Genomic DNA, 57671 nt, shown 5'->3' with positions numbered 1-57671 from the left:
AAAAACAAGCACAGGACGCAATCAAAGAAGAAGCAGAACGTTCTGGCAACTACTACATCAACCAACGCTGGTTGGGTGGAACACTTACAAACTTTGGTACAATCCAAAAGCGTGTAAACCGTTTGAAGCAAATCGAGCGTATGGAAGAAGATGGAACTTTTGAAGTTCTACCGAAAAAAGAAGTAGTGCAACTGAAAAAAGAACATGAACGCCTTGTTAAATTCCTTGGCGGAATTCGTGATATGAATGGTCTACCGGACGTAATGTTCGTAGTTGACCCTCGTAAAGAACGCATTGCAGTAGCAGAAGCAATGAAATTGAACATTCCGATCGTAGGTATCGTTGATACAAACTGTGACCCGGATGAAATCGATTATGTTATTCCTGCAAACGACGATGCAATCCGTGCGGTTAAACTACTAACTGGTAAAATGGCGGATGCTTTGCTTGAGTCAAAACCGGAAGAAGATGAAGAAGCTCCAGCTGAAGCTGCTGAGTAATTCACAGGCATTACAGGTGATAAGCGGCGAAACCCACTTATCACCTTTTTTTGAGAAATCAATGACATCCTAAGGAGGAATTTAATCATGGCAGTTACAGCTCAAATGGTAAAAGAATTGCGTGAAAAAACTGGTGCAGGTATGATGGACTGCAAAAAAGCTTTAGTGCAAACAGACGGAGATATGGAAGCGGCTTTGGATTTCCTGCGTGAAAAAGGACTTTCAAGCGCTTCTAAAAAAGCGGATCGCGTAGCAGCAGAAGGAACGACTTCTATTACAGTGCAAGGAAACGATGCTGTGATTTTCGAAGTGAATGCTGAAACTGACTTTGTTGCGAAAAACGAAGGTTTCCAAACGCTTGTCAGAGAACTGGGCGACCATTTGCTTTCTGTAAAGCCGGCAACAATTGAAGAGGCTAATGCGTCTACAATGTCGAACGGTTCTACTGTGGCAGACCACATTTCAAATGCAATTGCGAAAATCGGTGAGAAAATCACTTTGCGCCGTTTTGAACTTTTCACAAAATCAGACGATGATGCTTTCGGTCCTTACCTTCACATGGGCGGACGGATTGGTGTATTGGTTCAACTTGAGAATTCAACAGATGAGCAGGCTGCACGCGACATCGCGATGCATATCGCTGCATTGAACCCTCAATACATTTCACGTGACCAGGTTTCTGCTGAAGAAGTGGAACGTGAACGCAAAGTGTTGACAGAGCAGGCATTAAATGAAGGAAAACCAGAAAAAATCGTTGAAAAAATGGTTGAAGGCCGTCTTGGCAAATATTTCGAAGACATTTGCTTGCTTGATCAGGCGTTCGTTAAGAACTCTGACCAGAAAGTTCGTGATTTCGCAGCCTCAACTGGCGGATCAGTAAAACAATTTGTCCGTTATGAAGTTGGCGAAGGAATCGAAAAACGTGAAGATAACTTTGCTGATGAAGTTATGAGCCAAGTAAACAAAAAGTAAGCAGTACTATAGGATTTATCTTGGGGAACACAAGAATGTGTTCCCTATTTTTCAATAAAAGTGTAATGGAGGGTACCGATGAGTGTTCAGCAATATAATCGCATTGTACTAAAACTTAGTGGAGAGGCGATGGCAGGAGAAAAAGGATTCGGGTTGTCTCCTGAAATCATCAAATCTGTGGCTAACCAAGTGAAAGAAGTCGTTGACCTCGGAGTGGAAGTCGCAGTGGTCGTCGGTGGCGGCAATATTTGGAGAGGCAAGATCGGTTCTGAAATGGGAATGGACCGTGCAACGGCAGATTATATGGGCATGCTGGCAACTGTCATGAATTCATTGGCGTTGCAGGATTCCCTGGAAAAGCAAGGCGTTGAAACACGTGTACTTTCTTCTATTGAAATGCGCCAGGTTGCTGAGCCTTATATCCGTCGGAGAGCCATTCGCCATTTGGAGAAGAAACGGGTCGTCATTTTTGCAGCAGGAACAGGTAATCCATACTTCTCTACTGACACAACAGCGGCACTTCGCGCAGCAGAAATTGAAGCAGACGTCATTCTGATGGCTAAAAACAATGTGGACGGTGTTTACTCAGCCGATCCGAAAACCGATTCAGCAGCTATCAAATATGAAGAGTTGTCTTACTTCGAGGTGATCCAGCAAGGATTGCAAGTGATGGATTCAACTGCTTCTACACTTTGTATGGACAATGACATCCCACTCGTAGTATTCTCAATAATGGAAAATGGAAATATAAAACGAGCTGTACTCGGTGACAAAATCGGGACAGTAGTGAGGAGAACTTTATAATGCCGAAAACTGTAATCAACGAAGCAAAGAAAAAAATGGATAATGCAATTCAAGCTTTTTCACGTGATCTTTCTTCCATCCGGGCAGGGCGTGCCAATTCTGCCATCTTGGATAAATTGACAGTCGACTATTATGGAGCACCTACACCGATCAACCAGGTTGCTGGAGTCTCAGTACCGGAAGCCCGTTTGATTGTCATCCAGCCTTACGATAAAACGGTTCTGGGAGATATTGAAAAAGCCATTTTGAAATCGGATTTGGGCTTAAGTCCTTCCAATGATGGCTCGGTGATTCGTCTTGCGATTCCTGCGCTTACAGAAGAGCGTCGAAAAGAGCTGGTGAAGCAAGTGAAACGGGAAGCGGAAGAAGCGAAAGTCGTTATTCGCAACATCCGTCGCGATGCGAACGATGATTTGAAAAAACTTCAAAAAAACAGCGAAATTACAGAGGATGACCAACGCGGTTATTCGGATGATATTCAAAAAATGACTGACAGCAATATCTCGAAAATTGATGATATCGCTAAAGACAAAGAAAAAGAAATTATGGAAGTATAAAAAGAACTTCTTTGGCAGTAAAGCGTCCTGTACAGCAGGACGCTTTTTCATGCGGAAAAAATGGCAGCCAACATGAAAATAGGCGCACAATGCTATTTTTTTTGATATGATAAGCAATAGACATGCCGATTTGTAATATGTGGAGGATTAATTATGCTCAATAAATTGTTAAGACGTACACCCTATACGATTCCGCAGGATGAAGATCGTTTGATTTCCATATTAAAAGAGGAAGTTCCGGGACATATCGCCATTATTATGGATGGTAACGGCAGGTGGGCGAAAAAGAGGTCCCTTCCGCGTGTGGCAGGACACCATGAAGGAATGAAAACGGTTCGGAAAATTACAAAGTTAGCCAACCATCTCGGGGTGGATACATTAACGTTATACGCATTTTCGACAGAGAATTGGAAACGGCCCAAGATGGAAGTGGATTTCCTGATGCGCCTCCCCGAAGAGTTTTTGTCCACATTCCTGCCTGAATTGGTGGAAGAAAATGTGCGTGTCGAAATGATGGGATATCATCATAATTTGCCTGCTCACACGCTGACAGCGATAAAGCGTGCGAAAGAGGCAACCAAAAACAACACCGGACTGGTTTTGAATTTTGCATTGAACTATGGCAGTCGGGCAGAGATTGTGGATGCTGTGAAGAACATTGCAGCACAGATTGAAGCCGGAACGCTGGATGTTTCAGATATAAGTGAAGAGCATATTTCAGAAGGACTCATGACCAGTAAGCTGCCTGAACCGGACTTGTTGATCCGGACCAGTGGCGAAGTCCGTCTGAGCAATTTTATGTTGTGGCAGTTGGCTTATACAGAACTGTGGTTTACCGAAACTTTATGGCCTGACTTCAGCGAGGAATCACTGCTTGAGGCGATCGAGAGTTACCAAAAACGGAATCGCCGATATGGAGGGCTGAAAGGAGAAGAAGCAAATTGAAGCAACGAATAGTCACCGGAATAATTGCAGCAGCTCTTTTCATCCCTTTTCTTATCATCGGAGGCATTCCGTTCACTTTGCTCATGTACGTTCTCGCTACAATTGGTTTTCAAGAGTTATTAAAGATGAAAGGGCGCAATCTGTGGAGCCTGCCAGGGCTTATTTCACTGATGGCCCTTTATGCTTTTATGCTGCCTAATAAATGGTCCGATCTGCTTTTTGAGTGGACGGGCTATGTGAAAGTGGAGTTTGCTTTTTTAGCAGTCATTCTGCTTTTAATACATACTGTAGTGGTGAAAAACAGTTTTACCTTTGATGATGCAGCATTCGCCATTTTAAGCACACTCTATATCGGGATGGGTTTCTTTTATTTAATCGAAACGAGAGAAGTACACCTGGCTTTTTTGGTGTATGCCTTCCTGGTGGTCTGGTTCACGGATTCAGGTGCTTATTTTACCGGCCGAAAAATCGGCAAACGGAAGTTATGGCCTGAGATTTCCCCCAAAAAAACGGTGGAAGGGTTTGTGGGCGGCATTATATGGGCAATCGGGATCGCTTTGCTCTTCGATTACTTTATCGACCTGAATAAGCCTGTCCTACTCTTGATCGGTGTCACAATTGTGGCTTCCATATTCGGCCAAATGGGCGATTTGGTGGAGTCTGCTTTAAAACGGCATTTTAATGTGAAAGATTCTGGAACGATTTTGCCCGGCCATGGTGGCATTCTCGACCGTTTCGACAGCATCCTTTTTGTAATGCCCTTGCTGCATTTTTTACATTTTATCTAGAAAGGAAGCTTTTGAATGACGAAAAAAATCATTTTGCTGGGTGCAACCGGTTCTATTGGGGTACAGACAGCTGATATAATACGACAACACGCAGAACAATTTACATTGATCGGTTTTTCGGCCGGTAAAAACATGGAAGTCACACGGCAGCTGATCAACGAATTTTCCCCTGAAATCGTGTGTATCCAAAACACCGAAGATGCCAATGAGCTGAACAGGGAATTTCCGCGTGTTTCTTTTGTTTCCGGTCCACAGGGCCTGATCGACACGGCTACATACGAAGCTGACGTGCTGGTCAATGCTGTGATCGGCAGTGTAGGGCTGGAGCCGACACTGGAAGCGATTAAATTAGGGCGGACGATAGCCATTGCCAATAAGGAAACCCTGGTGACTGCAGGACATCTGGTGATGGGCAGTGCCAAACAATACGGCGCTGACATTTTGCCGGTCGACAGTGAGCACTCGGCTTTGTTTCAGGCTTTGAACGGAGAAAAAAGGGAGCAGGCGAGCCGTCTGATTTTAACGGCATCCGGCGGAAGCTTCAGGGACTTGAGCCGACAGGAATTGAAAAATGTAACCGTTCAGGATGCCTTAAACCATCCCAATTGGTCGATGGGATCGAAAATCACCATCGATTCCGCTACAATGGTCAACAAAGGGCTGGAAGTGATTGAAGCCCATGTGTTATTTGATTTTGACTACAATAACATTGATGTATTGCTTCACAGAGAAAGCATTATTCATTCGATGGTTGAGTTCCGGGACACCAGTGTGATGGCACAGCTTGGAACTCCGGATATGCGTGTGCCGATTCAATATGCACTATCTTATCCCGACCGTTTGCCCCGCCCGGATGCCAGTCGCCTGAATCTGGCGGAAATCGGAAAGCTCCACTTTCAGGAAATGGATTATAATCGTTTCCACGCTCTTCAATTGGCTTTTGATGCAGGCAGAGCTGGCGGGACGATGACAACAGTGCTGAATGCCGCGAATGAGCAAGCTGTCGCCATGTTTTTAAATGAAGAAATTAATTTCCTGCAGATTGAAGAGTTGATCGAAAGGGAAATGGATCGACATCAAGTAATTTCAAGTCCTGATTTGGAAACCATCCTACACCTTGATTCTGAAACAAGAAAATCCGTTAAAAACATGCTAAAATAGCTAAAGGCTAATAACGAATAAGGTTTATAAGGATGGGTTGAAATGGAAACAGTTTTAGCGTTTATCATAATCTTCGGTGCATTGGTATTTTTTCACGAATTAGGCCATTTCATCTTCGCTAAACGTGCCGGCATTTTAGTCCGTGAGTTTGCTATCGGGATGGGGCCCAAAATACTGGGCATCACCAGAGGCGAAACGGTCTATACTGTACGTTTGCTGCCCATCGGTGGATATGTCCGTATGGCTGGAGAGGATTTGGACACCATTCAGCTTCAGGCAGGGCATCGGATTGGTGTTTTACTCGACAAAGAGGGACTCGCTGAGAAAGTCATTCTGAACCAAAAAGCGATGTACCCTGATATTCTGCTGTTGGAAGTGGAAGAAGCGGATTTGGAAAAAGAGCTTTACATTAAAGGGTACGATGAAGACGATAAGTTTGTGCGTATCAATGTATCGAGAGATGCGATTATTGAGGAAAACGGAAAAGAGACGATTTTGGCGCCCTATGACCGCCAGTTCGACTCAAAAAGTGTCGGACATCGCTTTTTGACCATTTTTGCCGGTCCTTTGTTCAATTTTGTTCTGGCTTTTTTCATATTTGTGGCTCTCGGATTGATGCAGGGTATTCCGACCAACGAACCAGTGATCACAGAAGTGACGGAAGACAGTCCGGCGGAAAGTGCCGGCATGGAAGACGGCGATCTGGTTACGGAAATCGAAGGGGAGCCGATTCAATCGTGGGATGAATTGGTGGAAGCGGTTCAGGACAACGCAGGTAACCCGCTGGCCTTTGAAGTGGAGCGGGGAGGCGAAACCCTGGAGTTTTCCATCACCCCTGAAATATCCGAAGAATCTCCGGAAGAAGTCGGAGTAATCGGCGTTCTTTATCAAAGCCCGTTGGAGAAAGACGTACTGGGTTCTTTTGTTTATGGAGCAGAGCAGACCGTATTCTGGTTCAAGGAAATTCTTCGACTGCTCGGTATGCTGGTAACAGGTCAGTTCACCATTGACGCTTTGTCAGGACCTGTTGGGATTTACAAAACAACTGAAGAAGTGGCGAAATATGGTATCTATACGTTAATGAGCTGGGGAGCCATGCTCAGCATTAACCTGGGGATTATGAACCTGCTTCCGTTGCCTGCACTGGACGGCGGCAGACTGATGTTCTTTATCGTTGAGGCAATCAGAGGAAAACCCGTCGACCGTCAAAAAGAAGGCATGGTCCATTTTGTCGGCATCATGCTCTTGATGCTTTTGATGATTGTCGTCACGTGGAATGATATACAACGGTTCTTTTTCTAACCGGATTAAGTTGAACTGATTACTTTCACTTTTCTATAGTTCACTAAACAGCTGCGGCAGGACGTCGCATTGTTAATTGTCACGGGCTTGAGTAAATTTCGACACTTATTAATGGGTGAACTATTTAATACCGGCGCGCCCACTGAATAGGCGAATCCAAAGAGGTGACCAAAATCTTTGGTCACCTCCTTGGCGACGAGCTGGTCCATGAGCAATCGTCTTTGCTATGCTCAAAGCGGCTTAAGTGGTATGAAGAGTTGATTTAGTTCAATATATACAATTAAAAATTTTATAGTCAGTTGAGGTGCATTGTGGAATGAAACAAACAGCAACATTTATCCCGACTTTGCGGGAAACACCAGCTGATGCGGAAGTCAGATCGCATCAATTATTACTACGGGCCGGATTTATCCGCCAGAATACGAGTGGTATTTATTCATTCTTGCCCCTCGGCAAACGGGTTCTTCAAAAAGTGGAAACGATCATCCGTCAAGAAATGGAAGCAGCCAATAGCATGGAAGTGTTTTTGCCGGCGTTGCAGCAGGCTGAATTATGGCAGGAAACCGGCCGCTGGTATTCATACGGTGATGAGCTGATGCGGTTGAAAGACCGGAATGATCGCGAATTCGCGCTGGGTGCGACTCACGAAGAAGTGATCACCAGCTTATTGCGTGATGAGATCAAGTCCTATAAAAAGCTGCCATTGAGCTTGTTTCAAATTCAGTCAAAGTTCAGAGACGAAAAGCGACCGCGCTTTGGTTTGTTGCGTGGCCGTGAATTTTTGATGAAAGATGCCTATTCGTTCCATGCGTCTACTGAAAGCCTGGATGAAGCTTATATGGATATGATGAAGGCGTATACGAATATCTTTACACGGCTCGGCTTGAATTTCCGGGCGGTAATCGCGGATTCCGGAGCAATCGGCGGGAAAGACAACCACGAATTCATGGTGTTGTCTGAAATCGGTGAAGATACGATTGCGTATTCAGACAGTTCGCCTTATGCCGCCAATATCGAGATGGCTGAAGTGAATGTGACATACAATGAGACACAGGACACTCCAAAAGAGATGGAGAAGAAAGAAACGCCTGATCAAAAAACGATTAGTCAGGTTGCCGAATTTTTGGGCACTTCTCCCGATCAGTGCATCAAGACGCTGGTTTTCAAAGCGGATGACGAATTCGTCGTGGTGCTGGCCAGAGGCGATCACGACATCAATGACGTAAAAGTCAAGCATGTGGCGAACGCAACACTGATTGACCTGGCAACACCGGAAGAAGTAAAAGAGCTGTTGGGCTGTGAAATCGGTTCAATCGGTCCGGTGAATTTGCCGGATTCAGTGCGTCTTTTTGCAGACCATGCAGTGAAAACCATCGTCAACGGAGTAGCAGGAGCCAACGAAGACGGCGTCCATTACATCAATGTGACTCCAGAACAGGATTTTCCGGTGGAATCTTATGCCGATCTCCGTTTTATCCAAGAAGGAGATCCTTCTCCGGACGGCAAAGGGACCATCAAATTCGCCAAAGGAATTGAAGTCGGCCATATCTTCAAACTCGGCACCACATACAGCGAGCCGATGAATGCCACTTTCCTGAATGATCAAGGAAAAGCGATGCCGTATATCATGGGTTGTTACGGAATTGGTGTATCCCGCGTCATGGCGGCAGTTGCAGAACAGTTCCAGGACGACAGTGGATTTACATGGCCAAATGTCATTGCACCTTATGAAGTGCATATTGTACCTGTAAACGTAAAAGACGATGTCCAGCGTGAAATGGGCGAAGAACTCTATACATTGTTAAAGTCGAAAGGGTACGAAGTGCTGCTTGATGACCGTAAAGAGCGTGCCGGTGTGAAATTTGCTGATGCAGATTTGATCGGTTTGCCGATCCGCATCACTGTTGGCAAGAAAGCGGCAGAAGGTGTATTGGAAGTGAAAATTCGCCAAACTGGTGAAACGTTCGAATGGCAACAGGAAGAAATAATCGATCGTTTAGAGGAATTCTTTAATAAATGATCCGGAAATCTGATAGTATGGGAGGAAAGTACACAGGTACTTTCCTTTCTTTTTCCTAAAAACACAACGAAGGGGATAATTATGACAAACCAGCAAGATTCAAAGATGCGTTTCAAGCTTCTTTTGCAGCATCTCGACTTAACGGATGATGTACATATGCCCTTTTTTGAAGAGGCAGAACTGACACGGATGACAGTCCATAAAAAAGAGCGGACATGGCGTTTTAATGTAAAAACCCAACAGATATTGCCGTTGAAGTTATATCTTTTATTCAGAGAACGGCTTCATACCACATTTTCTGCCATCGCCACTGTGCATCTGAATATCGAGGCAGCAGAGGCAGCAGCTAACGGCGAAACAGTGCTGGAATACTGGCGATACGCAGTAGAGGAATTGTCCGACATGGCACCGCCGTTGAGAGAGCGTTTGTTGTCCCAGACCCCTGACTGGAATGGCAATAAACTAGTTGTGAAATGCATTCATGACCATGAAATGATGGCCTTAAAATCAAAATACAGCAGTAAGCTGGCTGAAGTATATCAATTGTTCGGCTTTCCGCCATTAGCCGTCGATTTCCAGCTTTCCGAAGAAAATCAGGAAGCTGCCCATCAGGCGTTCATGGAAGAACGGCGAGCTGAAGAGGAAGCATTGGCCCAAAGGGCTTTGGATGATATGAAGAAAAGGGAAACTGACCGCAAAGAAAACGGCGTCCCGGCCGGACCGTTCCAAATGGGAATTGCCATCAAGCCGGATGAAAAAATCACGGAAATCCAATCGATTGTGGATGAAGAGCGGCGAGTCACAATTGAAGGGTTTGTTTTTGACGCGGAAGTCCGCGAACTGAGAAGCGGACGCTCACTGTTGACGGTGAAAATCACCGATTACACGGACTCGATTTTAGTGAAAATGTTTTCCCGTGACAAAGAAGACGCTGAACTGATGGCGAATGCCAAAAAAGGGATGTGGTTGAAAGCACGCGGCTCGATCCAGACTGATACTTTTGTTCGGGATCTCGTCATGATGGCGCAGGATATGGTGGAAATCAATCCTCAATTGCGTCAGGATACGGCAAAGGAAAAGCGTGTGGAACTTCATCTTCACACACCGATGAGCCAAATGGACGCCGTTTCATCTGTGGACGCATTAGTTGGCCAAGCGGCAAAATGGGGTCATCCCGCCATTGCCATTACCGACCATGCCGGAGTCCAGTCTTTTCCGGATGCCTATGCAGCCAGTAAAAAGCATGGCATCAAGGCGATTTTCGGCCTGGAAGCCAACCTGGTGGATGATGGTGTTCCGATCGCTTACGAAGAGCGTCATGCTTTATTGGAAGAAGAAACGTACGTAGTCTTCGATTTGGAGACGACTGGGTTGTCTGCTGTCTATGATACGATTATCGAATTGGCAGCCGTTAAAATCAAAGGTGGCCAAATCATTGATAAATTTGAAAGCTTCGCCAATCCTCATCATCCACTGTCGTCCACGACAATTGATTTGACAGGCATCACAGACGACATGGTACGGGATGCACCGGAAGTGGAAGAAGTAATCAGAGATTATCAGGAATGGGCGGGAGACCATATCATGGTTGCCCATAATGCCTCGTTCGATATGGGCTTTCTTTACGTGGCCTATAAAAAATTCGGTATCCAAATGAAGCATGCCACCATCGATACGCTCGAGTTGGCTCGTATGCTGCATCCCGAATTGAAAAATCATCGCCTGAATACATTGGCTAAAAAGTTTAACATTGAATTGACGCAGCATCACCGAGCAATCTACGATACGGAAGCGACTGCTTATTTACTGGTCCATTTGCTGAAAGAAGCGGATCAAAAAGGGATAAAATACCATGATCAACTGAACGATTACGTAGGAAGCGGCGATGCTTATAAAAGGGCGCGTCCGACCCATTGTACGTTACTGGCACAGAACGATGAAGGTTTAAAGAATTTGTTTAAACTGGTTTCCGCGTCACATATTGATTACTTTTACAGGGTTCCACGCATTCCGCGCTCCCTGCTTCAGCGTCACCGAAAAGGCTTGTTGGTTGGCTCGGGATGTGACAAAGGGGAAGTTTTCGAAGCCGTCATGCAAAAATCGATGGAAGAAGTGGAACAGACTGCACAGTTCTATGATTATCTGGAAGTCCATCCAAAAGAAGTCTATTCCCATTTAATCGAGCGCGAGCTGGTGCGGGATGAATGGAATTTGGAAGACATCATCCGCAAATTGGTGAAGGTCAGCCGTAAATTGGAACTTCCGCTTGTGGCCACAGGAAACGTACATTATCTGGATGAAAACGACGCGATTTTTCGTCAGGTGCTGATCGGTTCACAAGGCGGAGCCAATCCGTTGAACCGTCACAAATTACCGAAAGTGCATTTCCGGACGACAACTGAAATGCTGGAAGCGTTCGAATTTCTTGGCGAAGAAACGGCCCACGAGATCGTGGTTCAAAATTCGCTGAAAATCTCAGATATGATCGAAGTAGTTAAGCCGATCAAAGATGATTTGTATACACCGAAAATCGAAGGCGCCGATGAAGAAGTCCGTCAGTTAAGTTACAGCATGGCAGAATCCATTTATGGTTCTCCTCTTCCGGACATCGTAGAAGCGCGGATTGAGAAAGAATTGAAATCGATCATTGGACACGGGTTTGCGGTTATTTATTTGATTTCCCACAAACTGGTTAAAAAATCACTGGACGATGGATATCTGGTCGGTTCCAGGGGGTCGGTCGGCTCTTCTCTCGTTGCCACATTGACGGAGATTACCGAAGTCAACCCGCTGCCGCCCCATTACATTTGCAGAAGCTGTAAGAAATCGGAGTTCTTTGATGACGGCTCGGTCGGGTCCGGTTTTGACCTGGAGGACAAAAATTGTCCTGACTGTAATATCCCTTATCGAAAAGAAGGACAGGACATTCCGTTTGAGACATTCCTTGGATTCAAAGGTGATAAAGTTCCGGATATCGATTTGAACTTCAGTGGGGAATACCAGCCGGTGGCACATAATTACACCAAGGAACTGTTCGGGGAAGACAATGTGTTCCGTGCCGGAACCATTGGTACTGTTGCAGAAAAAACCGCTTATGGCTATGTCCGTGGCTATGCCAACGATCGGGACATGACAATCCGCGGAGCGGAAATCGACCGTCTTGTCCAAGGGTGTACGGGTGTTAAGCGAAGCACGGGCCAACACCCGGGCGGAATTATCGTTGTTCCGGACTATATGGACATTTATGATTTCTCACCTATCCAGTTTCCGGCGGACGCCCAGGATTCAGAATGGAAAACCACACACTTTGACTTCCATTCCATCCATGACAATCTGTTGAAGCTTGATATTCTCGGGCACGATGATCCGACAGTGATCCGCATGCTGCAGGATTTATCAGGAATTGATCCGAAAACGATTCCGACAGACGATCCGGAAGTTATGAAGATTTTCTCCGGTCCGGAATCCCTTGGTGTGACAGAACAGCAGATCGGCTGCAAAACAGGAACGCTCGGCATTCCTGAGTTTGGCACCCGTTTCGTCCGTCAGATGCTGGAAGAAACCAAACCGACCACGTTCTCTGAACTGGTTCAGATCTCCGGTTTGTCCCACGGTACCGATGTCTGGCTGAGCAATGCCCAGGAGCTAATCAAAAATGGCACCTGTCAGTTGTCGGACGTCATTGGCTGCCGTGATGACATCATGGTCTACCTGATTTATCAGGGATTGGAATCTTCTTTGGCGTTTAAGATCATGGAAGCGGTACGGAAAGGGAAAGGCCTGACACCGGAATTTGAAGCGGCGATGAAAGAGCAGGGCGTGCCGAATTGGTACATTGAATCTTGTAAAAAGATCAAATATATGTTCCCGAAAGCGCACGCTGCTGCCTATGTATTGATGGCTGTCCGCATTGCCTATTTCAAAGTGCATTTTCCGGTCCTTTATTACGCGGCCTATTTCACCGTCCGTGCAGAAGATTTTGATGTCAACGCAATGGCGAAAGGGTCACAATCAATTCGCGCCAAAGTGGATGAAATCAATGCAAAAGGACTGGAGGCATCGACCAAAGAGAAAAACTTATTGACGGTCATGGAGCTGGCACTGGAAATGTGCGAACGTGGGTATTCGTTCCAGAAAGTCGATTTGTATAAGTCGGAAGCGGATGAATTTATTATCGAAGGCAATACATTGATCCCTCCATTTAATGCAATCCCCGGCCTCGGGACTAACGCCGCCAAGTCGATTGTGGCAGCGCGGGCGGAAGGCGACTTCTTGTCGAAAGAAGACCTGCAGCAGCGTGGCCGTGTTTCGAAAACCATTATCGAATACATGGAAGACCATGGTTGCCTCGAGGGCATGCCGGACGCCAACCAGCTGTCACTGTTCTAGTCAGTTGCATGAAACAGGGGCGTATGGTATTATTGTAGTAACATTTACTGATAGCTCTGTCGCAGAAGAGTGGGTTCTCCCGCTCTTTTCTGTTGTTATGGCAAAATTTGGCGGGAGGCAATGTATGAGCAAAATTACAGATAAAGTGGAAGAAATCGCACAACCTATTATTGATGAATTGAATCTGGAACTCGTGGATATAGAGTTTGTCAAAGAAGGGCGCAGCTGGTTCCTGCGTGTTTATGTGGATAATCCGGAAGCGCCGATTGATATTGAACAATGTGCACTGGTCAGTGAAAGACTCAGTGAGATTTTGGATGAAATCGATCCAATCGAGCAAAATTACTTCCTGGAAGTATCTTCACCAGGAGCAGAACGGCCATTGAAGAAAGAAAAAGATTACGCGGATGCTGTGGGCAAATTCATTTACATCAAGACCTATGAACCAATCGAGGACGCAAAGGAATTCGAAGGTTACTTGAAATCGTATAATGAAGAACAAGTTGAAATTGAAATCAAAATCAAAACACGCAGAAAAACAATCGTCATACCACGGCAAAAAATAGCTGTTATCCGTCTTGCCATTGATTTTTCTGTAAAACCTGATTGAAGAACCTGGGAGTGAATATAAATGAGCAGTGAGTTATTAGATGCTTTGGATGCATTGGAAAAACAAAAAGGGATTTCGCGCGAGGTGCTGATTGAAGCAATCGAAGCGGCATTGGTGACAGCGTATAAACGCAATTTTAACCAAGCCCAGAATGTTCGTGTGGATTTGAATTTAAGTACGGGAACGATGTTGGTATATTCCCGCAAAGATGTAGTGGAAGAAGTGGAAGATGAGCGCTTGCAGATCTCTTTGGAGGAAGCTAAGGCGATCAATCCTGCCTACGAAATCGGAGATGTGGTGGAGGAAGAAGTGACGCCGCGCAACTTCGGCCGCATCGCCGCACAGACGGCCAAACAGGTTGTGACCCAGCGTGTACGCGAAGCGGAACGCGGTCTGGTGTTTGAAGAATTCGTGGATCGTGCCGATGATATCGTCAACGGCATTGTCGAGCGGATGGATGCGCGCAATTTGTATGTAGGTCTTGGAAAAGTGGAGGCGGTCCTGCCGCAAACCGAGCAGATGCCGAACGAATCTTACCAGCCCCATGACCGCATCAAAGTCTATATTACGAAAGTGGAACGCACAACACGTGGTCCGCAAGTATTTGTATCACGTACACATCCAGGGCTGCTGCGCCGCTTGTTTGAAACGGAAGTGCCGGAAATTTATGATGGCATTGTGGAGATCAAGTCAATTGCACGCGAAGCAGGCGACCGTTCAAAAATCTCTGTGCATGCGCATAACGAAGAAATCGACCCTGTCGGTTCCTGCGTAGGGGCAAAAGGAGCCCGTGTACAGACGATTGTCAACGAGCTGAGCGGAGAAAAGATTGATATTGTGGAATGGTCCGAAGAACCGGTGGTCTTTGTGGCAAATGCATTGAGTCCTTCAAAAGTATTGGATGTCCAAGTGAACGAAGAAGACAAGTCCACCACGGTCATCGTTCCCGATTATCAGCTGTCTCTGGCTATCGGCAAGCGCGGCCAGAATGCCCGTCTCGCTGCCAAACTGACTGGCTGGAAAATCGATATCAAGAGTGAATCGGATGCCCGTGAATTGGGAATTTACCCGAATCCAAATGCCAACACTGAATTACTTCAATCCAGTGATGACAGCGATGACTTTGATTTTTACGAAGAAAAAGAATAATGTAGAAAAGGTGATGTCCGTTGGCTCTACAAAAGAAAATCCCGCTGAGGAAATGTGTAGCTACAGGGGAGATGCATCCTAAAAAAGAAATGATCCGGGTGGTCCGCTCGAAAGAAGGACAGGTAAGCGTCGATGTGACAGGGAAAAAATCAGGTCGCGGCGCTTATGTATCCAAATCTGAAGAGGCAATAGCCATAGCCCGCAAGAAAAAAGTGCTGGACAACCAACTTGAAACAAAAATTCCGGATGAAATCTATGATGAGTTGACACGCGTCGTATTAAGAGAGCAGTTGAAAAAATGACGAAACAAAAAATTCTTCAATTACTGGGGTTAGCCACCCGCGCACGAATGACTATTACGGGCGAGGAACTGGTGCTCAATGAAGTACGCAAAGGCAATGCCAAAATGGTCATTGTGTCTGAAGATGCTTCAGACAATACAAACAAGAAGCTGCATGACAAATGCAGCACATACAAAGTCGATCTCCAAGTTTTCGGAACCCGTTTCGAACTTGGACATGCAATCGGCAAAGAAGAGCGAGTCATTATTGCAATCACAGATGCTGGGTTTGCTAAAAAACTGACAAGCTTATTCGATGAAAATAACCGGGGGTGAGCAGATGACCAAAATTCGAGTACATGAATACGCTAAAAAAGTAGATAAGCCAAGCAAAGAAATCATCCAGCAGTTATCAAAGCTGAATATTGAAGTGGCAAACCATATGGCAACATTAGAGCCAACTGCTGTTTCCAAATTGGATGGCATTTACAAAAAAACTGCACAGGGGCAGCGTCCTCAAGCACAAAACCGCCAGCAAAACAAAGGGGCATCTCGTCCTCAAGGCCAGGGACAAAACCGTTCTCAAGGCCAGAACCGTCCTCAAGGGCAAGGCCAGCCGCGTCCTGCAGGCCAAAGCCAGAACCGTCCTGCCGGAGCAAAAGGTTCAAACTTCACACCGAAAGCGGCTAAACCCTCAGCAGGACCAGGTCAGCGCTCGTCAAATCGTCCTGGAGGCGGCGGACCGGGCCGCGGTGGCCAAAACCGCAACCGGAAAGGGAAACAGCAACGGCCGGCTAATCCGATGCCGCCAATGCCAAGAAAAGAAAAAGAATTACCGGCTAAAATCACGTTCACTGAGTCATTGACAGTAGCAGAGCTGGCAAAAAAATTAGGACGCGAGCCGTCTGAAATCATCAAAAAATTATTCATGCTTGGTGTCATGGCGACGATTAACCAGGAACTGGATAAAGATGCAATTGAATTGATTTGCGCTGAATACGATGTGGAAGTGGAAGAAGAAATTCTGGTTGACAAAACAGATCTGGAAATTTACTTCGAGCCTGAAATTGAAGAGCAAAAAGAAGAACGCCCGCCGGTAGTGACCATCATGGGACACGTTGACCACGGGAAAACAACTTTGCTTGATTCAATCCGGCACACAAAAGTTACAGCCGGTGAAGCTGGGGGAATCACTCAGCATATCGGAGCGTACCAAGTGGTGGAAAACGGTAAGAAAATTACATTTTTGGATACACCTGGCCACGCTGCGTTTACGACCATGCGTGCACGGGGAGCTAAAGTAACGGATTTGGCAATTATCGTGGTAGCAGCAGATGATGGTGTCATGCCACAGACAGTGGAAGCGATCAACCATGCGAAAGCTGCCGAAGTGCCGATCATCATTGCCGTCAATAAAATGGACAAACCAAGCGCGAACCCTGACCGTGTCATGCAGGAATTGACTGAACATGGTTTGGTGCCGGAAGCATGGGGTGGCGAGACCATCTTCGTACCAATTTCTGCGTTGCAGGGGGAAGGAATCGATCAGCTTCTTGAAATGATTTTACTTGTTTCCGAAGTTGGGGAATTGAAAGCCAATCCAAACCGCCGTGCAATCGGTACGGTTATCGAAGCGGAACTTGATAAAGGACGCGGATCGGTAGCAACATTGCTTGTACAGGATGGAACATTGAATGTCGGTGATCCAATTGTAGTCGGCAACACACATGGCAGAGTCCGTGCAATGGTTTCAGACATCGGCCGTCGGGTAAAAGACGCAGGACCGTCGACACCGGTTGAAATCACCGGCTTGAATGATGTGCCGCAGGCGGGAGACCGTTTCGTTGTTTTTGAAGATGAAAAAACGGCCCGTCAAATTGGAGAATCCCGTTCAACCTCCGCTCTTCAGGAGCAGCGTTCTGAAAAGAACCGGGTGACGCTTGACAATTTATTTGATCAATTGAAACAAGGCGAGATGAAAGAGCTGAACTTGATCGTCAAAGCGGATGTTCAAGGTGCTGTTGAAGCTATGGCCGCTTCATTGATGAAGATTGATGTTGAAGGAGTCAACGTCAAGATTATTCACACTGGCGCCGGCGCTATCACAGAGTCCGATATTTCCCTTGCGGCTGCTTCAAACGCGATCGTGATCGGTTTCAACGTTCGTCCGGATGTCAATGCGAAAAGAGCGGCAGAAGCGGAAGGCGTCGATATTCGTCTGCACCGGATCATTTACAAAGTGATCGAAGAAATTGAGTCTGCCATGAAAGGCTTATTGGATCCGGAATTCGAAGAGAAAGTGATTGGGCAGGCTGAAGTCCGGAGTACATTTAAAGTCTCCAAAGTCGGCACCATTGCAGGAAGTTACGTAACGGAAGGCAAAATCACCAGAGACAGCGGTGTTCGAGTCATCCGCGAAGGCATTGTCGTATTCGAAGGCGAAATCGACACTTTGAAACGATTTAAAGATGATGCCAAAGAAGTGGCCAAAGGCTATGAATGCGGGATTACCATCAAAAACTTCAACGATGTGAAAGAAATGGACATTATTGAAGCGTTTGTAATGGAAGAAATCAAACGGAAATGATTGTATATATGGAATGCGAGTTCTTCATACCAACAGCGCATTCGTTGAAAGAAAAAAGGGCGGTAGTCAAAAGTATGTTGACCCGCACAAAACAAAAATTCAATGTTTCCGCGGCAGAGATTGAGCACCAGAATGTATGGCAGCGCACACGCATTGCTTTTGTGACGGTTTCTTCTTCGAAAGAGGCGGCCGAAAAAGAAATGGATCATGTGTTATACTACCTGGAAAGCAACCCTGCCTGGGAATGTATTGATATCCAAAAAGAATATTTGTGAGAACGAGGTGAAGAAGCAATGACTATGCGCTCGAATCGAGTAGCTGAGCAGATGAAAAAAGAGCTTAGTGAAATTATCAGCCGGAAGCTGAAAGATCCTCGCATTGGATTTGTCACTGTAACGGATGTTGAGGTTACGGGAGATCTCCAACAGGCTACTGTTTATATCAGTGTTTTAGGTGATGACGATGTAAAGGAACAGACATTGCTTGGCTTGTCGAAATCCAAGGGGTTTATCCGTTCGGAAATCGGTCAGCGGATCCGTTTGCGCAAGACGCCTGAGTTGGCGTTTGAATTTGATTCCTCGATTGCCTATGGCAATCGCATCGATTCGCTTTTGCGTGACATAAAAGAACCGAGAGAAGATCAATAACCAAAGGCCTGCTGTCTAATTTATTAGATGGGCAGGCTTTTTTTACATACCAAAAGGGAGTTGAAACGAATGGCACTTAACGGCATCCTTCCGTTATGGAAAGAACAGGGCATGACATCGCATGATTGCGTCTTTAAACTACGGAAAATTTTAAAGACCAAAAAAATCGGCCATACGGGAACTTTAGACCCGGCAGTGGACGGAGTGCTGCCGATATGCATTGGCCGAGCGACGAAAGTCGCCGAGTATATCACCGATCAGGGAAAGACATACGAAGCAGAAGTGACAATCGGCTACTCGACGGAAACGGAAGATGCCACCGGTACAATCGTCGAACAGGACACCAGCGACAAACAAGTCACAAGACAGCAGCTGCTCCAGGTATTGGAGGGGCTGACAGGATATATCACTCAAACGCCGCCTATGTACTCGGCAGTCAAAGTAAACGGAAAAAAACTGTATGAATATGCCAGACAGGGCATACAGGTGGAGCGGCCGAAACGGACGGTTGCCATCCAGAAGATCGAGTTGCTTGAAGACCGGCAGGAATGGCGGGGGAAAGAATTGAAATTTGCCATCCGGATCAGCTGCGGGAAAGGTACGTATATCCGGACGCTCGCTGTTCAGATAGGGGAAGCTTTGGGTTATCCGGCTCATATGTCCAGATTGACAAGGACGGAGTCGGGGAAATTTGAAAGAAATGATTGCATAACACTTGCCGAAGTGGCTGAACTTGCTCAAAATGAAGATATCGGCAGATTTTTGAAACCGTTGGATTACGGATTAAGCGCCTTCCCATTTGCAGAAATCGAAGAAAAAGACCTGTTTGCTGTTAAAAATGGCCAAGTTCTTGACCGCCATGTTTTATTGAAAGAGCATGATAAGATGGTCTTTACAGTAAAAGGCGAGGCCGTGGCGCTTTATAAAAGACATCCTGAAAAAGCGGACAAAATGAAGCCGGAAAAAATGTTCGGATTTCCGACAGCGGACGAGGTGTAAGATGAAAATTATCCATTTGAATTACCCAAACCACATCAAGCCAGAAACGGACCTGGGGCGATTATCCCTGGCACTCGGTTTTTTTGATGGTGTACATAAAGGTCATCAACACGTTATTCATGAAGCAATCGAACGGGCAAAGGAACTTCAGGTAAAATCAGCCGTCATGACATTCGATCCGCACCCTTCCCTTGTGCTGGGAGGCAGAAAAGAAGAAGTTTTCTATATCACGCCACTTCACCAAAAGATGAAAATTCTTGAAGACATGGGTGTGGATGTTTGTTTTATTGTGCGTTTTACTTCGGAATTTGCCCAATTGACTCCGGACCAGTTTATTGATGTCTTTATAAAGGGACTGCAGGTTGTCCATGTCACAGCCGGTTTCGATTACTCTTTCGGGCGTAAAGGAAAGGGCGATATGGAAATGATGAAACAATTCGGCCAAGGCAGCTTTGGTGTATCGGTCATTGATAAAATGATAGATGACGAAGAGAAAATCAGTTCCACAAGGATTCGCGGTCTGTTGAAGGAAGGCGAAGTCGGACAGGTATGCCGTCTTCTCGGACGTCCGTTTCAAGTGGAAGGGACAGTCGTCAATGGCGACAAAAGAGGGCGTACAATCGGTTTTCCAACAGCTAATGTAGAGCCGGAACTGGGCACTTTTGTGCCCGGCCGGGGAGTATATGCTGTACGGATCGAAGTTCAGGGCCAGTTTTATGAAGGGGTTTGCAATATCGGCTTCAAACCGACTTTCAATAATCCGGATGTGAAAAAGCTGACCATTGAAGTTCACATTTTCGACTTTGAGCGCTCCATCTACGGAGAACAGGTCGTTGTGGAATGGCATCGCCGCATCCGTGATGAACGAAAGTTTGCCGGCATCGAAGAGTTGAAAAAACAGATAGAACAGGATAAAGCAGAAGCTGTCCGTTTTTTTGGAAAGTGAAGGTCCTCAGTTGATTTTCAAAAACTGTTATGCTATGATTTATCCGTACTAAAAGTACAAACCGTTGCTTGGCAATTCGAATCACCAACGTTTGCTCGGTAATAGGGGATATCAGGAAATAGGAGGTGGAACAGCATGGCAATCACACAAGAACGTAAAAATGAATTGATCAATGAATTCAAAGTGCATGATACTGACACAGGTTCTGCAGAAATTCAAATCGCCATTCTTACAGAAGACATCAACAACTTGAACGAGCACTTGCGTACCCACAAGAAAGATCACCACTCACGTCGTGGTCTATTCAAAATGGTTGGACGCCGTCGTAACTTGCTTAAATACTTGCGCGAGAACGATGTACAGAGCTATCGTGAGTTAATCTCAAAACTAGGCCTACGCCGATAATAACAACCAGTAAAAGCGGGATTCGTCCCGCTTTTTCTTTATGGATAAAAGTTTTACAATAAATCGCACGGATTATCCTTTTTTGATACACTACTAGAAGGATACATAAAAGCAGTCTTTTAAGATTGAAAGAGAGGAGCTCGATTATGGAGCAAACAAAAAAAGTCTATACATTCGATTGGGCAGGCCGTGAATTGCAAGTAGAGGTCGGCCAATTGGCAAAACAAGCAAACGGGGCAGCTTTGATCCGTTATGGCGATACAGCAGTTCTTTCCACTGCAACCGCTTCAAAATCACCAAAACCGTTGGATTTCTTTCCTTTGACGGTCAATTATGAAGAGCGCCTGTACGCCGTTGGGAAAATCCCCGGCGGTTTCATCAAACGTGAAGGCCGGCCATCAGAAAAAGCGACGCTGACAAGCCGGTTGATCGACCGCCCAATCCGACCGCTGTTCCCTGATGGATTTCGCAACGAAGTCCAGGTTATTTCGATGGTCATGTCTGTTGACCAGGATTGCCCATCAGAAATGGCAGCCATGTTCGGTTCGTCTCTGTCATTGATGATTTCCGATATCCCGTTCGGCGGACCGATTGCCGGTGTCATTGTCGGAATGATTGACGGTGAATACATCATCAACCCAACAAATGAACAGCTTGAGCAAAGTTCTATCAACTTAACGGTTGCCGGTACAAAAGAAGCAATCAACATGGTGGAAGCAGGAGCGAAAGAAGTTTCTGAAGACATCATTTTGGAAGCCATCATGTTCGGTCACGAAGAAATCAAGAAATTGATTGCGTTCCAGGAACAGATTGCGGCAGAAGTCGGCAAAGAAAAAACAGAAATCCAGCTGTATGAATTGGATGCGGAATTGACTGCCACACTGAAAGAAGCTGTGGAAGCAGACATGAACGCAGCTGTTCAAATCAATGAAAAGCAAGCCAGAAACGATGCAATCAATCAAGTGAAAGAACAAGCGATGGCCGCTTACGAAGAGTCAGATGAAGAAGTGAAAAAACAAGCTGGCCAGATTCTGGATCAAATGGTGAAAGAGGAAGTGCGCCGTTTGATTACGGATGAAAAAATCCGTCCGGACGGAAGAGGACCTTCCGAAATTCGTCCGTTGTCATCAGAAGTTGGCATCTTGAACCGGACTCACGGTTCCGGACTGTTTACACGCGGACAAACACAGGCCATGAGCATCTGTACACTTGGAGCTCTTGGAGACGTCCAAATCATTGACGGACTGGGGATCGAAGACACGAAACGTTTTATGCACCATTACAACTTCCCATTGTTTTCAGTAGGGGAAACTGGTTTTCTTCGTGGTCCCGGACGCCGCGAAATTGGTCACGGAGCACTTGGTGAACGGGCTTTGGAAGCAGTCGTGCCGGACGAAAAAGAATTCCCTTACACAATCCGTTTAGTGGCGGAAGTTCTGGAGTCAAACGGATCTACTTCGCAGGCCAGCATCTGTGCTTCCACTCTGGCGATGATGGATGCCGGGGTTCCGATAAAAGCTCCGGTCGCCGGTATTGCAATGGGCCTTGTGAAAAAAGGTGAAAACTACACCGTATTGTCTGACATCCAGGGCATGGAAGACCACCTTGGGGATATGGACTTCAAAGTTGCCGGAACTGCAGAAGGCATTACGGCACTGCAGATGGATATTAAAATCGAAGGTTTGTCCCGTGAAATTCTTGAAGAAGCATTGACGCAAGCCAGAATTGGGCGTCTTCATATTCTCGAGTCGATGATGGCAACCATTTCAGAACCACGGGGACAATTGTCTGCATTTGCACCGAAAATCATTATGATCAAAATCAACCCGGACAAGATCCGTGATGTGATTGGGCCAGGCGGAAAAGTGATCAACAAGATCATTGATGAAACGGGTGTTAAGATCGATACAGAGCAGGACGGTACAATTTTCATTTCTTCGGTTGATCAGGAAATGAACTCGAAAGCGAAAGAAATGATCGAAAACATCGTCCGCGAAGCAAAAGTGGGCGAGTATTACGAAGGCAAAGTTAAACGCATTGAAAAATTCGGCGCTTTTGTTGAACTGTTCCCTGGAAAAGATGGATTGCTTCATATTTCTGAAATACAGGAAGAACGGACAAAAGAAGTGGAAGACGTGCTGAAACTCGACGATGTCGTGAAAGTGAAAGTCATCGAAATCGATCGCCAAGGACGCGTCAACCTATCCCGCAAAGCCGTTTTGAAAGAAGAAAAAGAAGAAAAAGAAACAGCGAAACAACAAGATTAATACAAAAGACTAAAATTGCCAGCAACTGTTGGCAATTTTTTCATATCAGGAGGAATGTTTCATTGGTAACAACATATACATGTGACAATGGATTGCGCATTGTTTCTGAAACGATCCCCCATTTCCGCTCAGTAGCAGTGGGGGTTTTTGTAAAAGCCGGCTCACGTGATGAACTGCCCGAAGAAAACGGGTTAACCCATTTTATTGAGCATATGCTGTTTAAGGGAACGAAAACGCGGTCCGCTAAACAGATCGCCCGTGAATTTGACCGGATTGGCGGAGACATGAACGCTTATACATCAAAAGAATACACCTGTTACTATGCGAAAGTGCTTGATCATCATGCAGAGCTTGCAGTAGAAGTACTGGCAGATATGTTCTTCAATTCGACGATGGACCCGGTGGAGATTGAAAAAGAACGCCAGGTGGTACTGGAAGAAATCAGCATGACTGAAGACATGCCGGATGATGACGTCCATGAACAGTTATGGAAAGTCATGTATCCTGACCATTCCATGGGAGATCCAATACTGGGAACTGAAAAAACACTGGCGCTGTTTACAAAAGAAAAAATCATGGAGTTCATGAATCGTCATTACACGCCGGAAAATACAGTCATTTCTGTCGCCGGCAATATCACTCCGTCCCTGTTGCATAAAATCGAGTCGTGTTTTGGCAGTTTCCAGCGAAAAGGGGCAGAGAAGGTATACACCTATCCTGATTTTACATCCGGCTCTTCCCTTAAGCTCAAGGAAACGGAACAGGGCCATCTCTGCCTGGGGTATCCTGGGGTCTCCATGACGGATGAACGGCTGTTTGATTTTGCCGTGCTCAACAATATTCTGGGCGGCTCGATGTCGTCGCGTCTGTTCCAGGAAATTCGGGAAGAACGAGGGCTGGCTTATTCCATTTACTCGTATCATTCCCCTTATTCGGACCACGGGAGCTTTGCGATATATGGCGGAACAGCCAACGAACAACTGCCTGAGATGCAGCGCGTAATTCTGGAGTCTCTGGAAACAGCTCGTGCAAACGGTATTCAGAGTGAAGAAATAGCTGACTCCAAAGAGCAGCTGAAAGGAAGTTTGCTGTTGGGCATGGAAAGCACCAGCGCCCGTATGAACCGGAACGGCAAACATGAGTTGCTGCTTGGCAGGCACAAGAGCTATGAAGAGATCCTGAGACTCATTGATGAGGTGTCAGTGGAAAAGGTTCAGTCTCTTCTGAACAAGTTAACCAAAGCACCAGCTGTATCCATCATTCGTTCCAAAGAAGTTTCCTCATTTTGAGGAAACTTCTTTTTTATGGTTTCAATGCTTTACTACGATGAAATATGATACAATTACGCCAATCAATCTTGAAGGAGAGAGTAGTGTGAAAACGTATAAAGTAGCCATCATGGGCGCCACTGGAGCAGTGGGCCAGCAAATGAAAGTACAACTTGAAAAAAGAAATTTTCCGGCAGGAGAGATTTTATTCCTCGCATCCAGCCGTTCAGCGGGCCAGGAAATTGAGTTCAAAGGCAAAACATACATTGTGCAGGAAGCGGTGCCCGAGTCGTTTGAAGGTGTCGACATCGCATTATTCAGTGCCGGGGGCAGCATCTCCGAGAAATTCGCGCCAGAAGCAGTGAAGCGGGGAGCAGTGGTCATCGACAATACCAGCGCATTCCGTATGGATCCGGAAGTGCCGCTGGTTGTACCGGAAGTGAACAAAAAAGACATGAGATTGCACAACGGCATCATTTCCAATCCAAACTGTTCCACAATCCAAATGGTCTGTGCTTTGCAACCGTTGAAAGAACAATTTGGTTTGTCAAAAGTGGTCGTATCCACTTATCAGGCTGTGTCTGGAGCAGGAATCGGGGCCATCAATGAATTGAAGGACCAAGCTGCTGATTTTGACAATGCCAAGCAGGCGGATGCCAGCGTGCTTCCGGTAAAATCCGCAGATAAACATTATCCGATCGCGTTTAATGCCATTCCTCAAATCGATGTATTTGCTGATAATGGCTATACGCTGGAAGAAATGAAAATGATCAACGAAACCAAGAAAATCATGCATGACGACAAACTGTCAGTAGCTGCTACTTGTGTGCGTCTGCCAGTCGTCACAGGGCATTCAGAATCGGTATATGTGGAGCTGGAAGGGGCTCCGAGCGTGGAAGAAGTGAAACAGGCAATTGCTGAAGCCGCAGGCGTTGAATTGATGGACGATCCATCGCAACAACTGTATCCGATGCCATTGATGGCTGAAGGGCTGGACGAAGTGTTCGTCGGAAGAATCCGTCAAGATCCGGACAACCCGCAAGGATTCCATTTATGGGTAGTTTCCGACAACCTGGTCAAAGGGGCCGCATTGAATTCTGTGCAGATCGCTGAATCGTTGATAGAAGAAAAAATTGTATAACAGCCCCACAATAAAGAAAAATAAACCGGACATGGCGCCGGTTTATTTTTTTCTTTGGACTGTTACCGGTGATTCCCGTATAATAAACTCTATGGATGTGTACGGGTGAATTTTAGGAGGAAATCAATTGAGTAAAGTTAAAAACGAAGTAATAAGAGTGATTCCGCTCGGCGGAGTCGGAGAAATCGGTAAAGCGATGTATGTAATCGAAATCGACGAGGATTTGTTTGTCGTCGACAGTGGATTGATGTTCCCGGAAGATGAGATGCTGGGCATTGATATCGTTATTCCGGATATGTCTTTTCTCGAAGAAAACAAAGAACGGGTAAAAGGGATCTTTCTGACACATGGACACGAAGATGCCATCGGATCGATTGCCTATTTACTGAAGAAGGTCCAGGCACCAGTTTACGGTTCAAAGCTGACCATTGCTTTGGCAAAAGAGCATGTAAAAGAACAAGGTTCTTTAAAGCATGTGAAATTTTTCGAAGTAACCAATAAAAGCCGGATGAATTTTGACAAAACCCATGTAACGTTCTTTCATACCACACACAGTATTCCAGACGCCCTTGGAATCGTATTCCACACATCGGAAGGGGCTATTGTCCATACAGGGGAGTTCAAATTCGACCAATCGGTAAAAGGCAGCTACAGACCGGATATTGCCAAGATGGCGAAGCTGGGAGAAGACGGAGTACTGATGCTGCTGTCTGATTCCACTGAGGCAGAACGCCCGGGTCATACGACGTCAGAAACAGTGGTTGCGGACCATTTGCTGACGGCGTTCCATGCAGCGCAAGGCAGAATTCTAGTGTCACTGTATTCATCAAACTTCATCCGTATTCAGCAGGTGTTCGACATGGCCAAAGCAACGGGGAAAAAAGTCGCCGTAGCGGGCAGAAGTTTGGAAAGCAGCTATGAAGTCGGTTTGCGCCTTGGTTATCTGACCGTTGACGAAGACACGGTCATTTCACTCAAAGACCTGGAAAAATACAACGATGGAGAAGTTGTAATCATTGTCACAGGCAATCAGGGTGAGCCGCTTGAAGCGCTTGAAAAAATGATCAGAAAACAGCACAAAGACGTTAAAATCAAAGAAACCGATACAGTTTTAATCACCTTTACACCATCACCCGGAATGGAAGTACAAATGTTCCAGACGATGAACAAATTGGCAAAAGCCGGAGCCAAGGTTCTGACATCCAATAAGAAAGTCCATGTGTCGGGCCATGGCAGCCAGGAAGACTTGAAAATGATGTTGAATATGATGAAACCAAAATATTTCATTCCCATCCAGGGCGAGTACAAAATGCTGATCGCCCATTCCAAATTAGCCCAGCAAGTGGGAATGCACAAAACGGATATTTTCATTGCAGACAAAGGCGATATTGTGGAATATAAAAATGGGAAGGTGCGCATGAGCGGCCGTGTTCCGGCGGGGAACGTGCTGATTGATGGCATCGGAATCGGCGATGTTGGCAATATTGTCCTGCGTGATCGCAAATTGTTGTCGCAGGATGGCATCTTTATTGTCGTTGTTACATTAAATCGCAAACAAAAGAAAATCGCTTCCGGTCCGGAAATGATTTCCCGCGGCTTTGTTTATGTTCGTGAAAGCGAACAGTTAATGGAGGAGTCCACAGAACTTGTCCGGAAAGTCGTTGAAAAATATGTGACACGGGAAACTTTTGAATGGAATAATATCAAACAGGAAATTCGGGATACATTGAATTCTTATTTATTCCAGCAAACCAAACGCCGTCCAATGATTATTCCGATTATTATGGAATATTAAGAAAAACAAAGTGAAAGGATTTCCAAGCCGTTGCAATCGGGGGAAATCCTTTTTCGATTACATCGGAAACGGGGGATTGAAAATGGCACGGACAGCAGCACGCCCTAAGAAAAAAAAGAAGACGAAAAGAAAACAGCAGATGCCTATGATCCTGTACGAAGTAGTCGGTTTGCTGTTAATCGGGATTGCTGTATTGATGGCATTCCAACTGGGAATAGTCGGAAAGATGCTGTATAATTCCGCAGAATTCATGGCCGGATACTTGGCTTTTCTGATTCCGGTGGCTCTTATTCTGGCCGCATTGCATGTGATGGTGAAGCGCGATTGGCCAAAGCCGGCGATGAAAACCGTTGCAGGTTCATTGTTTTTGCTGACAGGCATATTACTGGTCTGTCATTTGATATGGGCGGCTGGTTCGATTTTGCCGATTACTTCGAGCAATGTCCTATCTGAAACGGTAAAGGCGACTCAAATCAGTGGAACCATCTGGACAAACTATACGGCTGCTGGTGGCGGCGTTCTTGGCGGCATTTTGTATGCCATGCTTCATGTCTTATTTGATACAGCCGGAACAGTGATTGTCGCAGTGATTCTTCTGTCTATTGGTGCAATTATACTTACCGGGAAAACAGCGGCTCCGTTTATTGCGGAGAAAATCCCGAGCGCCAAGCCGCTTTTTTCGTCCATCGGCCAGCGGTTCCAGCAAAAAAGACAGAAACAAAAACAAAAGCGGATTGAGGCCCCACGCCCCAAATCTGAGCCTGAACAAGTAATTGAATTCAATGATGCATTGGGATACGAAGAGTTACATGAAGAGGAACAGGAAGAACAAGAGCCGATCATCTCTGCTTTTACTGAACGGGTAAAGCAGAGACAGGAAGAGCCGGTTAGTGAACAGGCGGAACACCAGGCTGAAACGGTTCCTGAAGAAACGGATGGAAAGAGCGGAGCAGAAATGCTCAGTGGCAGCGAAGAACTAGAGAATGAAGAATATCAATTGCCGCCGCTTAATTTGCTGACCATGCCTCCCCATAGTGATCAAAGTGGGGAGTACTCGGGTATTCAGAAAAATGCCAAGAAGCTGGAGAAGACGTTTCAGAGTTTCGGTGTCCGTGCTAAAGTGACGCAAGTCCATATGGGTCCTGCTGTTACAAAATATGAAGTATTGCCGGACACGGGCGTAAAAGTCAGCAAAATTGTCAGTTTGCACGACGACTTGGCGTTGGCGTTGGCTGCCAGAGATATTCGCATTGAAGCGCCGATTCCAGGGAAATCCGCCATCGGAATTGAAGTTCCCAATACGGAAGTTTCAGTTGTCAGCCTTCGCGAAGTGCTGGAATCCGAAGAAAATAACAAACCGGACGCCAAGCTGCTGTTTGGATTGGGAAGAGATGTAACCGGGCAAGCAGTGTTGACGCAGCTTAATAAAATGCCTCATTTATTGGTCGCTGGTTCTACAGGAAGCGGGAAATCCGTATGTATCAACGGAATCATTACGAGCATCATCATGAGGGCGAAACCGCATGAAGTAAAAATGATGATGATCGATCCGAAAATGGTGGAGCTCAACGTCTACAATGGAATTCCTCATTTACTGGCGCCGGTTGTTACAGATCCGAGAAAAGCGGCACAAGCGTTGAAGAAAATCGTTTCTGAAATGGAACGCCGTTATGAACTGTTCTCTCATACCGGAACAAGAAACATCGAAGGATACAACGAATATGTCCATACGTTCAACGAAGAAAACGAAGAGAAGCATCCGAAGTTGCCGTTTATCGTCGTCATTGTCGATGAGCTGGCTGATTTGATGATGGTCGCTTCAAACGAAGTGGAAGATGCCATTACACGGCTTGCTCAAATGGCCCGTGCAGCCGGCATTCACTTAATCATTGCCACTCAGCGTCCGAGTGTAAATGTCATCACGGGCGTCATTAAAGCGAACATCCCTTCCCGCATCGCGTTCGCTGTTTCTTCTGCCATCGATTCCCGGACCATTCTGGATATGGGCGGAGCAGAAAAGCTGCTGGGCCGTGGGGATATGCTGTTCCTGGGAGCCGGGCAGTCCAAGCCCGTACGTGTCCAGGGTGCTTTCCTGTCCGACTCAGAAGTGGAAAAAGTAGTGGACTTTGCCATCGAACAGCAAAAAGCGCAATACCAGGAGGATATGATCCCGACGGACGTGGAAGAAACATCCGTTGATGAAGAAACTGATGAAATTTATGACGAAGCTGTTCAACTGGTATGTGAGATGCAGACGGCGTCTGTTTCGATGCTGCAGCGCCGTTTCCGTGTCGGGTACTCACGGGCGGCACGGATTATTGACCAAATGGAGCAGCGCGGCGTAGTCGGTCCTTATGAAGGCAGTAAGCCGCGGACCGTACTGGTTCAAAAGCAGGAAGAATATTAGCAGAGGCCTCAAGCATCGTGACAAAAGAATTATTTATTTTGACAAAATTTGAACAAAAAAACAGAGAATTCGACAACATACTATTTATTTCATTTATCAAAAATGGTATAGTAATGCTGATTAGTAGGAATGTTTTACATCAGATGTCTGATCTCTGTCGATGGTGGTGAATCGAATGTCAATCAAATCGGATCAACGTCCTTTGTATCTCCAGGTGATTGATCGCATGAAGCAGGATATTGCGGCGGGCATTTATAAAGAAAAAGAGAAATTGCCATCCGAATTCGAGCTTTCCAAATCACTTGGAGTCAGCCGCGCAACTCTTCGGGAAGCGCTCCGGCTGCTGGAAGAAGATAATATCATCATCAGGCGTCATGGCGTTGGGACTTTTGTCAATCCGAAACCGGTTTTCAGTTCTGGAATCGAGCAGTTGACGAGTGTGTCGGACATGATCCGCCAAGTGGGCATGGAGCCGGGAGCGATTTACTTGAGCACTTCCGAATCCATTGCCGCTGAGGAAGATATTAAACGCTTTCATTGCAGTGATGCGGAAAATATTATAACAATCGAACGTGTCCGTACAGCGGATGGAGAACCCGTCGTCTATTGCATCGACAAAGTCCCTTCGCAATTTATGCCGGAAAATTTTCTTGGACGTTCTGAAAGCTCTATTTTTTCCGCAATTGAAGAATCCGGAGAAATTCGCATCTCTTATGCAGTCACTTTTATTGACCCGGTCGGTTACCATGAAGATGCGTCACCGATTTTGGAATGTGATCCGGAAACGGCATTATTGGTGTTAAAACAGCTCCATTACGATGAAGACGATCAAGTGGTGCTGTATTCAAAAAATTACTTTCGGGCAGACAAATTCAGTTTCCATGTTGTTCGAAAACGTGTGTAAAACAGCACTTCCTGCTAATATGAAAAAATACCTTGGGGGTTATTACATTGATAAAACGTAAATTTGGTCTGGGTCTATCCTTAATGCTTGCTGCTGGTACAATGCTTGCTGCATGTGGTTCTGAAGAAGATACTTCCACTGAAAACACCGGCAACGGTGGAGACAGTGGAGAAGCTACAGAAGAATCAAGCAATATCTCTGTTGCCATGGTTACAGACGTAGGCGGCATCGATGATAAATCCTTTAACCAGTCTGCTTGGGAAGGTCTGCAGAAATTCGGTGAAGAAAACGGCCTTGAAGAAGGCGATGGTGGGTATGCGTATTTGACATCCACTTCAGATGCAGATTACACAACCAACCTGAATAACCTCGCTCGCCGTGATTTTGATGTCGTTTACGGAATTGGTGCGTTGATGCAAGGTGCGGTGGAAGAAATCGCTTCACAGCAGGAAGAGCAACAGTTCGCCATCATTGACGAAGTTGTGGAATTGCCTAACGTAGCCAGCGTTATGTTTAAAGAGCAGGAAGGGGCTTTCCTTGCTGGAGTTGCCGCAGCTCTTATGACGGAGACAGGAAAAGTCGGATTTGTCGGTGGAATGGAAATTCCGGTTATCGAACGTTTTGAAGCAGGATTCAAAGCAGGTGTGGAAGCTGCTGACCCTTCAGTAGAAGTGGATTCCCAATATACAGGTGCTTTTGACAAAGCGGAATTGGGTAAAACAACTGCGAACCGTATGTATTCCGGTGGAGCTGATATTGTTTTCCACGCTGCCGGTGGTACCGGAAACGGTGTTTTCACTGAAGCAAAAGAACGCAAAGAAGCAGACCCTGAAGCCAACATATGGGTAATCGGTGTTGACGCTGACCAGTACGACGAAGGTCAGATTGGCGACCAAAATGTAACAATGACTTCCGTATTAAAAGGTGTTGAAATGGCAGTAATCGAAATTGCTGAGAAAACACAGGCTGGAGAATTCCCAGGCGGTGAAACAACTGTCTATGGTTTAGCTGAAGATGGTATCGGACTTGCTGATTCACGCGGTGCAATCCCTGAAGATGTAATGACACAAATTGAAGATTTCAAACAGCAAATCATCGATGGAGAAATTGAAGTCCCTGAAACAGTTGAATAAACCACATATTATCCCGTTATAAATGGGTAATAATGCTCCGGTTTCGGAGCTGTCTTATGCGGTCATCATAAAGACCGGTTTAACCGGTCTTTATGATTTTTTTTCGTCTATTTTTCAGAAAATTAGTAGATGAAAGGCTTTTGGGCAGAGAAGCCTTTCCTGTATTAATTAAGCTGTGTATTGAACGGGTTAATGGTAGTTGTGGAAATCCTCCGGATGGACGTTTTCCACAGGCATGCAAAGCCGTTTTGCGGAAGACCGAGAGGTAAAAATTATTGGTTCAGCTTATACAGCAAGAAGTTACCAGTTTTCGAGGGAGTGAAACCAGTGGAATATGTAATTGAAATGTTAAATATCCGGAAAGAGTTTGGATCGTTTGTCGCCAACGACAATATCACCCTGCAGTTGAAAAAAGGGGAGATCCATGCTTTATTGGGCGAAAACGGTGCGGGAAAATCCACTCTGATGAACGTTTTGTTTGGCTTGTACCAACCCGAAGGCGGAGAAATCCGGGTGCGCGGGGAAAAAGTGAACATCGCCAATCCGAACGTGGCCAACGATCTTGGTATCGGAATGGTCCACCAGCACTTTATGCTGGTGGAGAATTTCTCGGTAACTGAGAACATCGTATTGGGAAGCGAGCCGACGAAGTTCGGTGTGACAAACAAAAAAGACGCTGCGAAAGAAGTACAGGCTTTGTCTGAACAATATGGCTTAAACGTTGATCCACATGCGATTATTGAAGACATATCTGTCGGAATGCAGCAGCGTGTGGAAATCTTGAAGACTTTGTACAGAGGCGCAGAAATTTTGATTTTTGATGAGCCGACTGCTTCACTGACACCGCAGGAAATCATTGAACTGATCCAAATTATGAAACGTCTGATTGCAGAAGGGAAATCCATCATCCTGATTACGCACAAGCTGAAAGAAATCATGGATGTGTCGGACCGTGTAACCGTTATCCGGAAAGGTCAGGGAGTCGGAACGGTCACTACGTCAGAAACCAATCCGAACGAACTGGCTTCTCTGATGGTGGGGCGGCAAGTGGAATTCAAGACGGAAAAAGGCCCTGCTTCACCAAATGGTGAAATACTGGATATTAAAGACCTGGTCGTTACCGATTACCGCGGTGTTGAAAAAGTGAAAAAACTGAACTTGAAAGTCCGAAAAGGAGAAATTGTCGGCATCGCCGGGATTGATGGCAACGGACAATCTGAGCTGATCGAAGCGATCACAGGGCTCCGCAAAGTGAAAAGTGGAAAAGTCCTGATTCATGGAAAAGACGTCACGGGCTTAAAGCCGAGGAAAGTCACTGAATCAGGCGTTGGACACATTCCCCAGGATCGCCACAAACATGGACTCGTACTGGATTTTCCAATCGGCCATAATATTGCGCTTCAGACTTACTATGCGCAGCCAATTTCAAAGTCAGGCATTATAGATTACAACAAAATCAATGAAAAAGCGGCACAGATCATCAAGGATTTTGATGTGCGGACACAAGGTCCTCATGAACCGGCACGTGCTTTGTCGGGCGGGAATCAGCAAAAAGCCATTATCGGACGTGAAGTGGACCGCAACCCTGAGTTATTGATTGCGGCTCTTCCCACCCGGGGACTTGATGTTGGAGCAATTGAGTTTATCCATAAACGGTTGATTGAACAGCGGGACAACGGCAAAGCGGTGTTATTGATATCTTTCGAATTGGACGAAGTTATGAATGTTTCAGATCGCATTGCTGTTATCCATGACGGGGAGATTGTCGACATTGTCACTCCGGAAGAAACAACAGAACAGGAGCTGGGGCTGCTGATGGCCGGCCAGTCAAAAAATTCAAAGGAACAAGGCGTCAAGAAGGAAGGTGAGGATCAGCATGTCGAATAGAGCGACGAATCTTCTGGTTCCCATCATATCTGTATTGCTCGGGCTGTTGGTTGGTGCCATTATCATGGTTGTAAGTGGATACAGTCCAATTGAGGGATATGTGGCTTTATGGAACGGAATTTTCGGGGATTTATATACAATTGGAGAAACGCTTCGGCAGATCACCCCTTATCTGCTGGCTGGGCTTGCTGTTGCTTTTGCATTCCGTTCCGGTTTGTTTAATATCGGGGTGGAAGGTCAATTGATTGTGGGCTGGTTCGCTGCGGCCTATGTCGGAGTTGCAGTTGAATTGCCAAAAATTATCCACTTGCCTTTGGCTCTTTTAGCGGCAGTAGTGGCAGGAGCGTTATGGGGATTTGTCCCGGGACTTCTAAAAGCGAAATTTCGCGTACATGAAGTAATCGTTACCATTATGATGAACTACATTGCATTACATACGACCAATGCACTGATACGGACGGTTTCAGGTGGTGGCGATCGGACAGAAAGCATTTTTGAAAGCGCCTCGCTGCGTTCTGAGTTTTTCCAGAATCTGACGGATTTTTCCCGTTTGCATTATGGGATCTTTATCGCGCTCGCAATGGTGGCAGTCATGTGGTTCATTTTGGAGAAGACGACACTTGGCTTTGAACTGAAAGCGGTCGGTTTCAACCAGAATGCTTCGGAATATGCCGGCATGAATGTTAACAAAAACATTATTTTGGCCATGGTCATTTCCGGTGCATTTGCCGGTCTGGGCGGAGCGATGGAAGCGCTCGGTACGTTTGAGTATGTATCTTCCAAAGGCGGCTTTACCGGGATCGGTTTTGACGGCATCGCGGTTGCCCTGCTTGGTATGAATACACCGCTGGGCGTCGTTTTCGGCGCATCGTTGTTCGGTTCACTGAAGTATGGAGCTTTGAACATGCCGAATGAAGCGGGTATACCTGTTGAAATCGTGGAAATTGTCATTGCCGTAATTATTTTCTTTGTAGCTTCAGGTTATATCATCCGTCTGTTCCTGCTGCGGGCAGCTAACAAGAAGGAGGCGAAGTAAGATGAGTTTCTTGGAAGTTTTGTATTTCATCGTGCCTTCAGCGATTTTCTATGCTGCTCCACTTATTTTGGTGGCGCTCGGCGGTGTGTTTTCCGAAAGATCGGGAGTTGTCAATATCGGTCTCGAAGGTTTGATGGTGATCGGTGCTTTTGTCGGCATCCTGTTTAACTTATTATTTGCGGATCAGTTCGGGGGCTTGACTCCTTGGCTGGCACTGATTGCTGCCATGGTTGCCGCTCTGCTGCTGTCGCTTGTTCATGCGGTCGCTTCGATATCGTTCCGTGCAGACCAAGTGGTTTCAGGTGTTGCCATCAACTTGCTGGCAATTGCACTGGCTTTGTATCTGGTCAAGCGCATATTCGATAAAGGGCAGACTGACTTCATCACAGAGCGTTTTCAGCGTTACGATTCATTCGGTTTATCCGATATTCCGTTTATCGGCCCAAGGCTTTTCAGTAACGTCCCGGATTTTTCAGATATACCAATAATCGGGCCGATGTTTTTCAGCCAGGTATACATGACATCCGTTTTTGCCATCGCTATGGCGTTCGTCGCCTGGTTTGTCATTTATAAGACACCGTTCGGCTTGCGGTTGCGGTCTGTCGGGGAACACCCGATGGCGGCAGATACGATGGGCATCAACGTCACCCGGATGCGCTATGTGGCCGTCATGATTTCTGGGGCGTTAGCAGGAATCGGAGGCGCAATCTATGCCCAGACGGTGACAGGTGACTTTGGTCATGCGACAATCAACGGTCAAGGATTTATGGCGCTGGCAGCGATGATATTCGGGAAGTGGCATCCACTTGGTGCCATGGGGGCTGCTTTGTTCTTCGGTCTTGCCCAGTCATTGAGTATTGCCGGGTCTTCGATTCCTTTCATCGAGGATGTTCCAAATGTCTTCCTGCTGATTCTTCCTTATGTGTTAACGATTCTGGCGCTTGCCGGTTTTATTGGACGGGCCAATGCACCAAAAGCGAACGGAAAGCCATACATCAAAGGACAGCGTTAAAAATAGCAGAGCCGTCATTGCGACGGCTCTTTTTCTTTGTTTGCAATTGAAGGAAAAAGTTCGGTATAGTTAAGGCATGACGACGAGAGGGGAATTTACATGTTTCATACGAGAAATATTGCAAAAGGCGTTAATGTACATGTTAATGAAACAACGCAATTCAAAACGATAAATTTTTCGGTTAAGTTTAAAGATAAACTGACGAAAGAAAAAGCTTCAGCCCGTTCCATTTTGGCGAACGTACTGCAGCACAGCAATGAAGTCTACCCATCCCATACGGCGCTTCGTATGGTGCTGGATGACCTTTATGGCACCTCCCTTTACATAGATTCCACAAAAAGAGGCAACGAACATATTGTCAGCTTGAATGTCGAAACGGTGAATGACCAGTATTTATCCGAAGAAGGTGTACTCGAAAAAGTGATGAATTTGATGTATATCGTCTTGTTCAAACCGAATTTGGAGAATGGCTTATTCAAAGAATCGGTGTTTACCCGTGAGAAAAATGCTGTCAAACAACGCATCGAATCGATTTTTGACGAAAAGACGCGCTATGCGCAACAACGGATGCTGGATCTTGCTTTACCTGACCATCCGGCTTCCATTCCAGCCAACGGTACAATTGAAGAAGTGGAAAAAGTCACCAATCAGCAGTTGATGGACGAATACCGTGCTATGCTCGAAACGAACGAAGTTGAAATATATGCTGTGGGTGATATCCAATCTGAAACAATCGCTTCTTTTATTGAAGACTATTTCCATTTTAAAGACAGGGAGAAAGCGATTGATGCACCGGCGTTGGAATTGACCAAGCCCAAACAACCCCGTGTGGCAGAATACGAAGACATGAAACAGGGCAAGCTTCACATGACGTTTTTTTCACCTGTCACATTTAAAGACGAGAAGTTTCCGGTCATGCAGTTGATGAACGGCGTTTTAGGGGGCTATGCCCACTCGAAACTGTTTGTAAATATCCGTGAAAAAGAAAGCATGGCCTATTATGTATCGAGTTCCTATGCTTCCCAATTCGGTTTATTGTTCATCTTGGCGGGGATTGATTCGAAACTCGAAGAAAAAGCAGTGACACTGATTCTTGAGCAAGTGGAAGAAATGAAGAAAGGAAATATTACAGACGTGGAACTGGATCAAACCAAAGCCCTTTTGACCAACCAGTTAAAAGAGGCGCTCGATTCTGCACGAGGGCAAATAGATATCTATGACCAGTACACGGAATTATTTGACCCTTTCGAGCCCGAACAAATGATCAATCAATGGAGAGAAGTTACGAAAGAACAATTGGCTGAAGTGGCCCAGAAACTTTCCTTGGAAATGACGTATTTCCTATCAGGCAAGGAGGATGAACCGAATGAATAAAGTACAGTTTGAACAATTAGATGAAACCCTTTATCAGGAAAAACTTCCAAACGGACTGCAAGTGTATATTCTCCCGAAAAAAGGCTTTTCCAAAACATTTGCGACTTTTACAACCAAGTATGGGTCAATTGACAACCATTTTGTGCCGCTGGGCGAAGAGCAGCCAATCAAAGTTCCGGACGGGATTGCCCATTTCCTGGAGCATAAAATGTTTGAGAAAGAAGAAGGGGATATATTCCAGCAGTTCAGCAAGCAAGGGGCTGCTGCCAACGCCTTTACTTCTTTCACGCGGACAGCTTATCTGTTTTCGGCTACCGGTCAAATCCAGGAAAACGTAGAAACATTACTCGATTTCGTCCAGAGCCCTTATTTCACAGAAAAAACAGTGGAAAAAGAAAAAGGCATCATCGCCCAGGAAATCACCATGTACGACGACCAGCCGGATTGGCGCTTGTATTTCGGCATCATCGAGAACTTGTATAAAAACCATCCTGTAAAAATCGACATTGCAGGTACAGTGGAATCGATTCAGGAAATCACAGCTGAACATTTGTATACATGTTATAACACTTTTTACCATCCATCGAATATGGTGCTGTTCATCGTCGGAGCCGTTGATCCAGACAGCATGATGGAGTTTGTCCGGCAGAACCAGGGGCAAAAAACGTTTGATGAACCTGAAGAAATTGTTCGCATCTATCCGGAAGAACCGATGGAAGCGGCGATCAAACAACGGACATTGGAAATGAGCGTGCAAAAGCCCAAGGTGTTTGTCGGCATCAAGCCGGAAAAACTGGATTTATCCGGTTCTGAAATGCTGAAACATGAATTGTCTGCGCAGCTTGCGTATGAATTGCTGTTTGGCAGAACGTCTGACTTCTATCACAACGCGTATGAAAGCGATTGGATCGATGAATCGTATTCCTTTGATTATTCACTGGAAAATGGATTCGGCTATGCGTTGATCGGGTCCGATACGAATGAACCGGAAACGCTGGCTCATGAAGTACTGGAAACTGTCAGAAAAGCAAAAGAAAAATGGCCGTTTGGACAGGACGACCTGGATCGTGTTCGCCGAAAAAAAATCGGCTTTTTCCTGCGGGCGCTGAATTCTCCTGAATACATCGCCAATCAGTTTACCCGCTATGCGTTCAATGACATGAACTTATTTGATGTCGTGCCGATGCTCGAAGAAATTGAAGTAGCTGATTTGCAGGAAGCTTTCCAGTCCGTCAGCGATGAAAGCCAGCAGTCCATCTTTTCCATCATACCGCCGAAGAAGGAAAGCGAGTGAAACGGTTTGCTGTAGTATTGGGAGCTTCAGGTGAAATCGGTCAAAGTATCTGCCGACAATTGGCGGAAGATGGATGGTCTTTGTACCTTCATTGGAATAGAAACGGAATTTCAGAGCTGACGCAGCAATTGGCCGACGAATTTCCGCGTCAGGAATTCATTGCCCTTCAATCGGATCTTTCCCAAAGCGGCAGTGCGAAACTAGTTGCTGACCAAGTGTATGATGCTTCCTGTATAGTTGTGGCAAGTGGTCAGAGCATAGTGAAGCTGCTTACCGAGACAACGTCAGAAGACATGGACGCCCTCTGGCACGTCCATGTCAAAAACCCGGTCGAAGCAATTCGTTTTATCTCGCCGTTTTTCCATAGACACCCGAAATCATATGTCGTCTTTGTCACTTCCATTTGGGGGGAAACAGGCGCTTCGATGGAAACTGTTTATTCCGCTGTCAAAGGTGCCCAATCGGCGTTTGTTAAAGCCTATGCGAAAGAAATGGCGCCTGCAGGAACGCGTGTCAATGCGGTGTCTCCCGGTTTTATCCAGACAAAGATGAACCATTTCTTGTCAGAAGAAGAACTGGAAGAACTCCAGCAGGAAATACCGCTGGGTTTCGGAGAGCCGAAGGACATTGCGGATGCTGTCAGTTTTTTGGTGAATGGCAAAGCCGATTACATGACGGGCCAAATATTGCGGATAAATGGTGGTTGGCATATGTAGAAAAAGAAGGAAACCTTTTCCTTCTTTTTATTCCTTTTCTTAAAGGGGTAAATCCGCTATTATTAAAGATATCAAGAAATCGTTACTACTTAGAATCGAAAGGTCGGATGAGGAATGAGAGAATGGTATTTTGAATACGAAATTCAAGTGAATCGTCCGGGACTATTAGGGGACATAGCTTCTCTGCTGGGGATGCTGCGTGTCAATATCGTCACCATCAATGGTGTCGACCAGGGCAGGCGCGGGATGCTGTTGCGTGCTGAGCATGATGTGCAGCTGGAACGTTTTGAGCAGATCGTTTCGACCATTGACACCATTGTGATCACCAAGTACCGCGAACCGAAATTACGGGACATACTGGCAGTCCGCCACGGACGCTATATTCAGCGTGATGTCGATGATCGGAAAACATTCCGTTTTGTTCGCGATGAACTCGGTCTGCTGGTGGATTTTATGGCAGAAATCTTCAAACAGGAAGGCCATAAGCTGGTCGGTATCCGCGGCATGCCACGGGTCGGGAAAACCGAATCGGTTGTAGCGGCAAGTGTCAGTGCAAACAAAAAATGGATTTTCCTGTCTTCAACGATGATTAAACAAACTGTGCGAAATCAATTGATGGGCGATGAACATAACTCAAACAACATTTTCATCTTGGATGGGATTGTGACAAGACGGGCGTCAGATGAGCGCCATATGCAGCTGGTCCGGGAAATGATGCGTATGCCTACCATCAAAGTTGTGGAACATCCGGATATGTTTATCCAGCAGTCCGAATACAGTATCGAAGATTTCGACTATATTATCGAACTGCGTCATCATCCCGATGAAAAGATCACATATGAAGTAATGGAAAAAAATAACTTCATGAACAGTAATGAGCAAGCAGATATGTTTGGTGGCGGTTTTAACTTTTAAGTAAGTGGGTGGAAAGTGTGAGTGAACTAGGTGATCGCTTGAAAAAAGCGAGAATCGAAAAAGGCTATACGTTGGAATATTTGCATCAAGCCACCAAAATACAGGAACGTTTTTTAATCGGAATCGAAGAAGGCAATTACAGCGGCATGCCAGGCGTGTTCTATGTACGGGCTTTCATCAGGCAGTATGCGGAAGCGGTCGGTTTGAATGCTGATGCCTTGCTGGAAGAATACAAAACAGAAATTCCGGTACCGGCCAATGGAGAAACAGGAACGTCTGTGTCGGAGCCGCTGCCTTGGAGAAAGCGAACATATACAATGAGTCTTTCGGGAACCATGGCTGAAAGTATGCCAAAAATCACTGTGGCTTTATTTATTGTCGTTATTTTGGCCATTATGGTGTTTTTCTATTCCAAACATGCATCCAACGACTCTTTGGAAGAAGATATCGCTGACGATGGCGGTCTTCCGTACGAGGAAACGGTGGATAGCGGAGCTGCTTCTCAGGCGGAACAAACTGAAGAAAAAATACCGAAGCCTGCAGACGAAGCGGCCGAGGAAGCAGTGCCGCAAGATCCGGATTTATCACTGATCGGCACAGCCGGTGAAGATACTACATATTCCTGGGCCGGTCCTGACGCAAAAGAGTTGAAAATTGAAGCTTCCGGCGTGTCATGGGTATCAGCAACCGATGCCAACCAGCAGGAATTAATGTCACCTGCCAGGGAAATGCAGGCCAATGAAAGTGAAATCATTAATGTTTCCGGCCTGTCCCGTATCCGCATCCGAATCGGTGCTGCGCCGAACGTCAGGCTGACATTGGACGGGAAAGCGATCGAGTACAAACAGGACCTCATGACGCAGAATATCATCATCGAGTTTCCGGAATCACCATAGCCATCAACAGATGGCTATTTTTCTTGACAGGTTGAAAGGAGCAACATTAATGAATATTCCAAACCGAATTACGGTATCCCGTATAATGCTTATCCCGATTTTTATGATCATCATGCTGGTGGATTTCAATTGGGGAACCATGAACTTTTTGGGAGCAGAACTGCCAGTGACACATTTTGTAGGGGGTCTCATTTTCATTTTTGCGTCATTAACGGACTGGGTGGATGGGTATTATGCGAGAAAATACAACCTCGTGACCACTTTTGGGAAATTTCTCGATCCGCTGGCGGATAAATTGCTGGTATCCGCTGCATTAATCATCCTGGTGGAATTGGGTTTTGCAGCTTCGTGGATTGTCATTATCATCATCAGCCGGGAATTTGCCGTGACAGGCTTGCGTCTCGTTTTGGCGGGTGAAGGGGAAGTGGTAGCAGCCGGAGGACTGGGGAAAATCAAAACCACAGCACAGATTCTGGCGGTCACGACACTGCTTCTCCATAATCCGATTTTTACCTGGATTGGCTTTCCATTTGCTGACGTGATGCTTTATGTCGCGTTAATTTTTACGATATGGTCGGGCTGGGAGTATTTCTACGCCAATCGCACGGCTTTGATGGCTTCAAAATAACGGAAGAGGTGGAAACAGATGAACGCAGAAATCATTGCAGTAGGATCCGAAATTTTACTTGGACAGATTACCAATTCCAATGCCCGTTTTTTGTCGAACCATTTGGCGGAACTTGGTATTAATGTTTATTACCATACAGTCGTTGGAGACAACGCGGACCGTTTGAAAGATGCCATTGAAATTGCTGAAAACCGGGCTGATTTGATTATTTTCACAGGAGGATTGGGCCCGACCAAAGATGATCTGACAAAAGAGACGATTGCCAGGCATTTGAGCACCACACTCGAAATGGACAGTGAAGCACTTGAATCGATCCAGGCTTATTTTAAAAAAGCGAAACGCGTCATGACAGACAACAACAAAAAACAGGCGCTTGTCCTGAAAGACAGTGAAGTGCTCGTCAACCATCATGGGATGGCTCCAGGCATGCTCTATAAGACAGAGGGCCATGTGTTCATGCTGCTGCCGGGGCCGCCGAAAGAAATGGAACCGATGTTTCAGTTCGAAGGCAAGCCAAAACTGGCCCGGTTGTTGAATAAGGAAGATGTCATTCTTTCCCATGTTCTCCGCTTTTATGGCATTGGAGAAGCAGAACTGGAGGATCGCCTTCAGGATTTACTGGACCAGCAGACAAATCCGACGATTGCACCACTGGCTTCTGATGGAGAAGTGACATTGCGCATCACAGCCAAAACAGATACGGCTGAAAAAGCCTGGACTCTGATCGATAAATCCAAGAAAGAAATTTTGGCTCGCGTCGGTCAATATTTATACGGCTATGATGATGATTCGTTGGCCTCCAAAACAATTGAACTGCTGAAAGAGCAGGAAAAGACAATCTCGGCTGCGGAAAGCTTGACGGCGGGACTGTTCCAATCGGAACTTGCTTCTGTATCAGGAGCCAGTGCAGTGCTTTCCGGTGGTGTGATTACATATAATGAAGAAATGAAAATCTCCCAGCTGGGTTTATCAGCTGAACTGCTTGCCGAATACGGAGTAGTCAGTGAGCAAACTGCAAAAGCCATGGCGGAAGCGGTCCGAGCAAAATTCAAGACCGATATCAGCGTCAGTTTAACGGGAGCTGCCGGTCCTGATGCCCATGGAGATCAGCCTGCCGGAACCGTCTGGATCGGTATTGCGACTGAAGCGGATACGCAAGCTTATCAGCTTCAATTGTCGGGCATGAGAAACACCAACCGTCTGAGAGCGGTGAAACTGGCATTGTATTATGTCATACGAACACTGACGGATTACAACGCGCGCAAAATTTAATTTTGCGCGTTTTTTCGGCTCAAACTTTCATTTTGCTCAACATAGACCATCTAAAAATCATTTTTCTGATGCGAACACGAATAAACGTTCGCTTTTTTCTTGTATATTTCTCAAAAAGCGAGTATAGTAGAGACAGGTAGAAAAAATGGATTTATCTAGAGGAGGATTTCTTTTGAGCGATCGTAAAGCAGCGTTGGACATGGCGCTAAAACAAATTGAAAAGCAATTCGGTAAAGGTTCTGTCATGAAATTGGGGGAAAATACCGACCGCAATATATCATCTATTTCCAGTGGTTCACTGGCACTTGACTCGGCACTTGGGATAGGCGGCTATCCGCGTGGCCGTGTAATCGAAGTATATGGACCGGAAAGCTCAGGTAAAACGACTGTTTCACTTCATGCAATTGCTGAAGTGCAGGCGACGGGCGGCACTGCAGCGTTCATCGATGCGGAGCATGCACTGGACCCTGTCTATGCCAAGAATCTGGGCGTTAACATTGATGAATTATTGCTGTCACAGCCGGATACCGGTGAGCAGGCACTTGAAATCGCTGAAGCTTTGGTGCGAAGCGGTGCCATTGACATCGTGGTCGTCGACTCTGTTGCAGCGCTTGTGCCAAAAGCAGAGATTGAAGGGGAAATGGGCGATTCCCACATGGGATTGCAGGCGCGTTTAATGTCACAAGCCCTTCGGAAGTTATCTGGTGTCATCAACAAATCGAATACGATTGTTATTTTCATCAATCAGGTCCGTGAAAAAATCGGTGTGATGTTCGGTAATCCGGAAACCACACCAGGCGGTCGTGCGCTGAAATTCTATTCGTCTGTCCGTTTGGAAGTAAGACGAGCGGAAGCGTTGAAGTCAGGAACTGACATCATCGGAAACAGAACAAAAATCAAAATCGTCAAGAACAAAGTGGCGCCACCTTTCCGTACAGCGGAAGTGGATATTATGTACGGTCAAGGGATTTCCCGCGAAGGTGAGATTGTGGACCTCGGTGCAGAACTGGATATCATTGAAAAAAGCGGTTCCTGGTATTCCTATAATGGGGAGCGCGTAGGGCAAGGCCGTGAAAATGCCAAGCAGTTCCTGAGAGAAAACGAAAACATCCGCAATGACATTGCAGCGAAAATCCGTGAACACTACGGCATGGCTGCCGCTTCTTATTCCGTTGCGGCGCCTCAACCGGAAGCAGAGGAAGAAGAGTTCAATCTGCTGATTGACGAAGAATAAAAGAGAAATCTGGCCAAAAGCCGGATGGCTAGTTGAAAGAGCCGTGAAGCAGAAGCTGATCGGCTCTTTCTTTTTGATGCTCTGCCTTACATCGGTCATAGTTCAACGGCCGCTTGCGCTTTTCTTAAATGTCCAGACTCCAGCGGCCAGGCTCTCGGGTCATAAGCCAACCCAGCTGTGTGACAGAAAGCGCCACTTCGCTGGTTCGTCTTATGCCCGTCAAGCCTATACGGCCGCTTGCGCTTTTCTTAAATGTCCAGACTCCAGCGGCCAGGCTCTCGGGTCATAAGCCAACCCAGCTGTGTGACAGAGAGCGCCACTTCGCTGGTTCGTCTTATGCCCGTCAAGCCTATACGGCCGCTTGCGCTTTTCTTACTGTCCAGACTCCAGCGGCCAGCCCCTCGAGGTCGCTTCAGCCTTGCAGCCGATGGCCAATAACGCCATCACCTGCAAGGCTTCCAGCGCTTGTCGGGGCTACACGGCCGCTTCCGCTTTTCTTAATGGGTTGACACAATTTAAGTCCATCTATACAATTGAAATTGTATAATTTACTAATTTTTAAACGCTTGATGTGTGCAATTGTTTTAATTATTCAACTTTTGAAAATGGGGAAATTACGAATAGCAAGAGGAGGTGTCCGAATGGGTATTACCGAGTTCATCTTCGCTTTGCTTGGTGTCATCGTTGGTGTGTTTGTTGGGTATTATGCATTAAAAAGAGTAAACGATTCCAAAATGGCGGGTGCCAAAGGTTCTGCAGAGCAGATTATAGAAGATGCGAAGAGGGAAGCCGAAGCACTGAAAAAAGAAGCCTTATTGGAAGCGAAAGACGAAAATCATAAATTGCGTACTGAAACAGAATCTGAAATTCGGGAACGCCGAGGAGAACTTCAAAAACAAGAGAATCGGTTGTTGCAGAGAGAAGAAAATTTGGATCGCAAGGATGATGCATTAAACAAAAGAGAGGCGAGTTTGGAGCGTAAAGATGAAGCGCTCGCCGAAAAACAACAGCATATTGAACAGATGGAACGCAAAGCTGAAGAGTTAGTCGCAAAACAGCAGTCCGAAATGGAACGTATTTCCTCTTTGACCCGCGAAGAAGCGAAGACGATTATTTTGCAGCAAGTTGAAAGCGAACTTTCAACCGATATTGCTGCAATGATCAAAGATACGGAAGCGCGGGCAAAAGAAGAATCCGACAAAAAAGCGAAAAACATCTTATCCTTGGCGATGCAGCGATTTGCAGCTGACCATGTAGCAGAAACCACTGTTTCTGTGGTCAATTTGCCAAATGACGAGATGAAAGGGCGAATTATCGGACGGGAAGGACGCAATATCCGGACACTTGAAACGCTGACCGGTATCGATTTGATCATCGATGATACACCGGAAGCGGTAATTCTGTCAGGTTTTGATCCGATCCGTCGTGAAACAGCCAGATTGGCTTTGGAGAAACTGGTATCTGACGGCCGTATCCATCCGGCGCGGATCGAAGAAATGGTTGAGAAGTCAAGACGGGAAGTCGATGAACAAATTCGTGAAATTGGGGAACAAACCACATTTGACGTAGGTGTACATAACCTCCATCCTGACTTGATCAAAATTTTGGGAAGACTCCGCTACCGTACAAGTTACGGACAAAACGTTCTGAAGCACTCAACGGAAGTGGCATTCCTTTCCGGCCTGATGGCTGCAGAACTGGGCGAAGATGTCACACTCGCCAGACGCGCTGGACTTCTTCATGATATCGGTAAAGCGATTGATCATGAAGTGGAAGGAAGCCACGTCGAAATCGGTGTTGAGCTTGGAACGAAATACAAAGAACATCCTGTCGTCATCAACAGTATTGCTTCCCACCATGGGGATACAGAAGCGACTTCCATCATTTCTGTTATTGTCGCTGCTGCAGATGCTTTATCGGCAGCACGCCCTGGTGCCAGAAGCGAGACGCTGGAAAACTACATTCGCCGTTTGGAAAAACTCGAAGAGATTTCCGAATCATATGAAGGCGTTGAGAAATCATTCGCCATTCAAGCAGGACGTGAAATCCGCATTATGGTAAGGCCGGAACAGATTGATGATATGACGGCTCATCGCCTCGCTCGAGATATCCGGAAACGGATCGAAGAAGAGCTCGATTATCCTGGACATATCAAAGTGACGGTTATCAGAGAAACGAGAGCAGTTGAATACGCAAAATAATAAGAGGAAGGCTTCGATGAATGTCTATTCAAAGAAGCCTTTTTCTTATGGAAAAAGGTGATTATATGAAGATTTTATTTATTGGAGATATCGTTGGATCCATCGGCCGGGAAGCATTGGAGTCGTATTTGCCACGGCTGAAACGAAAATATTCGCCGGATGTGGTGATTGCCAATGGTGAAAATGCAGCAGCCGGAAGAGGAATCACGAAAGCCATTTATCAGGACTTGCTGTTCATGGGAGTCGACATGATTACGATGGGCAATCATACGTGGGATCAAAAAGAGATATTTGATTTTATTGATGAAGTCGATTATCTGATACGGCCTGCCAACTTTTCCGAAGAAGCCCCAGGACGCGGTATGGCCACCATTACCAAGAACGGACAGACGTTGTCGGTGATCAATTTGCATGGCCGCGTCTTTTTGCCGCCCCATGAGGATCCGTTCCAAAAGGCGGATGAGTTACTGGAAGAAGCCAAAGCGATTTCACCGTTGGTATTTGTCGACTTTCATGCAGAAGCGACCAGTGAAAAAATCGCCATGGGCTGGCATCTGGATGGACGGGCATCGGCTGTCGTCGGAACACATACGCATGTGCAGACAGCGGATGCGCGGATATTGCCGAACGGAACTGCCTATATCTCGGATGTCGGTATGACCGGTCCATACGATGAGATTCTGGGGATGGCAAAAGAATCGGTGCTGTACCGTTTTAAAACCAATATGCCGACGCGTTTTGAAGTACCGAAGCGGGGGCGTTCTGTCGTCAGCGGTTTTTTCACTGAAGTGGATGACCAAACCGGAAAAGCCACTTCGTATGAACGTATCTATATCAACGAAGATTATCCTTTCCAGAACTGATGAAGGTGTCGATTCATCGACAATTAGCACACTCTCCTTGTAGTGGGAAGCGATTATTCAGTATAATAAGGTATTGATTGAAAGGAGTTTTTTTCGTGAATGAAGAACAGCGATTACAGTCAAGCCAAGTAAAGGCCTCTCCATCGGAAAAAAAGCCCGAAAAGGATTACAGCCAGTACTTTCAAAGTGTCTATACACCACCGTCTTTAAAAGATGCGAAAAAACGGGGCAAAGAAGAAGTCTCGTATTTTGATAATTTCAAGATTGATCCGCGGTTTGAGAATCTGGGAGCCGGGCGTAAGTTTTACATACGCACATACGGTTGCCAGATGAACGAACATGATACGGAAGTGATGGCCGGTATTTTTATGGAACTCGGATACGACATCACCGACTCTGTAAACGATGCTGATGTAATTTTGCTGAACACATGCGCCATCCGTGAAAATGCAGAGAACAAAGTGTTCGGGGAACTTGGGCACTTGAAACCGCTGAAGTTGGAAAAGCCGGATCTGCTGATCGGTGTCTGCGGCTGTATGTCCCAGGAAGAATCCGTCGTCAACAAGATTCTGAAGACCTATGATCAGGTGGATATGATTTTCGGTACACACAACATTCACCGGTTGCCGGAAATACTGAATGAAGCCTATATGTCGAAAGAAATGGTCGTCGATGTCTGGTCCAAAGAAGGCGATGTCATCGAAAACCTGCCGAAGGTGCGAAAAGGCCAGATCAAAGCATGGGTCAACATCATGTACGGCTGCGATAAATTCTGCACGTATTGCATCGTGCCCTATACGCGCGGCAAAGAACGTTCGCGCCGTCCGGAAGATATCATTCAGGAAGTACGCCATTTGGCGGCACAGGGTTATAAGGAAGTGACGTTGCTCGGACAGAATGTCAATGCCTACGGCAAAGACTTTGACGACATCACTTACCGTCTTGGCGATTTGATGGATGATCTGCGCAGCATCGACTTGCCGAGAATCCGTTTCACCACGAGCCATCCGCGTGATTTTGATGATCACTTGATCGAAGTGCTCGCAAAAGGCGGCAATCTGGTCGATCACATCCATTTGCCTGTCCAGTCCGGGTCGACAAGCATGCTGAAGATCATGGCACGCAAATACTCACGTGAACATTATATCGAATTGGTCCGGAAAATCCGGGAAGCGATTCCGAACGTGTCACTGACCACGGATATTATTGTCGGTTTTCCGAATGAAACGGACGAACAATTCGAGGAAACTCTGTCATTGTATAAAGAAATCGGTTTTGAAATGGCCTTTACGTATATCTATTCACCCCGCGAGGGAACACCGGCTGCCAAAATGGTCGACAATGTTCCGATGGAAGTGAAGAAAGAGCGCCTTCAGCGTTTGAACGCCCTCGTCAATGAGTACGCAGCAGAAGCGATGAAAGCCTACGACGGCAAAATCGTGGAAGTCCTGGTCGAAGGGGAAAGTAAGAAAAATCCGGATGTGCTGTCCGGTTATACGGCGAAAAACAAACTCGTCAACTTTGTCGGTCCGAAATCGATTATCGGCAAATTGGCGAAAGTGAAAATCACAACAACTAAAACATGGTCATTGAACGGCGAATTGCTCGAAGTCGTATCAGGCCAAGAAGTGGGTGTCTAACAAATGACGTATACAAAAGATGAAATCATCGCGAAATCCCGTGAAGTGGCGAACATGATCGCGGAAACAGAAGAAGTGGATTTCTTTAAGCGGGCCGAAGCTCAAATCAATGAAAATCAACAAATCCGCGAAAAAATTGCAAGCTTGAAAAGCCTTCAAAAACAAGCAGTCAACTTCCAGCATTACGGCAAAGAACGTGCACTGGAACTGATTGAAAAGAAAATCCAGAAAATCGAAGAAGAAATCGACAATGTGCCGATTGTCCAGGAATTCAAGCAATCTCAGGCAGATGTCAATGCCCTGCTTCAAATGGTTTCCACAACGATCGCCAACCAAGTGACAAACCAGATCATCGAGACGACTGGCGGCGATTTGCTGCGCGGCGAAACAGGATCGAAAGTCCGCAGCACCAATTACGGCAAGATTAAGTAAAACTGGAAGAGCCTGTGCTCTTTCAGTTTTTTCTTTTCCCCCCGGATGTTTGTTATAATGGAGAAATAAAGTAATGATCTGAAAGAGGTTAAAAAATGGCTCCTACACCAATGATTCAACAATATTTACAAGTGAAATCCGATTACCAGGATGCGTTTCTATTTTTCCGTCTTGGAGATTTTTATGAAATGTTCTATGAAGATGCGTTAAAAGCATCGCAGTTGCTGGAGATTACGTTGACCAGCCGCGGCGGAAACGGCGATGAGCGGATTCCAATGTGCGGTGTGCCGCATCACGCAGCGCAAAATTACATTGATCAGCTCATCATGAAAGGCAACAAAGTGGCCATCTGTGAGCAGGTCGAAGACCCGAAAATGACCAAAGGGGTCGTGAAAAGGGAAGTTGTCCGCCTGATCACTCCGGGAACCCATACGGAAGGAAAAAGCATCGACTCCAAATCCAATCATTTTCTCGCTGCTGCCGAACAGCTGGACGATGGCTTTGCCTTATCCTATGTGGACATCAGTACCGGAGAAGCGTCTTCCACTTACATAGCAGGAGCGGAGAAATCGCTGCTGCAGGAGTTGCAGTCGCTCAATATCAAAGAACTTGTCGTTTCTGAGCAGTTGTATTTATTGCTGAACGAAACGGCGCAGGACCTGGTATTGTCGATTGAGCCGATGGACTTTGCTTTTGATGAAAACGAAACACTTCTGGCTGAATGTCCAGAAGAATTGAAGATGAGCGGGCAGCGTCTGCTGGCTTACATCGCAAGGACGCAAAAGCAGTCGCTTCACCATATACAGGCTTTTTCCTATAATGAAAACGGGCAATTGCTGACCATCGATTTCCATTCCAAGCGAAATCTTGAGCTGCTTGAGTCAATCCGTGGCGGCGAAACGAAAGGCACGCTTTTGTGGCTGTTGGATGAAACGGTGACGGCAATGGGAAGCCGCAAGCTCAAACAATGGCTGCATCAGCCGCTGGCCAATAAATGGATGATTGAGAAACGGCAGCACATGGTGGAAGCGTTGATTGACCAGTATTTCGTCCGCGCGGATCTTCAGGATCTGCTGAAAGAGGTCTACGACTTGGAGCGGTTGTCCGGACGGATTGCGTTCGGCAGCGCCAGTGGCCGCGATTTGGCACAGTTGCGCAGTTCGTTGGAAAAAGTGCCTTCCATTATTGAAGGGCTCAGCAGTGCCGGAAACGGTACCCTGGAAACATTCAGCAGCAAACTTGACCGCTGTGGAGAAGTCTGCAGCTTGCTGGAAGCAATCAGTGATAATCCGCCATTGTCTTCAAAAGAAGGCGGCGTCATCCGTGATGGCTATCATGAACAGCTCGATGAATACCGGTATGCCTCACGGAACGGCAAAGACTGGATTGCCCAGCTCGAACAGCAGGAGCGGCAAAAAACAGGCATCAAGTCTTTGAAGATTGGCTATAACCGCATTTTCGGCTATTACATCGAAGTATCGAAAGCGAATATGCATTTGGCCGACCTGGATCGTTATGAGCGGAAACAGACGCTGGCTAATGCTGAGCGCTATATCACGCCGGAACTGAAAGAAAAAGAAGCACTGATTCTGACGGCGGAAGAACAAAGCCTGACGCTTGAGTATGAATTATTTGTGGAAATAAGGGAACAAGTCAAACAATACATCAACCGCATTCAAAAGCTCGCTTCTACGTTGAGTGAATTGGATGTGCTGATGAGCTTTTCAAACGTGGCGGAGAAGTACCGGTTCGTCAAACCGGATTTTAACGATTCGACGGAAATCGCCATTATTGAGGGCCGCCATCCTGTGGTTGAAAAAATGCTCAACAAACAACATTACGTTCCGAACGACTGTGTGCTGACGGATGAACACAATATGCTGCTGATCACCGGACCGAACATGTCAGGAAAAAGCACCTATATGAGGCAGGTGGCATTGACCATCGTGCTGGCTCAGATCGGCAGTTATGTACCTGCCGAATCGGCGAATTTGCCGATTGTTGATCAGATTTTCACGCGCATCGGAGCGGCGGATGACCTGGTATCCGGCCAAAGTACATTTATGGTAGAAATGCTCGAGTCACAATACGCCATTACACATGCGACAGAGCGGAGTCTGCTGCTGTTTGATGAAATTGGGCGGGGAACATCTACATACGACGGGATGGCCCTTGCCCAGTCGATGATTGAATACATCCATGAACATATCGGTGCCAACACTTTGTTTTCGACTCATTACCATGAATTGACAACGCTTGAGCAATCGTTGAATAAATTGAGCAATGTCCATGTGGCAGCGATGGAGCAATCCGGCAAAGTGGTTTTTCTTCACAAAGTGAAAAAAGGGCCTGCTGATAAAAGTTACGGCGTCCATGTGGCAGAACTGGCAAATTTGCCTCAGCCGATTTTAAGCCGTGCAAGAGAATTATTGAAAACGTTTGAAAAGAATAAGAAGCAACCGTCGAATCAAGTGGAACAACTGTCGTTTTTTGACAGCCGGGACTCCGGCCAGGATGAAGTGCTGCAGGCCATATCGGAGGCTCGGGTGTCCGAAATGACACCGCTCCAGGCGCTTCAGATGATAAACGATTTACAAAACAAGTTAACCGACAGGGAGTGAGACGATGGGTAAAATCCATTTGATGGATGAACCTTTATCCAATAAGATTGCGGCGGGTGAAGTGGTCGAACGGCCGACATCCGTCGTCAAAGAACTCGTTGAAAATGCTGTCGATGCCGGCAGCACAATGGTGGAAGTGTTACTGAAAGAAGCGGGTTTAACTACTATCCAAGTGGTCGACAATGGAAACGGCATGGATGCCGATGACGCGCTGCTTTCCTTCTCACGGCATGCCACCAGTAAAATTGCCAATGAGCATGACCTGTTCCGTATACGGACACTCGGTTTCAGGGGAGAAGCGCTTGCCAGTATCGCTTCCGTTTCAAAAGTGACATTACAAACTTCTGATGGTGAAACCGGTACATTCGTTCAAATGGAAGGTGGCCGATTGGTGGAACACCGGGCCGGTTCTTTGCGGAAAGGGACGGATATCACCATCGACCAACTGTTCTTCAATACACCGGCTCGCTTGAAGTATATGAAGACCCTGCAGACGGAACTTGGCCACAGCATCGATTTGATGAATCGGTTTGCGCTGAGTTACCCACAGATTTCATTCAAATTGTCCCATGAAGGCAAAACGATCCTGCACACGTCGGGAAGCGGGGAAATCCAGCGTGTATTGGCGGACATTTACGGCGTTTCCATCGCCAAAAAGATGGTTCCATTTGACGGTCAGTCACATGACTACAGAGTGACAGGGTTTGCTTCATTGCCGGAAATCACGCGAGCCAATAAAAACTATATCTCGCTGTTCGTCAATGGACGCTGGGTCAAACATTACGCTATCGCCAATACGGTGCACAAAGCTTATCACACTTTTCTGCCGTTGGAACGGCAGCCGATTGTCGTATTGAACATCGAAGGAGATCCTTACCTGACAGATGTCAACGTTCATCCTGCCAAGCAGCAGATCCGTTTGAGTAAGGAAAAGGAATTGATGGAACTGATTCACGACACAATCCGTCGAGCCATCAGATCAGCGGTCCGCGCTCCGGTAATTGAAAAGCCGAAACCGAAAAAGCAGGCGCCGACGCGGCAATTGGATTTATGGAAAACTTCAACCATGGTCCAGGAGCAAGCCGAACCTGTGGCGGAGCCATTTCGGAAGACGACCAACGAACCGCTTGATCTCAACGAACCTTCACGGCGTCCAGAGCCCGAGACGCCGGAACCGGATGTGGGCAGAAGAAAGCGATGGACGGAAGAGCAGGCCATGGAACCAGAAAATGTCGGGATTCCGGAAGAAGAGCCCAGTGAGCAATTTCCTGAACTTGAAGTGGTGGGACAAATTCACGGCACTTATATCGTGGCGCAAAGCCATGACGGGTTTTATCTGATCGATCAGCACGCCGCACAAGAGCGGATTAAATATGAGTATTTCAGGGAAAAGGTGGGAGAAGCCGATCCAGGGGAACGCCAGTCGCTGCTTTTGCCATTGACGTTCCATTACAGCCGGGATGAAGCCTTGCGCCTGAAAGAATCATTGTCTGTACTGGCAGACAGTGGTGTGTTCCTGGAAGAGTTCGGCGATGCATCGTTTATTGTCAGGGAACACCCGACCTGGTTTCCGAAAGGGTTTGAACAGGAAATCGTGGAAGATCTGATTGAGCAGGTACTGAACGACAAAAAAGCGGATGTCAAAAAACTGCGTGAGGAAGCGGCAATCATGATGAGCTGCAAACGTTCGATCAAAGCCAATCATTATTTGCAAAAGCATGAGATGGAACGACTGCTGGCAGATTTGAAAAAAGCAGAGCAGCCGTTTACTTGTCCTCATGGCCGTCCAGTGATCATTCATTTCACAACTTACGATGTTGAAAAAATGTTCAAGCGGGTTATGTAACAGTTGAAGGGGTGATGAAATGGAGAAATATGTATTATCCATCGATCAAGGAACCACCAGTTCACGTGCCGTTTTGTTTAATAAACAAGGGGAATTGATTCATTCGGCGCAAAGTGAGTTCAAGCAGTTCTATCCCCAATCAGGATGGGTTGAACACAATCCAAGTGAAATTTGGGGCTCGGTATTGTCGGTGATCGCTGCTGTGCTGACTGAAAGCGGGACAAAAGAGACACAGATCGATTCCATCGGCATTACCAATCAGCGGGAAACGACGATTGTCTGGAACAGGCATACCGGCAAACCGATATACCCGGCTATTGTTTGGCAATCCAGACAAACCCAGCCAATCGTAAACGAATTGAAACGGCAGAACTTGGAGCAGTGGTTCCAGGATAAGACCGGTCTTCTTCTTGACCCTTATTTTTCAGGCACGAAAGTAAAGTGGATACTGGATCAGGTGGAAGGGGCAAGAGAGCAGGCGGAAAACGGAGAATTGCTGTTCGGTACGGTGGATTCCTGGCTGATCTGGAACCTGACGGCCGGCAAAGTACATGTGACCGACTACACCAATGCTTCCAGAACCTTGCTGTACAATATTTTTGAGTTGCAATGGGACGCAGAAATCTGTGAAATGCTGCAGGTTCCCATGGCTATGCTGCCGGAAGTCAAATCGTCTTCTGAAATTTACGGCAAAACTGACAAAAGCACATTTTTCGGTCAGGAGATTCCCATCGCGGGAATTGCCGGCGATCAGCAAGCCGCCTTGTTTGGACAAAACTGCACGGAAAAGGGAATGGCCAAGAATACATATGGCACGGGCTGTTTTCTGCTGATGAATACAGGAGAGAAAGCAGTTAAATCAAGCAATGGCCTGCTGACTACCATTGCCTGGGGAATTGACGGCAAAGTTTCCTACGCATTGGAAGGCAGTGTTTTTGTAGCAGGATCGGCAGTCCAGTGGCTGCGCGACGGTTTACGCATGCTGAAAACTGCAGCGGACTCCGAAACCTACGCTAAGCGGGTGCCGTCGACCGATGGCGTCTACGTGGTGCCTGCTTTTGTAGGACTGGGTACGCCTTATTGGGATTCAGATGCGAGAGGCGCTATTTTTGGATTGACACGCGGCACAGAAAAAGAACATTTTGTCCGTGCCACGCTGGAATCGCTCGCATACCAAACAAAAGATGTCCTGGATTGCATGGAACAGGATTCAGGAATTGAAATCGATATGCTCCGGGCAGACGGAGGAGCAGTAAGCAACGATTTTCTCATGCAGTTCCAAAGCGATATCCTGCAAAAAAATGTGGAGCTTGCCCGCTTGAATGAGACGACGGCATTAGGTGCCGCTTTTTTGGCCGGCTTGGCTACAGGGTTTTGGAACAGCATCGAGGACGTCTGCAATCTGTCGTCGGTCCAGAAAGAGTACAGTCCCCAAATGGAGAAAGCGACAACAGATGAACTTTACGGTGGCTGGAAGAAAGCGGTGGCAGCAACGCGTCACTTTAAGTAATCTTGCACATATGGATAGGAGGTTTTCGATTGAAGGTCACCAGGGATTTTATCCGAACTTCAGATGATCATGAAATATATTACGAAGTGTATGAACCCCGGAACCCCCAAAAACATGTTCATATACTGCATGGCATGGCTGAACACATCGGTCGTTATGAGGAATTTGCACGTTTCTTGGCCAAACAGGGATTTGTAGTATCCGGCCATGATCACCGTGGCCATGGAAGAACGGCTGAAAGAAACGGCGTAAAAGGATTTTTTTCTGAACAAAACGGCTTTGAGCAGGTAGTGGAAGATGCCGAACACGTTATAACCAATATAAGAAGCCGTGTCGGTAACCTCCCGATGGTATTGTTGGGCCATAGCATGGGGTCATTTATCGCGCGTCGCTATATCCAATTGAACAGTTCCCGTAGAGAGCTGTGCCGAGTCCTGTTATCCGGCACCAGAGGCGCTCCAGGTGTTGAAGGGAAGGCCGGTCTGGCACTGGCTTCCATGCTTTCGAAAGTGAAAGGAAAAGATGTACAAAGCCCTTTGCTGGGAGCTTTGACAGTTGGCGGTTTTATCCGGGAATTCAAAGACGAAGGGTCTAAATTCGCCTGGCTCACAAGCGACAAAAAAGAAGTTGAAAAATATGAAAAAGATCCGATGAGCGGTTTTGCTTCGACTACTCAGTTTTATGTGGATTTATTGGAAGGGCTTGAAGTGATCCACAAAAAGGAGGAAATTGATAAAATACGCAAAGATTTGCCTGTTCTTTTGATCAGCGGAGCACGGGATCCTGTAGGAAACAATGGCAAAGGAGTGTTCAGTTCTGCCCGTCAATATCAGAAGGCGGGCATGACCAATGTGATGGTGTATTTGGCGGAAGATGGCAGGCATGAATTGCTCCATGAAAAAAACAAATACAAGCATTTCCACACTTTTGCGGAATGGATGGCCCAAGATGATTGATGTGCTGGCAATTGTGGGTCCAACCGCATCTGGAAAAACCGCTCTGAGCCTTGAACTGGCAAAGTATTTCGACGGGGAAATCATCAATGGGGATTCCATGCAGGTGTATCGTGGATTGTCGATTGGCACAGCAAAAATAAAACCAGAAGAAATGAAGGGGGTTCCCCATCATCTGTTGGATATCAAAGATCCGGATGAATCTTTTTCAGTAGCGGAATACCAAAGCCTAGTGCGGGAAAAAATCGAAGAAATCAACGCCAGAGGCAAGCTGCCGATCATTGTCGGAGGGACAGGGCTCTACGTGCAGGCGGTACTTTTTGACTACCGGTTTGCCGAGCAGCAAGTCGATGAAAAGCTAAGATCTGCTCTGTATGAAGAACTCAAGCTGCATGGACCACAGCACATGCATGGAAAATTGCTGCAGCTGGATCCCGAAGCAGATATTCATCCCAATAACACGAGACGGGTCATCCGGGCAATTGAAATTGCAATGAGCGGTCAACAGAAGACGGAACGGAATCGAGCTCTTGAACCACTGTATAACGAAGTGATTGTAGGCTTGGACATCCCAAGAAAACTTTTATATGAACGGATTAACCAACGAGTTGACCTGATGATGGAAGAAGGGTTGCTGGAGGAAGTAAAGACTTTGCGCAACCAAGGCATCCACTCAGCTCAATCCATGCAGGCAATCGGCTACCGGGAACTGCAGGCATACTTGGAGGGGAGCATTTCGTTGGAAACGGCGGTTGCACAACTTAAACAGAATTCCCGGAAATATGCCAAAAGGCAATTCACTTATTTTAAAAACAAATTGCCGATTTTTTGGATTGATGTCACACAGGAAATGGAAAAAAACATTCAGGAAATTGCAGACTTTATGCAGGAGAATAACCGTACTCGTCGAATTGAGCTATTGATGGAACAAAAAAAAGAACGAGAGAGAGAAGGGGGAAGATGATGAAACCAGTAAACATCCAGGACCTTTACCTGAATCAGCTGCGTAAAAACAATATTTATGTCACCGTCTTTTTACTGAATGGTTTTCAGTTGAAAGGGACTATCAAGTCTTATGACAATTTTACGGTGCTGGTAGAAACAGACGGCAAGCAGCAACTTATTTACAAACATGCAATTTCCACATTTTCTCCTGCTAAACCTGTAGCCATTGAACACGAAGAGTAATTCCTGGAACCGGCCGTCAGCTTGCGGACCGGTTTTTCCATTGACAGTGATTGACGCGAAAGATAACATTTTTAGATGAATGACAAATCTTACAGATGGAGGATGGTTATGAACAGCATAACACCTGATGAACTGCAACAACGGATAGAAGCAGGAGAAGACTTGAATATTATTGAT

General features: G+C 46.3%; 49 protein-coding genes (2 of these 49 running past the window's edge). All 49 read left to right on the top strand.

The annotated features are described in order from the left end of the window. Nucleotides 1-500, top strand: the 3' portion of a protein-coding gene (rpsB, locus tag EEX84_RS04065) for a 30S ribosomal protein S2 (protein ID WP_123164307.1). The gene continues 217 nt to the left of window position 1, outside the view; 500 of the gene's 717 nt are visible here — the last part of the coding sequence; its start codon lies off the left edge, out of view; the stop codon is at nt 498-500. Between the two features lie 87 nt (nt 501-587). Further along, nucleotides 588-1472 (top strand): translation elongation factor Ts, encoded by an 885-nt coding sequence (tsf, locus tag EEX84_RS04060; RefSeq protein ID WP_123164306.1) that lies wholly within the window; start codon nt 588-590, stop codon nt 1470-1472. A gap of 78 nt (nt 1473-1550) precedes the next feature. After that, nucleotides 1551-2276 carry a UMP kinase gene (gene pyrH / locus EEX84_RS04055; protein WP_123164305.1) on the top strand — a complete coding sequence of 242 codons (726 nt, stop codon included), beginning with the start codon at nt 1551-1553 and terminating at the stop codon, nt 2274-2276. Beyond that, complete coding sequence (frr, locus tag EEX84_RS04050) at nt 2276-2833, top strand: ribosome recycling factor (RefSeq protein ID WP_123164304.1); 558 nt, start codon at nt 2276-2278, stop codon at nt 2831-2833. Before pyrH ends, frr begins: the two co-directional genes overlap by 1 nt. A 153-nt stretch (nt 2834-2986) precedes the next feature. Then, nucleotides 2987-3778, top strand: coding sequence for an isoprenyl transferase (locus tag EEX84_RS04045; RefSeq protein WP_123164303.1), 792 nt, complete (start codon nt 2987-2989; stop codon nt 3776-3778). Then, nucleotides 3775-4566, top strand: a complete 792-nt coding sequence (locus EEX84_RS04040; protein WP_123164302.1) for a phosphatidate cytidylyltransferase — start codon at nt 3775-3777, stop codon at nt 4564-4566. The genes EEX84_RS04045 and EEX84_RS04040 overlap by 4 nt, the downstream gene beginning before the upstream one ends. Before the next feature lie 15 nt (nt 4567-4581). After that, nucleotides 4582-5727, top strand: coding sequence for a 1-deoxy-D-xylulose-5-phosphate reductoisomerase (dxr, locus tag EEX84_RS04035; protein ID WP_123164301.1), 1146 nt, complete (start codon nt 4582-4584; stop codon nt 5725-5727). Between the two features lie 42 nt (nt 5728-5769). Then, nucleotides 5770-7029 (top strand): RIP metalloprotease RseP, encoded by a 1260-nt coding sequence (gene rseP, locus EEX84_RS04030; protein ID WP_123164300.1) that lies wholly within the window; start codon nt 5770-5772, stop codon nt 7027-7029. Between the two features lie 316 nt (nt 7030-7345). Further along, on the top strand, nt 7346-9049 hold the full coding sequence (locus EEX84_RS04025) for a proline--tRNA ligase (protein ID WP_123164299.1): 1704 nt from the start codon (nt 7346-7348) through the stop codon (nt 9047-9049). Nucleotides 9050-9130: 81 nt separating this feature from the next. After that, on the top strand, nt 9131-13438 hold the full coding sequence (locus EEX84_RS04020) for a PolC-type DNA polymerase III (protein WP_123164298.1): 4308 nt from the start codon (nt 9131-9133) through the stop codon (nt 13436-13438). Nucleotides 13439-13562: 124 nt separating this feature from the next. Next, on the top strand, nt 13563-14048 hold the full coding sequence (gene rimP / locus EEX84_RS04015) for a ribosome maturation factor RimP (protein ID WP_123164297.1): 486 nt from the start codon (nt 13563-13565) through the stop codon (nt 14046-14048). Between the two features lie 21 nt (nt 14049-14069). Continuing rightward, nucleotides 14070-15197: a transcription termination factor NusA gene (nusA, locus tag EEX84_RS04010; RefSeq protein WP_123164296.1), complete on the top strand. Its 1128-nt coding sequence runs from the start codon at nt 14070-14072 to the stop codon at nt 15195-15197. A gap of 20 nt (nt 15198-15217) precedes the next feature. Next, a complete protein-coding gene (gene rnpM, locus EEX84_RS04005) occupies nt 15218-15499 on the top strand; it encodes an RNase P modulator RnpM (RefSeq protein WP_123164295.1) in 282 nt (93 codons plus the stop codon). Beyond that, nucleotides 15496-15813 carry a YlxQ family RNA-binding protein gene (locus EEX84_RS04000; RefSeq protein WP_123164294.1) on the top strand — a complete coding sequence of 106 codons (318 nt, stop codon included), beginning with the start codon at nt 15496-15498 and terminating at the stop codon, nt 15811-15813. The genes rnpM and EEX84_RS04000 overlap by 4 nt, the downstream gene beginning before the upstream one ends. A gap of 4 nt (nt 15814-15817) precedes the next feature. Further along, nucleotides 15818-18064 carry a translation initiation factor IF-2 gene (gene infB, locus EEX84_RS03995; protein ID WP_123164293.1) on the top strand — a complete coding sequence of 749 codons (2247 nt, stop codon included), beginning with the start codon at nt 15818-15820 and terminating at the stop codon, nt 18062-18064. Then, entirely contained in the window at nt 18061-18339 is a 279-nt protein-coding gene (locus tag EEX84_RS03990; RefSeq protein WP_123164292.1) for a DUF503 domain-containing protein, read from the top strand. The genes infB and EEX84_RS03990 overlap by 4 nt, the downstream gene beginning before the upstream one ends. Before the next feature lie 18 nt (nt 18340-18357). Beyond that, a complete protein-coding gene (gene rbfA, locus EEX84_RS03985; RefSeq protein ID WP_123164291.1) occupies nt 18358-18711 on the top strand; it encodes a 30S ribosome-binding factor RbfA in 354 nt (117 codons plus the stop codon). A gap of 69 nt (nt 18712-18780) precedes the next feature. After that, nucleotides 18781-19710, top strand: a complete 930-nt coding sequence (gene truB, locus EEX84_RS03980) for a tRNA pseudouridine(55) synthase TruB (RefSeq protein ID WP_123164290.1) — start codon at nt 18781-18783, stop codon at nt 19708-19710. Between the two features lies 1 nt (nt 19711). Further along, nucleotides 19712-20656, top strand: a complete 945-nt coding sequence (gene ribF / locus EEX84_RS03975; RefSeq protein ID WP_123164289.1) for a riboflavin biosynthesis protein RibF — start codon at nt 19712-19714, stop codon at nt 20654-20656. A 135-nt stretch (nt 20657-20791) separates the two neighbouring features. Continuing rightward, nucleotides 20792-21061, top strand: coding sequence for a 30S ribosomal protein S15 (gene rpsO, locus EEX84_RS03970; protein ID WP_123164288.1), 270 nt, complete (start codon nt 20792-20794; stop codon nt 21059-21061). A gap of 146 nt (nt 21062-21207) precedes the next feature. After that, nucleotides 21208-23328, top strand: a complete 2121-nt coding sequence (gene pnp / locus EEX84_RS03965; RefSeq protein WP_123164287.1) for a polyribonucleotide nucleotidyltransferase — start codon at nt 21208-21210, stop codon at nt 23326-23328. Between the two features lie 62 nt (nt 23329-23390). After that, nucleotides 23391-24617, top strand: coding sequence for a M16 family metallopeptidase (locus EEX84_RS03960; protein WP_123164286.1), 1227 nt, complete (start codon nt 23391-23393; stop codon nt 24615-24617). Nucleotides 24618-24726: 109 nt separating this feature from the next. Continuing rightward, the gene (locus EEX84_RS03955; protein WP_240033914.1) at nt 24727-25737 is read left to right on the top strand and encodes an aspartate-semialdehyde dehydrogenase; all 1011 of its coding nucleotides are present in this window, start codon (nt 24727-24729) and stop codon (nt 25735-25737) included. Nucleotides 25738-25864: 127 nt separating this feature from the next. Next, on the top strand, nt 25865-27532 hold the full coding sequence (locus EEX84_RS03950; RefSeq protein ID WP_123164284.1) for a ribonuclease J: 1668 nt from the start codon (nt 25865-25867) through the stop codon (nt 27530-27532). An 82-nt stretch (nt 27533-27614) separates the two neighbouring features. Next, nucleotides 27615-29939 carry an FtsK/SpoIIIE family DNA translocase gene (locus tag EEX84_RS03945; RefSeq protein WP_123164471.1) on the top strand — a complete coding sequence of 775 codons (2325 nt, stop codon included), beginning with the start codon at nt 27615-27617 and terminating at the stop codon, nt 29937-29939. A 175-nt stretch (nt 29940-30114) separates the two neighbouring features. Beyond that, nucleotides 30115-30843, top strand: a complete 729-nt coding sequence (locus EEX84_RS03940; RefSeq protein ID WP_123164283.1) for a GntR family transcriptional regulator — start codon at nt 30115-30117, stop codon at nt 30841-30843. 47 nt (nt 30844-30890) lie between these two features. Further along, nucleotides 30891-31976 (top strand): BMP family lipoprotein, encoded by a 1086-nt coding sequence (locus EEX84_RS03935; protein WP_123164282.1) that lies wholly within the window; start codon nt 30891-30893, stop codon nt 31974-31976. A 327-nt stretch (nt 31977-32303) separates the two neighbouring features. Next, nucleotides 32304-33863: an ABC transporter ATP-binding protein gene (locus EEX84_RS03930; protein WP_123164281.1), complete on the top strand. Its 1560-nt coding sequence runs from the start codon at nt 32304-32306 to the stop codon at nt 33861-33863. Beyond that, nucleotides 33853-34899, top strand: coding sequence for an ABC transporter permease (locus tag EEX84_RS03925; protein ID WP_123164280.1), 1047 nt, complete (start codon nt 33853-33855; stop codon nt 34897-34899). Before EEX84_RS03930 ends, EEX84_RS03925 begins: the two co-directional genes overlap by 11 nt. A gap of 1 nt (nt 34900) precedes the next feature. Next, nucleotides 34901-35911, top strand: a complete 1011-nt coding sequence (locus EEX84_RS03920; RefSeq protein ID WP_123164279.1) for an ABC transporter permease — start codon at nt 34901-34903, stop codon at nt 35909-35911. A gap of 99 nt (nt 35912-36010) precedes the next feature. Next, on the top strand, nt 36011-37285 hold the full coding sequence (gene yfmF / locus EEX84_RS03915) for an EF-P 5-aminopentanol modification-associated protein YfmF (RefSeq protein ID WP_123164278.1): 1275 nt from the start codon (nt 36011-36013) through the stop codon (nt 37283-37285). Further along, nucleotides 37278-38579, top strand: a complete 1302-nt coding sequence (gene yfmH, locus EEX84_RS03910) for an EF-P 5-aminopentanol modification-associated protein YfmH (RefSeq protein ID WP_123164277.1) — start codon at nt 37278-37280, stop codon at nt 38577-38579. The genes yfmF and yfmH overlap by 8 nt, the downstream gene beginning before the upstream one ends. After that, the gene (gene ymfI / locus EEX84_RS03905) at nt 38576-39295 is read left to right on the top strand and encodes an elongation factor P 5-aminopentanone reductase (protein ID WP_123164276.1); all 720 of its coding nucleotides are present in this window, start codon (nt 38576-38578) and stop codon (nt 39293-39295) included. The genes yfmH and ymfI overlap by 4 nt, the downstream gene beginning before the upstream one ends. A 114-nt stretch (nt 39296-39409) precedes the next feature. After that, on the top strand, nt 39410-40210 hold the full coding sequence (locus EEX84_RS03900; protein WP_123164275.1) for a DUF3388 domain-containing protein: 801 nt from the start codon (nt 39410-39412) through the stop codon (nt 40208-40210). A 17-nt stretch (nt 40211-40227) separates the two neighbouring features. Further along, nucleotides 40228-41106 (top strand): helix-turn-helix domain-containing protein, encoded by an 879-nt coding sequence (locus tag EEX84_RS03895; protein ID WP_123164274.1) that lies wholly within the window; start codon nt 40228-40230, stop codon nt 41104-41106. Nucleotides 41107-41155: 49 nt separating this feature from the next. Then, nucleotides 41156-41734, top strand: coding sequence for a CDP-diacylglycerol--glycerol-3-phosphate 3-phosphatidyltransferase (pgsA, locus tag EEX84_RS03890; protein WP_123164273.1), 579 nt, complete (start codon nt 41156-41158; stop codon nt 41732-41734). A gap of 18 nt (nt 41735-41752) precedes the next feature. Then, the gene (locus EEX84_RS03885) at nt 41753-43006 is read left to right on the top strand and encodes a competence/damage-inducible protein A (protein ID WP_123164272.1); all 1254 of its coding nucleotides are present in this window, start codon (nt 41753-41755) and stop codon (nt 43004-43006) included. Between the two features lie 172 nt (nt 43007-43178). Further along, complete coding sequence (recA, locus tag EEX84_RS03880) at nt 43179-44240, top strand: recombinase RecA (protein ID WP_123164271.1); 1062 nt, start codon at nt 43179-43181, stop codon at nt 44238-44240. Nucleotides 44241-44881: 641 nt separating this feature from the next. After that, nucleotides 44882-46441 (top strand): ribonuclease Y, encoded by a 1560-nt coding sequence (gene rny / locus EEX84_RS03870; RefSeq protein WP_123164269.1) that lies wholly within the window; start codon nt 44882-44884, stop codon nt 46439-46441. Nucleotides 46442-46506: 65 nt separating this feature from the next. Then, nucleotides 46507-47304, top strand: coding sequence for a TIGR00282 family metallophosphoesterase (locus EEX84_RS03865; RefSeq protein ID WP_123164470.1), 798 nt, complete (start codon nt 46507-46509; stop codon nt 47302-47304). 95 nt (nt 47305-47399) lie between these two features. Then, nucleotides 47400-48944 carry a tRNA (N6-isopentenyl adenosine(37)-C2)-methylthiotransferase MiaB gene (gene miaB / locus EEX84_RS03860; protein ID WP_123164268.1) on the top strand — a complete coding sequence of 515 codons (1545 nt, stop codon included), beginning with the start codon at nt 47400-47402 and terminating at the stop codon, nt 48942-48944. Between the two features lie 3 nt (nt 48945-48947). Further along, entirely contained in the window at nt 48948-49376 is a 429-nt protein-coding gene (locus tag EEX84_RS03855) for a YlbF/YmcA family competence regulator (protein WP_123164267.1), read from the top strand. Nucleotides 49377-49471: 95 nt separating this feature from the next. Next, nucleotides 49472-51997: a DNA mismatch repair protein MutS gene (mutS, locus tag EEX84_RS03850; protein WP_123164266.1), complete on the top strand. Its 2526-nt coding sequence runs from the start codon at nt 49472-49474 to the stop codon at nt 51995-51997. Nucleotides 51998-52001: 4 nt separating this feature from the next. Then, the gene (mutL, locus tag EEX84_RS03845; RefSeq protein WP_123164265.1) at nt 52002-53843 is read left to right on the top strand and encodes a DNA mismatch repair endonuclease MutL; all 1842 of its coding nucleotides are present in this window, start codon (nt 52002-52004) and stop codon (nt 53841-53843) included. 19 nt (nt 53844-53862) lie between these two features. Beyond that, nucleotides 53863-55353, top strand: coding sequence for a glycerol kinase GlpK (gene glpK / locus EEX84_RS03840; protein ID WP_123164264.1), 1491 nt, complete (start codon nt 53863-53865; stop codon nt 55351-55353). Nucleotides 55354-55382: 29 nt separating this feature from the next. Continuing rightward, the gene (locus EEX84_RS03835; protein WP_123164263.1) at nt 55383-56309 is read left to right on the top strand and encodes an alpha/beta fold hydrolase; all 927 of its coding nucleotides are present in this window, start codon (nt 55383-55385) and stop codon (nt 56307-56309) included. Then, nucleotides 56302-57270 carry a tRNA (adenosine(37)-N6)-dimethylallyltransferase MiaA gene (gene miaA, locus EEX84_RS03830; protein ID WP_123164262.1) on the top strand — a complete coding sequence of 323 codons (969 nt, stop codon included), beginning with the start codon at nt 56302-56304 and terminating at the stop codon, nt 57268-57270. Before EEX84_RS03835 ends, miaA begins: the two co-directional genes overlap by 8 nt. Beyond that, nucleotides 57270-57494: an RNA chaperone Hfq gene (hfq, locus tag EEX84_RS03825; RefSeq protein ID WP_123164261.1), complete on the top strand. Its 225-nt coding sequence runs from the start codon at nt 57270-57272 to the stop codon at nt 57492-57494. The genes miaA and hfq overlap by 1 nt, the downstream gene beginning before the upstream one ends. 108 nt (nt 57495-57602) lie before the next feature. Then, nucleotides 57603-57671 carry the 5' portion of a rhodanese-like domain-containing protein gene (locus EEX84_RS03820; protein ID WP_123164260.1) on the top strand. It continues 231 nt past the right edge of the window, so only the first 69 of its 300 coding nucleotides appear in the window; its start codon is at nt 57603-57605; its stop codon lies beyond the right edge, outside the window.

The organism is Planococcus salinus (assembly GCF_003719725.1).
Lineage (GTDB): Bacteria > Bacillota > Bacilli > Bacillales_A > Planococcaceae > Planococcus > Planococcus salinus.
Note: the sequence above shows the minus strand (reverse complement) of the source record. Positions and strands in the feature narration are given on the sequence as shown.

Bases quoted from the DNA above. Each gene is read 5' to 3' on its own strand.
- tsf (WP_123164306.1), top strand. From the start codon at position 588: ATGGCAGTTACAGCTCAAATGGTAAAAGAATTGCGTGAAAAAACTGGT.
- pyrH (WP_123164305.1), top strand. From the start codon at position 1,551: ATGAGTGTTCAGCAATATAATCGCATTGTACTAAAACTTAGTGGAGAG.
- frr (WP_123164304.1), top strand. From the start codon at position 2,276: ATGCCGAAAACTGTAATCAACGAAGCAAAGAAAAAAATGGATAATGCA.
- EEX84_RS04045 (WP_123164303.1), top strand. From the start codon at position 2,987: ATGCTCAATAAATTGTTAAGACGTACACCCTATACGATTCCGCAGGAT.
- dxr (WP_123164301.1), top strand. From the start codon at position 4,582: ATGACGAAAAAAATCATTTTGCTGGGTGCAACCGGTTCTATTGGGGTA.
- rseP (WP_123164300.1), top strand. From the start codon at position 5,770: ATGGAAACAGTTTTAGCGTTTATCATAATCTTCGGTGCATTGGTATTT.
- EEX84_RS04025 (WP_123164299.1), top strand. From the start codon at position 7,346: ATGAAACAAACAGCAACATTTATCCCGACTTTGCGGGAAACACCAGCT.
- EEX84_RS04020 (WP_123164298.1), top strand. From the start codon at position 9,131: ATGACAAACCAGCAAGATTCAAAGATGCGTTTCAAGCTTCTTTTGCAG.
- rimP (WP_123164297.1), top strand. From the start codon at position 13,563: ATGAGCAAAATTACAGATAAAGTGGAAGAAATCGCACAACCTATTATT.
- nusA (WP_123164296.1), top strand. From the start codon at position 14,070: ATGAGCAGTGAGTTATTAGATGCTTTGGATGCATTGGAAAAACAAAAA.
- EEX84_RS04000 (WP_123164294.1), top strand. From the start codon at position 15,496: ATGACGAAACAAAAAATTCTTCAATTACTGGGGTTAGCCACCCGCGCA.
- infB (WP_123164293.1), top strand. From the start codon at position 15,818: ATGACCAAAATTCGAGTACATGAATACGCTAAAAAAGTAGATAAGCCA.
- EEX84_RS03990 (WP_123164292.1), top strand. From the start codon at position 18,061: ATGATTGTATATATGGAATGCGAGTTCTTCATACCAACAGCGCATTCG.
- rbfA (WP_123164291.1), top strand. From the start codon at position 18,358: ATGACTATGCGCTCGAATCGAGTAGCTGAGCAGATGAAAAAAGAGCTT.
- truB (WP_123164290.1), top strand. From the start codon at position 18,781: ATGGCACTTAACGGCATCCTTCCGTTATGGAAAGAACAGGGCATGACA.
- ribF (WP_123164289.1), top strand. From the start codon at position 19,712: ATGAAAATTATCCATTTGAATTACCCAAACCACATCAAGCCAGAAACG.
- rpsO (WP_123164288.1), top strand. From the start codon at position 20,792: ATGGCAATCACACAAGAACGTAAAAATGAATTGATCAATGAATTCAAA.
- pnp (WP_123164287.1), top strand. From the start codon at position 21,208: ATGGAGCAAACAAAAAAAGTCTATACATTCGATTGGGCAGGCCGTGAA.
- EEX84_RS03955 (WP_240033914.1), top strand. From the start codon at position 24,727: ATGGGCGCCACTGGAGCAGTGGGCCAGCAAATGAAAGTACAACTTGAA.
- EEX84_RS03945 (WP_123164471.1), top strand. From the start codon at position 27,615: ATGGCACGGACAGCAGCACGCCCTAAGAAAAAAAAGAAGACGAAAAGA.
- EEX84_RS03940 (WP_123164283.1), top strand. From the start codon at position 30,115: ATGTCAATCAAATCGGATCAACGTCCTTTGTATCTCCAGGTGATTGAT.
- EEX84_RS03925 (WP_123164280.1), top strand. From the start codon at position 33,853: ATGTCGAATAGAGCGACGAATCTTCTGGTTCCCATCATATCTGTATTG.
- EEX84_RS03920 (WP_123164279.1), top strand. From the start codon at position 34,901: ATGAGTTTCTTGGAAGTTTTGTATTTCATCGTGCCTTCAGCGATTTTC.
- yfmF (WP_123164278.1), top strand. From the start codon at position 36,011: ATGTTTCATACGAGAAATATTGCAAAAGGCGTTAATGTACATGTTAAT.
- yfmH (WP_123164277.1), top strand. From the start codon at position 37,278: ATGAATAAAGTACAGTTTGAACAATTAGATGAAACCCTTTATCAGGAA.
- EEX84_RS03900 (WP_123164275.1), top strand. From the start codon at position 39,410: ATGAGAGAATGGTATTTTGAATACGAAATTCAAGTGAATCGTCCGGGA.
- pgsA (WP_123164273.1), top strand. From the start codon at position 41,156: ATGAATATTCCAAACCGAATTACGGTATCCCGTATAATGCTTATCCCG.
- EEX84_RS03885 (WP_123164272.1), top strand. From the start codon at position 41,753: ATGAACGCAGAAATCATTGCAGTAGGATCCGAAATTTTACTTGGACAG.
- rny (WP_123164269.1), top strand. From the start codon at position 44,882: ATGGGTATTACCGAGTTCATCTTCGCTTTGCTTGGTGTCATCGTTGGT.
- EEX84_RS03865 (WP_123164470.1), top strand. From the start codon at position 46,507: ATGAAGATTTTATTTATTGGAGATATCGTTGGATCCATCGGCCGGGAA.
- EEX84_RS03855 (WP_123164267.1), top strand. From the start codon at position 48,948: ATGACGTATACAAAAGATGAAATCATCGCGAAATCCCGTGAAGTGGCG.
- mutS (WP_123164266.1), top strand. From the start codon at position 49,472: ATGGCTCCTACACCAATGATTCAACAATATTTACAAGTGAAATCCGAT.
- mutL (WP_123164265.1), top strand. From the start codon at position 52,002: ATGGGTAAAATCCATTTGATGGATGAACCTTTATCCAATAAGATTGCG.
- glpK (WP_123164264.1), top strand. From the start codon at position 53,863: ATGGAGAAATATGTATTATCCATCGATCAAGGAACCACCAGTTCACGT.
- miaA (WP_123164262.1), top strand. From the start codon at position 56,302: ATGATTGATGTGCTGGCAATTGTGGGTCCAACCGCATCTGGAAAAACC.
- hfq (WP_123164261.1), top strand. From the start codon at position 57,270: ATGAAACCAGTAAACATCCAGGACCTTTACCTGAATCAGCTGCGTAAA.